49 protein-coding genes (2 of these 49 cut by a window edge) are annotated in these 56391 nt (G+C 63.7%); 25 read left to right on the top strand and 24 right to left on the bottom strand.

The features are described 5' to 3' along the window. The 4 genes from ppsA to ACVC5H_RS14455 form a co-directional block, all read left to right on the top strand. Positions 1–2057 carry the 3' portion of a phosphoenolpyruvate synthase gene (ppsA, locus tag ACVC5H_RS14470; RefSeq protein ID WP_489618543.1) on the top strand. Its footprint begins 298 nt before the window's first position, so 2057 of the gene's 2355 nt are visible here — the last part of the coding sequence; its start codon lies off the left edge, out of view; its stop codon occupies positions 2055–2057. A 299-nt stretch (positions 2058–2356) separates the two neighbouring features. Continuing rightward, a complete protein-coding gene (locus ACVC5H_RS14465; protein WP_489618542.1) occupies positions 2357–2791 on the top strand; it encodes an NfeD family protein in 435 nt (144 codons plus the stop codon). 50 nt (positions 2792–2841) lie between these two features. Then, positions 2842–3753 (top strand): SPFH domain-containing protein, encoded by a 912-nt coding sequence (locus ACVC5H_RS14460; RefSeq protein WP_489618541.1) that lies wholly within the window; start codon positions 2842–2844, stop codon positions 3751–3753. Positions 3754–3756: 3 nt separating this feature from the next. Then, a complete protein-coding gene (locus ACVC5H_RS14455) occupies positions 3757–5013 on the top strand; it encodes a serine hydrolase domain-containing protein (protein WP_489618540.1) in 1257 nt (418 codons plus the stop codon). Between the two features lie 87 nt (positions 5014–5100). Here the strand turns inward: ACVC5H_RS14455 and ACVC5H_RS14450 are convergent, their stop codons facing one another. Beyond that, positions 5101–6528, bottom strand: a complete 1428-nt coding sequence (locus ACVC5H_RS14450; protein WP_489618539.1) for an ATP-binding protein — start codon at positions 6526–6528, stop codon at positions 5101–5103. 1 nt (position 6529) lies between these two features. Further along, complete coding sequence (locus tag ACVC5H_RS14445) at positions 6530–7219, bottom strand: response regulator (protein ID WP_489618538.1); 690 nt, start codon at positions 7217–7219, stop codon at positions 6530–6532. 368 nt (positions 7220–7587) lie between these two features. Here ACVC5H_RS14445 and ACVC5H_RS14440 point away from each other — a divergent pair, with 368 nt between their 5' ends. Both ACVC5H_RS14440 and ACVC5H_RS14435 read left to right on the top strand, forming a co-directional pair. Further along, complete coding sequence (locus ACVC5H_RS14440; RefSeq protein WP_489618537.1) at positions 7588–8304, top strand: hypothetical protein; 717 nt, start codon at positions 7588–7590, stop codon at positions 8302–8304. 42 nt (positions 8305–8346) lie between these two features. Then, positions 8347–9915: a tetratricopeptide repeat protein gene (locus ACVC5H_RS14435; RefSeq protein WP_489618536.1), complete on the top strand. Its 1569-nt coding sequence runs from the start codon at positions 8347–8349 to the stop codon at positions 9913–9915. A 79-nt stretch (positions 9916–9994) separates the two neighbouring features. On the opposite strand, the gene smpB is transcribed toward ACVC5H_RS14435, so the two are convergent. Beyond that, positions 9995–10444 (bottom strand): SsrA-binding protein SmpB, encoded by a 450-nt coding sequence (smpB, locus tag ACVC5H_RS14430; RefSeq protein ID WP_008328521.1) that lies wholly within the window; start codon positions 10442–10444, stop codon positions 9995–9997. Between the two features lie 67 nt (positions 10445–10511). On the opposite strand from smpB, the gene ACVC5H_RS14425 reads away from it, so the two are divergent. From ACVC5H_RS14425 to ACVC5H_RS14405, 5 genes are all read left to right on the top strand, one after another. Then, the gene (locus tag ACVC5H_RS14425) at positions 10512–10943 is read left to right on the top strand and encodes a type II toxin-antitoxin system RatA family toxin (RefSeq protein ID WP_489618535.1); all 432 of its coding nucleotides are present in this window, start codon (positions 10512–10514) and stop codon (positions 10941–10943) included. Then, positions 10936–11241, top strand: coding sequence for an RnfH family protein (locus ACVC5H_RS14420; RefSeq protein ID WP_489618534.1), 306 nt, complete (start codon positions 10936–10938; stop codon positions 11239–11241). The genes ACVC5H_RS14425 and ACVC5H_RS14420 overlap by 8 nt, the downstream gene beginning before the upstream one ends. Before the next feature lie 135 nt (positions 11242–11376). Next, positions 11377–12846, top strand: coding sequence for an IMP dehydrogenase (gene guaB, locus ACVC5H_RS14415; RefSeq protein ID WP_489618533.1), 1470 nt, complete (start codon positions 11377–11379; stop codon positions 12844–12846). 105 nt (positions 12847–12951) lie between these two features. Further along, positions 12952–14544, top strand: a complete 1593-nt coding sequence (gene guaA / locus ACVC5H_RS14410) for a glutamine-hydrolyzing GMP synthase (RefSeq protein WP_259434987.1) — start codon at positions 12952–12954, stop codon at positions 14542–14544. Positions 14545–14725: 181 nt separating this feature from the next. Beyond that, on the top strand, positions 14726–15433 hold the full coding sequence (locus ACVC5H_RS14405; RefSeq protein WP_489618532.1) for a hypothetical protein: 708 nt from the start codon (positions 14726–14728) through the stop codon (positions 15431–15433). Positions 15434–15437: 4 nt separating this feature from the next. Here the strand turns inward: ACVC5H_RS14405 and nadB are convergent, their stop codons facing one another. Both nadB and purT read right to left on the bottom strand, forming a co-directional pair. Further along, positions 15438–17042 (bottom strand): L-aspartate oxidase, encoded by a 1605-nt coding sequence (gene nadB, locus ACVC5H_RS14400; RefSeq protein ID WP_489618531.1) that lies wholly within the window; start codon positions 17040–17042, stop codon positions 15438–15440. A gap of 169 nt (positions 17043–17211) precedes the next feature. After that, positions 17212–18423, bottom strand: coding sequence for a formate-dependent phosphoribosylglycinamide formyltransferase (purT, locus tag ACVC5H_RS14395; RefSeq protein WP_489618530.1), 1212 nt, complete (start codon positions 18421–18423; stop codon positions 17212–17214). A gap of 373 nt (positions 18424–18796) precedes the next feature. Here purT and ACVC5H_RS14390 point away from each other — a divergent pair, with 373 nt between their 5' ends. Together ACVC5H_RS14390 and ACVC5H_RS14385 are read left to right on the top strand one after the other, a co-directional pair. Then, the gene (locus ACVC5H_RS14390; protein WP_489618529.1) at positions 18797–19051 is read left to right on the top strand and encodes a FitA-like ribbon-helix-helix domain-containing protein; all 255 of its coding nucleotides are present in this window, start codon (positions 18797–18799) and stop codon (positions 19049–19051) included. Further along, on the top strand, positions 19048–19464 hold the full coding sequence (locus ACVC5H_RS14385; protein WP_489618528.1) for a type II toxin-antitoxin system VapC family toxin: 417 nt from the start codon (positions 19048–19050) through the stop codon (positions 19462–19464). Before ACVC5H_RS14390 ends, ACVC5H_RS14385 begins: the two co-directional genes overlap by 4 nt. 13 nt (positions 19465–19477) lie before the next feature. Here the strand turns inward: ACVC5H_RS14385 and ACVC5H_RS14380 are convergent, their stop codons facing one another. The 3 genes from ACVC5H_RS14380 to ACVC5H_RS14370 are packed head-to-tail and all read right to left on the bottom strand — an operon-like array spanning position 19478 to position 22482. Then, complete coding sequence (locus ACVC5H_RS14380) at positions 19478–19783, bottom strand: AtuA-related protein (RefSeq protein ID WP_489618527.1); 306 nt, start codon at positions 19781–19783, stop codon at positions 19478–19480. Position 19784: 1 nt separating this feature from the next. Continuing rightward, positions 19785–21140, bottom strand: a complete 1356-nt coding sequence (locus tag ACVC5H_RS14375) for an acyclic terpene utilization AtuA family protein (RefSeq protein ID WP_489618526.1) — start codon at positions 21138–21140, stop codon at positions 19785–19787. Between the two features lie 40 nt (positions 21141–21180). Further along, on the bottom strand, positions 21181–22482 hold the full coding sequence (locus ACVC5H_RS14370) for a CitMHS family transporter (RefSeq protein WP_489618525.1): 1302 nt from the start codon (positions 22480–22482) through the stop codon (positions 21181–21183). Positions 22483–22703: 221 nt separating this feature from the next. Between ACVC5H_RS14370 and ACVC5H_RS14365 the strand changes: the two genes are divergently transcribed. Then, positions 22704–23642, top strand: coding sequence for a LysR family transcriptional regulator (locus ACVC5H_RS14365; RefSeq protein WP_489618524.1), 939 nt, complete (start codon positions 22704–22706; stop codon positions 23640–23642). Between the two features lie 157 nt (positions 23643–23799). On the opposite strand, the gene ACVC5H_RS14360 is transcribed toward ACVC5H_RS14365, so the two are convergent. Next, positions 23800–25461: an MFS transporter gene (locus tag ACVC5H_RS14360; protein ID WP_489618523.1), complete on the bottom strand. Its 1662-nt coding sequence runs from the start codon at positions 25459–25461 to the stop codon at positions 23800–23802. Between the two features lie 122 nt (positions 25462–25583). Here ACVC5H_RS14360 and ACVC5H_RS14355 point away from each other — a divergent pair, with 122 nt between their 5' ends. Beyond that, entirely contained in the window at positions 25584–25895 is a 312-nt protein-coding gene (locus ACVC5H_RS14355; protein ID WP_489618522.1) for a hypothetical protein, read from the top strand. A 118-nt stretch (positions 25896–26013) separates the two neighbouring features. Here ACVC5H_RS14355 and ACVC5H_RS14350 read toward each other — a convergent pair whose 3' ends face one another. The 4 genes from ACVC5H_RS14350 to ACVC5H_RS14335 form a co-directional block, all read right to left on the bottom strand. Beyond that, on the bottom strand, positions 26014–27216 hold the full coding sequence (locus tag ACVC5H_RS14350) for a TIGR03364 family FAD-dependent oxidoreductase (RefSeq protein WP_489618521.1): 1203 nt from the start codon (positions 27214–27216) through the stop codon (positions 26014–26016). Positions 27217–27472: 256 nt separating this feature from the next. Next, a complete protein-coding gene (locus ACVC5H_RS14345; RefSeq protein WP_489618520.1) occupies positions 27473–28504 on the bottom strand; it encodes a putative 2-aminoethylphosphonate ABC transporter substrate-binding protein in 1032 nt (343 codons plus the stop codon). 81 nt (positions 28505–28585) lie between these two features. After that, positions 28586–30334 carry a putative 2-aminoethylphosphonate ABC transporter permease subunit gene (locus tag ACVC5H_RS14340; protein WP_489618519.1) on the bottom strand — a complete coding sequence of 583 codons (1749 nt, stop codon included), beginning with the start codon at positions 30332–30334 and terminating at the stop codon, positions 28586–28588. 12 nt (positions 30335–30346) lie between these two features. Beyond that, positions 30347–31435, bottom strand: a complete 1089-nt coding sequence (locus tag ACVC5H_RS14335) for a putative 2-aminoethylphosphonate ABC transporter ATP-binding protein (protein WP_489622700.1) — start codon at positions 31433–31435, stop codon at positions 30347–30349. 369 nt (positions 31436–31804) lie between these two features. Here ACVC5H_RS14335 and ACVC5H_RS14330 point away from each other — a divergent pair, with 369 nt between their 5' ends. The 3 genes from ACVC5H_RS14330 (at position 31805) to ACVC5H_RS14320 (ending at position 35604) form a co-directional block, all read left to right on the top strand. Further along, complete coding sequence (locus tag ACVC5H_RS14330; RefSeq protein ID WP_489622699.1) at positions 31805–32293, top strand: TonB C-terminal domain-containing protein; 489 nt, start codon at positions 31805–31807, stop codon at positions 32291–32293. Between the two features lie 214 nt (positions 32294–32507). Beyond that, positions 32508–34427 carry a SurA N-terminal domain-containing protein gene (locus ACVC5H_RS14325; protein ID WP_489618518.1) on the top strand — a complete coding sequence of 640 codons (1920 nt, stop codon included), beginning with the start codon at positions 32508–32510 and terminating at the stop codon, positions 34425–34427. A gap of 457 nt (positions 34428–34884) precedes the next feature. Then, positions 34885–35604, top strand: coding sequence for a glutamine amidotransferase (locus tag ACVC5H_RS14320; RefSeq protein WP_489618517.1), 720 nt, complete (start codon positions 34885–34887; stop codon positions 35602–35604). A 74-nt stretch (positions 35605–35678) separates the two neighbouring features. On the opposite strand, the gene ACVC5H_RS14315 is transcribed toward ACVC5H_RS14320, so the two are convergent. Continuing rightward, on the bottom strand, positions 35679–36263 hold the full coding sequence (locus tag ACVC5H_RS14315) for an arylesterase (protein ID WP_489622698.1): 585 nt from the start codon (positions 36261–36263) through the stop codon (positions 35679–35681). A 91-nt stretch (positions 36264–36354) separates the two neighbouring features. Between ACVC5H_RS14315 and ACVC5H_RS14310 the strand changes: the two genes are divergently transcribed. Continuing rightward, the gene (locus ACVC5H_RS14310; protein ID WP_489618516.1) at positions 36355–37065 is read left to right on the top strand and encodes an ABC transporter ATP-binding protein; all 711 of its coding nucleotides are present in this window, start codon (positions 36355–36357) and stop codon (positions 37063–37065) included. Here the strand turns inward: ACVC5H_RS14310 and ACVC5H_RS14305 are convergent, their stop codons facing one another. The 3 genes from ACVC5H_RS14305 to ACVC5H_RS14295 form a co-directional block, all read right to left on the bottom strand. Then, positions 37066–38010: a DMT family transporter gene (locus tag ACVC5H_RS14305; protein WP_489618515.1), complete on the bottom strand. Its 945-nt coding sequence runs from the start codon at positions 38008–38010 to the stop codon at positions 37066–37068. It lies immediately after the preceding gene. Then, entirely contained in the window at positions 37970–39529 is a 1560-nt protein-coding gene (locus tag ACVC5H_RS14300; protein ID WP_489618514.1) for an NAD(P)H-hydrate dehydratase, read from the bottom strand. Before ACVC5H_RS14300 ends, ACVC5H_RS14305 begins: the two co-directional genes overlap by 41 nt. Positions 39530–39745: 216 nt before the next feature. Then, positions 39746–41017: an FAD-dependent oxidoreductase gene (locus tag ACVC5H_RS14295; protein ID WP_489618513.1), complete on the bottom strand. Its 1272-nt coding sequence runs from the start codon at positions 41015–41017 to the stop codon at positions 39746–39748. Positions 41018–41531: 514 nt separating this feature from the next. Between ACVC5H_RS14295 and purL the strand changes: the two genes are divergently transcribed. Beyond that, complete coding sequence (gene purL / locus ACVC5H_RS14290) at positions 41532–45554, top strand: phosphoribosylformylglycinamidine synthase (protein WP_489618512.1); 4023 nt, start codon at positions 41532–41534, stop codon at positions 45552–45554. A 179-nt stretch (positions 45555–45733) separates the two neighbouring features. Here the strand turns inward: purL and ACVC5H_RS14285 are convergent, their stop codons facing one another. The 6 genes from ACVC5H_RS14285 to ACVC5H_RS14260 form a co-directional block, all read right to left on the bottom strand. Next, positions 45734–46861: a porin gene (locus tag ACVC5H_RS14285; RefSeq protein ID WP_489618511.1), complete on the bottom strand. Its 1128-nt coding sequence runs from the start codon at positions 46859–46861 to the stop codon at positions 45734–45736. A 501-nt stretch (positions 46862–47362) separates the two neighbouring features. Then, positions 47363–48139: a peptidylprolyl isomerase gene (locus ACVC5H_RS14280; protein ID WP_338719580.1), complete on the bottom strand. Its 777-nt coding sequence runs from the start codon at positions 48137–48139 to the stop codon at positions 47363–47365. Between the two features lie 95 nt (positions 48140–48234). Further along, a complete protein-coding gene (locus ACVC5H_RS14275; protein WP_489618510.1) occupies positions 48235–48519 on the bottom strand; it encodes a BolA family protein in 285 nt (94 codons plus the stop codon). Next, a complete protein-coding gene (locus ACVC5H_RS14270; protein ID WP_489618509.1) occupies positions 48516–49136 on the bottom strand; it encodes a septation protein A in 621 nt (206 codons plus the stop codon). Before ACVC5H_RS14270 ends, ACVC5H_RS14275 begins: the two co-directional genes overlap by 4 nt. A gap of 43 nt (positions 49137–49179) precedes the next feature. Continuing rightward, positions 49180–49575 carry a peptide-methionine (R)-S-oxide reductase MsrB gene (msrB, locus tag ACVC5H_RS14265; protein WP_489618508.1) on the bottom strand — a complete coding sequence of 132 codons (396 nt, stop codon included), beginning with the start codon at positions 49573–49575 and terminating at the stop codon, positions 49180–49182. An 81-nt stretch (positions 49576–49656) separates the two neighbouring features. Then, complete coding sequence (locus ACVC5H_RS14260) at positions 49657–51132, bottom strand: protein adenylyltransferase SelO (RefSeq protein ID WP_489618507.1); 1476 nt, start codon at positions 51130–51132, stop codon at positions 49657–49659. Positions 51133–51303: 171 nt separating this feature from the next. On the opposite strand from ACVC5H_RS14260, the gene ACVC5H_RS14255 reads away from it, so the two are divergent. The 5 genes from ACVC5H_RS14255 (at position 51304) to ACVC5H_RS14235 (ending at position 55303) form a co-directional block, all read left to right on the top strand. Next, positions 51304–52239 (top strand): branched-chain amino acid ABC transporter permease, encoded by a 936-nt coding sequence (locus ACVC5H_RS14255; protein WP_489618506.1) that lies wholly within the window; start codon positions 51304–51306, stop codon positions 52237–52239. 3 nt (positions 52240–52242) lie between these two features. Beyond that, on the top strand, positions 52243–53466 hold the full coding sequence (locus ACVC5H_RS14250; protein WP_489618505.1) for a branched-chain amino acid ABC transporter permease: 1224 nt from the start codon (positions 52243–52245) through the stop codon (positions 53464–53466). Next, positions 53463–54221 carry an ABC transporter ATP-binding protein gene (locus tag ACVC5H_RS14245; RefSeq protein ID WP_489618504.1) on the top strand — a complete coding sequence of 253 codons (759 nt, stop codon included), beginning with the start codon at positions 53463–53465 and terminating at the stop codon, positions 54219–54221. Before ACVC5H_RS14250 ends, ACVC5H_RS14245 begins: the two co-directional genes overlap by 4 nt. Next, the gene (locus ACVC5H_RS14240) at positions 54214–54930 is read left to right on the top strand and encodes an ABC transporter ATP-binding protein (protein ID WP_489618503.1); all 717 of its coding nucleotides are present in this window, start codon (positions 54214–54216) and stop codon (positions 54928–54930) included. The genes ACVC5H_RS14245 and ACVC5H_RS14240 overlap by 8 nt, the downstream gene beginning before the upstream one ends. 91 nt (positions 54931–55021) lie before the next feature. Then, a complete protein-coding gene (locus ACVC5H_RS14235; RefSeq protein WP_489618502.1) occupies positions 55022–55303 on the top strand; it encodes a hypothetical protein in 282 nt (93 codons plus the stop codon). A 57-nt stretch (positions 55304–55360) separates the two neighbouring features. Here ACVC5H_RS14235 and ACVC5H_RS14230 read toward each other — a convergent pair whose 3' ends face one another. Continuing rightward, positions 55361–56391, bottom strand: partial view of an MFS transporter gene (locus ACVC5H_RS14230; RefSeq protein ID WP_489618501.1) — the 3' portion only. The gene runs 277 nt beyond the window's last position; 1031 of the gene's 1308 nt are visible here — the last part of the coding sequence; its start codon lies off the right edge, out of view; the stop codon is at positions 55361–55363.

The raw sequence follows: 56391 nt of genomic DNA, 5'->3' as shown, positions 1-56391 counted from the left end.
ACGACAAGCTGGTGGCCGATTCGACCGCCGAGATGTCCTTCGCCGTGCGTTCCTCTGCCACCGCGGAAGACCTGCCCGACGCGTCCTTCGCCGGTCAGCAGGAAACCTTCCTGAACGTGGTGGGCATCGACAACGTGCTCGAAGCCATGAAGCACGTCTTCGCCTCGCTCTACAACGACCGCGCGATCTCCTATCGCGTGCACAAGGGCTTCACCCACGCTGAGGTGGCGCTGTCGGCTGGCGTGCAGCGCATGGTCCGTTCGGACGTGGGTGCGGCTGGCGTGATGTTCACCATCGATACCGAATCCGGCTTCAAGGATGTGGTCTTCATCACCTCCAGCTATGGCCTGGGTGAAACCGTGGTGCAGGGCGCCGTCAACCCGGACGAATACTACGTCCACAAGCCCATGCTGGAACTGGGCAAGCAGCCGGTGATCCGCCGCAACCTGGGTTCCAAGCTGATCAAGATGGAATTCACCGGCGAAGCCAAGGCCGGCCGCTCGGTCAAGACCGTGGATGTGCCGGTGGAACTGCGCAACCGCTATTCCCTGACCGATGCCGAAGTGGTGGAACTGGCCAAGTACGCCACCATCATCGAGAAGCACTACCAGCGTCCGATGGACATCGAATGGGGCAAGGACGGCCGCGACGGCAAGCTCTACATCCTGCAGGCCCGTCCGGAAACCGTGAAGTCGCAGCAAAAGGCCACCGATGCCCAGCAGCGCTTCAAGCTCAAGAGCTCCGGCACCGTGCTGGCCACCGGCCGTGCGATTGGCCAGAAGATCGGCGCCGGTCCGGTGCGCGTGATCAACGATCCCGCCGAAATGGAACGTGTGCAGCCCGGCGACGTGCTGGTGGCCGATATGACTGATCCCAACTGGGAACCGGTCATGAAGCGCGCCTCGGCCATCGTCACCAACCGTGGCGGCCGTACCTGCCACGCCGCCATCATCGCCCGTGAACTGGGCGTGCCGGCCGTGGTCGGCTGCGGCGATGCCACCGACGTGTTGAAGGACGGCACCCTGGTGACCGTCTCCTGCGCCGAAGGCGACGAAGGCAAGATCTATGACGGCCTGCTGGAAACCGAAGTGACCGAAGTGGCCCGTGGCGAACTGCCCCCGATCCCGCTGAAGGTGATGATGAACGTGGGCAACCCGCAACTGGCTTTCGACTTCCAGTCGATTCCCAACGGCGGTGTGGGTCTGGCGCGTCTGGAATTCATCATCAACAACAACATCGGCGTGCACCCCAAGGCCATCCTGGAATACCCGAACATCGACGCTGACCTGAAGAAGGCCGTCGAATCGGTGGCCCGTGGCCATGCCTCGCCCAAGGCCTTCTATGTCGACAAGCTGGCCGAAGGCATCGCCACCATCGCGGCGGCCTTCTGGCCCAAGCCGGTGATCGTGCGCCTGTCGGACTTCAAGTCCAACGAGTACAAGAAGCTGATCGGCGGTTCGCGCTACGAGCCCGACGAAGAAAACCCGATGCTGGGCTTCCGTGGCGCGGCGCGCTACCTGGCCCACGACTTCGCCGAAGCCTTCCAGATGGAATGCCAGGCCATGAAGCGTGTGCGTGAAGACATGGGCCTGACCAACGTCGAGGTGATGGTGCCCTTCGTGCGTACCCTGGGCCAGGCCGAGAAGGTCATTGGTCTGCTGGGCAAGTATGGTCTCAAGCGTGGCGAGAACGGCCTGCGCGTCATCATGATGTGCGAAGTGCCTTCCAATGCCATCCTGGCCGATCAGTTCCTGGAGCACTTCGACGGCTTCTCCATCGGTTCCAACGACCTGACCCAGCTGACCCTGGGCCTGGACCGCGATTCCGGCATGGAGCTGCTGGCGGCTGACTTCGACGAGCGTGATCCGGCCGTGCAGGCCTTGCTGACCAAGGTCATCGCCACCTGCCGCGAAAAGGGCAAGTACGTCGGCATCTGCGGCCAGGGCCCCTCGGACCATCCGGACTTCGCCGAATGGCTGATGGAACAGGGCATCGAGTCCATCTCGCTGAACCCGGATACCGTCATCGACACCTGGCAGCAGCTGGCCAAGAAGTGATGAAGCTTTAAGCGTCACTGAAGACGGTCTTCAAAAGAAGTGGAAGGCGCGGGCAGAAATGTCCGCGCCTTTGTTTTAAGAACTCATTTCACCAATAGGCGTGAGCGCGAGCGGCCCGTTTGGGCGAATTGCTGCGTTACGAATTAGGGTCAAGACGCCCAGTCTTGACCCTAATTCGCGCCTTGCACTTCATCCCAAACGGACTCGCTCACACTCACGCCTATTGGTGAAATGAGTTCTATTTTCCCAAGCTGCGGTAGACTTGCCGTGTTTGCAGTTTTCTTCATGGGGATTCAACAATGACGGACTGGTCACTCTGGCTGGTGCTGGCCGGCGGGCTGCTGGGTGCAGAACTCTTCACAGGCACCTTTTACCTGCTCATGATCGCGCTGGGCATGGCGGCCGGTGCCATCGCCGCGTGGGTCGGGCTGATGCTGGAGTGGCAGTTGTTGGTAGCGGCCGTCGTGGGTGTATCCGCCGTGCTGGGCTTGCCCCGCAGTCCTTATGGCCGCCTGCGCCGCAGCAGCGCCAATGACGATCCCAATCTCCTGCTGGATATCGGCCAGAGCATCGAGGTGCCGGCCTGGCAAACCCATGGCGACCAATACCTTGCCCGCGTGCCGTATCGCGGGGCGCAGTGGGATGTCGAGCTCCTGCCCGGCCATCATGCGTTGCCGGGCAGCTACGTCATCCGCGAAATCCGTGGCAGCCGCTTGCTGGTGGCGCCGCGCTGATTTGACTGATTCTCACCGCTTTCTTCCCCCCTCGTTTTCAGGAGAATTCCATGCTGGGTAGCGTTACTCTGGTCATTTTCTTCCTCGCCATCGTCTTCGTCGTGCAGACGGTCAAGGTGGTCCCGCAGCAGCATGCCTGGGTGGTCGAACGTCTCGGCAAGTACCACGCCACGCTGGCGCCGGGCCTCAACATCGTGGTGCCCTTCATCGACCGCGTGGCCTACAAGCACGTGCTCAAGGAAATCCCGCTGGACGTGCCGCCGCAGGTCTGCATCACCAAGGACAATACGCAATTGCAGGTCGATGGCATCCTGTATTTCCAGATCACCGATCCGATGCGCGCCTCTTACGGTTCGTCCAACTACATCGCCGCCATCACGCAACTGGCCCAGACCACGCTGCGGTCGGTGATCGGCAAGATGGAACTGGACAAGACCTTCGAGGAGCGCGACCACATCAACACCGCCATCGTCAGCGCCATCGATGAATCGGCCGAGAACTGGGGGGTGAAGGTGCTGCGCTACGAGATCAAGGACCTGACCCCGCCCAAGGAAATCCTGCACGCCATGCAGGCCCAGATCACCGCCGAGCGCGAGAAGCGCGCCCTGATCGCCGCCTCCGAAGGGCGCAAGCAGGAGCAGATCAACATCGCCACCGGTGAGCGTGAAGCGGCCATCGCCCGTTCCGAAGGCGAGAAGCAGGCTTCCATCAACCGCGCCCAGGGCCAGGCTGCCGCCATCCTTGCGATTGCCGAAGCCAGCGCCGAGGCCATCCGCAAGACGGCCGCCGCAATCGAGCAGCCGGGCGGCTCCGATGCCGTCAACCTGAAGGTGGCCGAGCAGTACGTGGAGGCCTTCAGCAAGCTGGCCAAGACCAACAATTCCATCATCGTGCCGGCCAACCTGTCGGACATGAGCGGGCTGATCGCCTCGGCCCTGCAAGTGGTGAAACAACAGAAATAAGCCATGCGCCCACGTTTCATGCCCGTTCTCATGGTCAAGCTACTGGCGGCTGGCCTGGTTTTCATGGCCGTTTGCGCTGCTGCGCAGGATGTTGGCGAGTCCACCTTGGCCGAACGCGTCGACCAGCAGATGACGCAATTGCTCGCCCACTATCCGGTGCCGGGGGCCAGCATCGCGATTGCCTACCAGGGCAAGCTGGTCTATCAGCGCGGTTATGGCATGGCGGTGACCGAAACCAATACGCCCGTGACACCCATCACGCGTTTTCGTATCGGCAGCGTCTCCAAGGCGGTGACGGCGGTGGCCGTGCTCAAGCTGTTCGAGAAGGAGTTGCCGCAGGCGCTGGATCGCCCGGTGTTCGGACCGGAAGGCTTGCTGCCGGATGCGGCCTATCCCGATTTCGCCCAACCGCTGGATCAGCGGGTGCTGAAGATCACGCTGCGCGACCTCCTGCAGCACACCAGCGGCTGGGGCGGCAGCGACTACGATCCGCAATACGATCTGGTCAACATCGCCAAGGCGCGCCAGGTGCCGGCTCCGGCCTCGGCGCACGACGTGATGGCCTACGTGCTCAAGCAACGCCTGCTGGATGCGGCGCCCGGAAGTGAATATTTCTACAGCAATTTCGCCTACAACGTCCTGGGCCGCATCATCGAGCAGAAGTCTGGCATGCCCTACGAACAGGCGGTGCAGACGCTGGTGTTCCAGCCTTCCAAAGTGGAGGACACCGCCATCGCCGGCGACCGCCGCATCGAGCGCGCGGCCAACGAGACCGTCTACTACGATGACCCGCGCTGGCCTGCCGTGGCCGACCGGGATGGCAGCGGGGCCACCGGTCCGGAATCCTATTCGGCGCTGCACTTCCAGGCCATGGACGCCACCGCCGGCTGGATCGCGACGGCCACCGACCTGGTGCATTTTGCCGATGCCACGCTGGGGCGCGGCGTGCCCGCCTTGCTGCAGCCGCAGACCCTGGCGCTGATGAAACAGCGCAATCCCGCCCAGGCCGAGAACAACTATGGCCTGGGCTGGGTCGTCACCCGCAGCAATGGCGTGGAGATCCTCTCCCACAGTGGCGCACTGACTACCGGCACCTATGCCTACCTGCAGTGGCGCGCCGATGGCTGGACCTGGGCCGTGCTGATGAACCGCTTGCCGATTCCCTATCCGCCCGAGCAGGGCGTGACCGAGCTGCAGGCTTTCCAGGTGGCGGTGCAGCGCGGGCTGATGAATGCCATCATCAATCCGGCTGCGCCTTGAGACAGGTCACCAGCGCGTAGTAAATGAAAAGCCCCGTCCGGCGCGAAGCCGGACGGGGCTTGGTTTTATGGATGCCGGTCGGGGCGTTCAGCTCTCCAGCGTTTCTCCGCGCGCCGGCTCGTCGGCCATGAAGGGAAGCGTAATGTCCACCCGCAGCCCGCCATCGCGCCGGTTGGCGGCGCGGATGAAGCCCTGGTGCGCCTCCACGATGCGGCGGGCAATCGACAGGCCCAGTCCGTGGCCGGCACTGTTGCTCTTGGTGCGGCTGCTGCGGAAGAACAGTTCGAAGATGCTGTCCATTTCTTCCTCCGGTACGCCCGGCCCGCGATCCAGGATGGACAGGTGCAGCAGCTTGTTGTCCTCATCGATCTCGGCCACGACCTGTACTGCCGTTTCGGGGGCAGTGTGCTTGATGGCGTTGCGCAGGACGTTTTCGATGGCGCGGTAGAGCAGTTCCGGATTGCCCTTGACCTGCACCCGGCAATCGATGCTGCTATCGACGTGCTTGCCCAGCGCATCGGCCTCGAAGCGGGCGTCATTGATCATGTCGGCCAGCATGGACTGGATGGCGATGGCTTCTTCCATCGAACCGGGGACGTTGGCTTCCAGTCTCGAGAGGGTGAGCAATTCGCCCACCAGCTTGTCCATGCGCACGCTTTCGCGTTCGATCCGTTCCAGCGTCAGTTCCAGCTTGTCCTTGTCCTGCACCCGCGCCAGGCCGATGGCCATCTGCAGCCGTGCAATCGGCGAGCGCAGTTCGTGCGAGACATCGTGCAGCAGGCGGCGCTGGCTTTCCATCAGGGTGCGCAGCTTGGCCGTCATGGCATCGAAGTCGCGGCCGAGGTCGGCCAGTTCGTCATTGCGGGCGCTCATGACCGGTTCCAGCTCCAGGTCCAGGTTGCCGTTGGCGGCCTGGTTGAAGGCGTTCTTGAGATGCCGGATCGGGTGCGAGAAATACCACGCCAGCAGCAGCGCAAACACCAGGCTGGCCAGCAGCGCCACGGCGATGGGCATGGTCGGGAAGAACAGCGGCTTGGGACCGCGCTCCCTTATATAGTGAGGTTCCCGTCCTCCTCCCATGCCGCCGGGTGGCGGCGGTCCGAACTCGTCATTGGGCGTGGGAATGAACATCAGGTAACTATGGCCGTTGGTGGCCTTGACCAGCTCCACCACCCGGCGTTCGCGCTCGGTCTCCAGCATGTGGCGCGCCTGCTCCACCAGATGGGGCGAGACCTCGCGGCCCATCAGGTCCTGGTTGTCTTCATCGACGGCATACAGCTGCAGGCGATGCGGACGGCCCTCGTTGATCAGGCTGCGCAAGGCTTCCGCGCCACCGAACTGCAAGGTGGCGGCGGCCGAGCGGATCATGAAGGAAGCCGGCGGACTGACGTCGATCTCGGAATTGCGGTTGCTGCGTTCCAGGTTCTCGATCCAAAACAGCACGCCCACGCCGAAGGTGGCGGTGATCTGGGCGATCGCGATGAAGAAGAAGAACTTCCAGAATAACCGGCCCACTTTATTCCTTGATGAACTGGTAGCCCAGGCGGTAGACGGTCTGGATGCAGCTCTTGTCACTGCCCAGCGCGGCGATCTTCTGGCGGATGCTGGAGAGGTGGACGTCGATGTTGCGGTCAAAGCGCGCCAGCGGACGGCCCAGGCCCTGTTCGGACAAGGTTTGCTTGCTGACCGGCTTGCCGGCATTGCGGGCCAGCACTTCGAGCAGGTTGAATTCGCTGCTGGTCAGTTCCAGCGGACGGCCGTTCCAGGTGGCACGGCGCTGTTCCGGCCACATCGACAGGGCGCCGACGGCCAGGGGCGAATAGGGTGCCTGCTCGTTGTTTTCGGCGGAGGCACGACGCAGGATGGCGCGGATGCGGGCAGCGATCTCGCGCGGAGTGCAGGGCTTGGGCACGTAGTCGTCGGCGCCCAGTTCCAGGCCGATGATGCGGTCGGTGTCATCGCCCTTGGCGGTGAGCATCACGACCGGCATGTTGCTCTTGGCGCGGATACGGCGCAGGGTATCGACACCGTTCAGGCGCGGCATCATCACGTCCAGCACGGCAATGGCGTACTGGCCGGTGAGCGCTTCGGCGGCACCGACTTCGCCGTCATAGGCGACGTTGACTTCGAATTTTTCTTGCTCCAGGTATTCCTTGAGCATGTCGACGAGTTCCACGTCGTCGTCGATCAAAAGCACTTTAGACATTGCTGCATTCCATTCTCGAATTGCCCTGCCTCCAGGCCGCAGGGCGTCGGCAGCCCGTAATATGCCGTAAAAGGTTTTGCAGAAGTGTTTCAGGCGATCTTTACATTTGCATCTTTACATTCATTTACCGCTGAGCCCTGCGTCTTGAAAACCTCATCAATTCGCATTTTGTGTAACAAGACTTCATGACTGCCCTGAGGCAACCCGCGTCGGGGCTGGCCGGGGGCAGGCAGGCGGGGAGAGGTGATTAACCGACATTTACGATTATTTACGCTATTGGAGCTAACTTAACACGTCTTGATGTCCGATACTTTTGACATTCACAAGGGGGCGGCGCATGGGGCGTCGCGCATAATAAGGAGTCTGTCATGGCCATCAGCAGTGTATCGTCCAGCAACTTCAGTCTTGCCGACCTCTCGGCGCTGTCCGGCACCAGCGGTTTTTCGACCAGCGCCGTGCCGCGCATGGATGCGCCCCCGCCGCCTCCGCCTGGCGACAAGAGCGGCGGCCTGATCGGCGCGCTCAAGGATATTCTGGCGTCGCTGGGCGTGGATCTCGATGTCAGTGCGACCAGTGCCACCACTTCGGCCACTTCGGCGACCTCGGCCTCCTCCAGTAGCATCTCGGCTGCCAACGTCGACTCCAAGCTGGATGTCTTCCTGCAGCAACTGATGCAAGCCCTGAAGAGCCAGCACACCCCGCCACCAGGACCGCCGCCCGACAGCCCGGCATCGTCCTCCACCGACAGCACCAGCAGCGTTTCAGCCACCAGCGACGCCAGCAGTACCTCCAGCACGGATGCCACGGCACGCTCCTACACGCCCGGCGGCCGTCCGCCGCCACCGGGCGGTGGCCTGGAAGCCGATCTTCAGAGTCTCATCGCCAGCCTCTCCGGGACCAGCAGCGGGACCGATTCAGGTTCCGGCGATGGCACGGTGTCCTCGCTGCAAAGCGCCTACAGTGACCTCTTGAGTTCGCTGGGCGCCTCTTCGAGCACGACCTCGCTCTCGAGTTTCCTGCAGAGCCTGCAAAGCAAGCTGGCAGCGGGCAAGACCACCGGCAACCTGGTCGACACCACGGCGTGAGGGCAGTTCGGAAGGGGCAGTGGCCATGCTAAGCTGCCGCCCATGAATGCTCCCGACCCCGCCCTCCTGGCGCGCATCATGGGCCTGATGTGCGAGGCCATCGCCCTGCGTGGCGCCCACCAGCCCGTGGCCGCCCTGGCCGCACTGGACCAGGCGCTGCTGCTGGATGCCGGTTTCCTGCCCGTGCACATGCAGCGCGCCGGTCTCCTGCAGGAGACCGGAGAACTTGCTGCTGCGGCAGCCGCCTATGCCGCCTGCCTGGACCTGGTGCCGGACTACGACGAGGCGCGCGTAGCGCATCGCGCCGTTCTGGAACAATGGGCCGGCGCGCTCGCACAAGAAAGCGCGCCGCGCCCGGATCAACTCGTCACGCTTGCGCGCCTGCACTTCCAGCTCGACCAGCCGCGCCAGGCACTGGCCGCCATCGAACGCGCGCGCCCGCTGGCGACGCTGGACGAACAGGCCCTGCACGCAGACATCCTGTTGCGCCTGAACCGGCATGAGGAGGCGCTCGATTGCTATCCCGCCGAGCCCGCCAGTGACGAGGCGCGCGCCCTGATGGCCTTCAACCGCGCCGACATCCTGCGCCGGATGGGCCGCATCGAGGCGGCGCAGGCCGGATATGAAGAAGCCTTGCGCTGGATTCCCGACTTTCCGCAAGCCCGCGTGGGGCTTGCCCATATGCTGCTCACGCGCGGGGACTACGCCCAAGGATGGCGCGCGCATGAAGCGCGCTTCCAGATTCCGGAACTGGCGCGCAATGCCATCGCCAGCCCTAGTCCACGCTGGCAACCCGGTGAAGCGGTGCGCGGCAAGCACGTGCTGCTGTGGGCCGAACAAGGGCAGGGCGATTGCCTGCAATTTGCGCGCTACTTGCCGCTGGTGGCACAGCAGGCAGCGCAGGTCACGCTGTGTGCCCCGGCGGGCTTGCTGGCGGTGCTGGCACCATCGTTTCCGCAGGCGCGCTGCGTGGCCCATGTCGCTGAAGCCGGGCCGCACGATTGCCATGCTTCCCTGCTGAGCCTGCCGCTCCTGCTGGATCTGCCGCATCCTCGCCAGGGGCCGCAGGCACCTTATCTGCAGGTGGATACGGCGTGCCTGCAGCAATGGCAGCAGCGCCTGGCGGAGACGTCCGAGGCATCGCCGCGCCGTCCGCGCATCGGGCTGGCCTGGGCCGGGCGCCAGTACGCGACGCCCCATCCCAGCCGCGACGTACCGCTGGCCGAGTTGCTGCCCTTGTTTGAATTGCCGGTGGATGTCATCAGCCTGCAGCTGGAGATCCCGCAGGCCGATCAGGCCATTCACCAGGAACTGGGCAGCAGGCTGCAGACCTTCCCCCTGGCCGACTGGGGCGACTCCGCCGCGCTGGCCTGTGCACTGGACCTGGTGATCAGTGTCGATACCGCCGTGGTACACCTGGCCGGCGCGTTGGGCTTGCCCTGCTTCCTGCCGCAGCGGCTGGAAGGCGAGTGGCGCTGGGGTGTGGAGGGTGCCGAGAGCGTGTGGTATCCGTCGGTAAGGCTGTTCCGCCAGCAGCAGCGCGGGCAGTGGGGCAGTGTGGTGGAGGAGCTGGTGGCGGCTTGCCGCGCCAGGTTTGCTGACTGGGTTTAGCGGTCCTGCACAAGCAGCGCACATGAAAACGGCTGCCCGAGGCAGCCGTGGTCGCAGTGAGGGGGAGTGCAGGAAGGGATCAGCGACGGTGCTGCTTCATCGCCGTCTGGATTTCACGCTGGCTGTCGCGCTGCTTTTCGGTCTCGCGCTTGTCGTGCTGCTTCTTGCCCTTGGCCAGGCCGATGTCGCATTTGACGCGGCCTTTGCTGTAATGCAGGTTCAGCGGCACCAGCGTATAGCCGGAACGTTCCACCTTGCCGATCAGTTTGCTGATTTCAGCGGCATTCAACAGCAGCTTGCGGGTGCGCGTGGTTTCCGGATGCACGTGCGTGGAGGTGCTGGTCAGCGCACTGATGTGGCAGCCGAACAGGTAGACCTCGCCATTGCGCACGATCACGTAGGCCTCCTTCAGTTGTACGCGGCCGGCGCGGATCGATTTGACTTCCCAACCTTGCAAGACGAGGCCTGCTTCGAATCGCTCTTCGATGAAGTAATCGAAAAAGGCCTTTTTGTTATCAATAATGCTCATCTAAATAAAAATTCGTCTCGTCGGTTAAAATTGTGCCTTTGCGATTTTATCAAACGGATCACCCTCGATGGCAGTCGTACACAAAACCGTCCTGATCAACTATAGCGCGGAACAGATGTTCAACCTGGTCGACAAGGTTGAGGATTACCCTGAATTCCTGCCCTGGTGTGGCGGTGTCGAGGTGTCTGAACGCAGTGATCAAAGCCTCACGGCCAAGATCAAGATCAATTATCACGGCCTCAAGCAATCCTTCAGCACCCAGAACACCAATGTGCGCCCGACCGGCATGACCATGCGCCTGGTGGAAGGTCCGTTCAAGCACTTCGAAGGCCGCTGGACCTTCAAGCCGCTGCGCGAGGATGCCTGCAAGATCGAATTCGACATGGAATATGAATTTTCCAGCCGCATCCTGGAAGGGGTGATCGGGCCGGTCTTCAGCATGATCGCCAACAGCTTCGTCGATTCCTTCTGCAAGCGCGCCGAACAGATATATGGCTGACCCTGCCTTTTTGCAAGTCCAGCTCTGCTATGCCGCGCCCGGGCTGCAGATCCTGAAGGACCTGCAGGTCGCTCCCGGCAGCACCATCCAGCAGGCCATCCTGGAGAGCGGCCTGCTGCGGGAACAGCCGGCCATCGACCTGTCGGTCTGCAAGGTGGGTATCTTCGGCAAGGTCAAGACGCTGGAGACGGTGCTGCGCGAGCGTGACCGCATCGAAATCTACCGGCCGCTCATCGCCGACCCCAGGCAATCGCGCCGCCGCCGTGCCGCGCACCGGGAGCACGCGGACCGCCCGTGAGCGGCCGACGTGTGGCCCCGTCCTCAATCCCAGCCTTCCGGCATTTTTACGACGCCCGGAGGGAGAAACGCAAGTAGAGCAAGACGCGCGATCAGCTTTTCTGTATAATTCGCTTTTGCGCCTATAGGAAACACTATGCGTCTTCTCCAAAAAGCACTCACGTTCGATGATGTGCTGCTCGTTCCGGCCTTCTCGGACATCCTCCCCAAAGATACTTCCCTGACCACGCGTCTGACGCGCAACATCTCGCTGAACATTCCGCTGGTCTCGGCGGCGATGGACACTGTGACTGAAGCCCGTCTGGCCATTGCCATGGCGCAAGAAGGCGGTATCGGCATCATCCACAAGAACCTGACGCCCAAGGAACAGGCGCGCGAGGTTTCCAAGGTCAAGCGCTTCGAATCCGGCGTGGTCCGCGATCCGATCACCATTCCCCCCACCATGAAGATCCGTGACGTCATCGCGCTGTCCAAGCAGCATGGCATTTCCGGCTTCCCGGTGGTCGAAGGCAAGGCGCTGGTGGGCATCATCACCAACCGCGACCTGCGCTTCGAAGAAGAACTGGACGCTGAAGTCCGCTCCAAGATGACCCCGCGCGAGAAGCTGGTCTACGTCAAGGAAAACGGCTCCAGCGCCGATCCCGAAGAGGCCAAGCGCCTGATGAACAAGCACCGCCTGGAGCGCGTGATGGTCGTCAACGATGCCTTCGAGCTACGCGGCCTGATCACCGTCAAGGACATCGAGAAATCCACCGAACACCCCTTCGCCTGCAAGGACGTGCACGGCAAGCTGCGCGTAGGCGCGGCCGTTGGCGTCGGTCCGGACAATGACGAGCGCATCGAACTGCTGGTCGCCGCTGGCGTGGACGTGATCGTGGTCGATACCGCCCACGGCCACTCCGCAGGCGTGTTGAACCGCGTCAAGTGGGTCAAGACCAAATACCCGCACGTCGAAGTCATCGGTGGCAACATCGCGACTGCAGCCGCCGCCAAGGCGCTGGTCGAGCATGGCGCCGATGCCGTCAAGGTCGGTATCGGCCCTGGCTCCATCTGCACCACCCGTATCGTTGCCGGCGTGGGCGTGCCGCAGATCTCCGCTATCGCCAACGTCGCCGAAGCCCTGAAGGGTACCGGCGTGCCGGTGATTGCCGACGGTGGTATCCGTTTCTCGGGCGACGTTGCCAAGGCACTGGCCGCCGGCGCTTCGGCCGTGATGATGGGCAGCATGTTCGCCGGTACCGAAGAAGCCCCGGGCGAAGTGATCCTGTACCAGGGCCGCAGCTACAAGTCGTATCGCGGCATGGGTTCGCTGGGTGCGATGGCTGACGGTTCGGCCGACCGCTACTTCCAGGATGGCGACAACACTGCCGACAAGTTCGTGCCGGAAGGTATCGAAGGCCGCGTTGCCTACAAGGGTTCCGTCGTTGCGATCCTGTACCAGCTGGTGGGCGGTGTGCGCTCCTCCATGGGTTACTGCGGTTGCGCCTCCATCGACGACTTCCGCGAGCGCGCCGAGTTCGTCGAGATCACCGCGGCCGGCATGCGTGAATCGCATGTCCACGACGTGCAGATCACCAAGGAAGCCCCGAACTACCGCGCCGAGTAAATTTCGATGCGGCCACAGCCCGACAGTCCATCGGCATCATGCCAGGCTGTCGGGCTGTTGACCTTTTCAGAAGTCCATTTTTAACGTAGCCAGACCTCACTGCCCATGTCCACGCATTCGCATTCGAAAATCCTGATCCTCGACTTCGGTTCCCAGGTGACCCAGCTCATCGCTCGCCGCGTGCGCGAAGCCGGTGTGTTTTCCGAGGTATTCCCGCATGACGTGACCGACGAGTTCGTGCGCAACTACGGCGCGGCCGGCGTCATCCTCTCCGGTGGCCCCAACAGCGTCACCGAAGGCGACACCCCGCGCGCCCCGCAAGCGGTCTTCGAACTGGGCGTGCCGGTGCTGGGCATCTGCTACGGCATGCAGACCATGGCCGAGCAGTTGGGCGGCAAGGTCGAGAACGGCCACCTGCGCGAATTCGGCTACGCCGAGGTGCGTGCCCACGGCCACACCAAGCTGCTGGACAACATCAGCGACTTCACCAACGCCCAGGGCCACGGCATGCTGAAGGTCTGGATGAGCCATGGCGACAAGGTCAACGAGCTGCCGGCCGGCTTCAAGCTGATGGCTTCCACCGGCAACTGCCCGATCGCCGGCATGGCCGACGAGGAGCGTCGCTTCTACGGCGTGCAATTCCACCCGGAAGTGACTCATACCGTGCAGGGCAAGGCCATGCTGGGCCGCTTCGTGCACGAGATCTGCGGTTGCCAGTCGGACTGGAACATGCCGGACTACATCGCCGAAGCCGTCGAGATGATCCGCCAGCAAGTGGGCAGCGATGAAGTCATCCTGGGCCTGTCGGGCGGAGTGGACAGCAGCGTGGCTGCTGCCCTGATCCACCGCGCCATCGGCGACCAACTGACTTGCGTGTTCGTCGACCATGGCCTGCTGCGCCTGGACGAAGGCAAGATGGTCATGGAGATGTTCGCCAAGAACCTGGGTGTGAAGGTGATCCATGTGGACGCCACTGCGCAGTTCATGGGTCATCTGGCTGGCGTGACCGATCCGGAAGCCAAGCGCAAGATCATCGGCCGCGAGTTCGTGGAGGTGTTCCAGGCCGAATCGGCCAAGCTGACCAGCGCCAAGTGGCTGGCCCAGGGCACCATCTACCCGGACGTGATCGAAAGCGCCGGCAAGGGCAAGAAGACCGCCCACACCATCAAGAGCCACCACAACGTCGGCGGTTTGCCCGAGACACTGAACCTGAAGCTGCTGGAGCCGTTGCGCGAACTGTTCAAGGACGAAGTGCGCGAACTGGGCGTGGCGCTGGGCCTGCCGCCGGAGATGGTGTATCGCCATCCGTTCCCGGGCCCTGGCCTGGGTGTGCGTATCCTGGGTGAAGTGAAGAAGGAATACGCCGACCTGCTGCGCCGCGCGGATGCGATTTTCATCGAAGAACTGCGCAATACGAAGGATGAAGACGGCCAGACCTGGTATGAAAAGACCAGCCAGGCGTTTGCCGTGTTCCTGCCGGTGAAGTCGGTGGGGGTCATGGGCGATGGCCGCACCTACGAATACGTGGTGGCTTTGCGTGCCGTGCAGACGCAGGACTTCATGACGGCGCACTGGGCGCATCTGCCGCATGAGCTGCTGGGGCGGGTGTCCAACCGCATCATTAATGAGGTGCGGGGCTTGAACCGGGTGGTGTATGACATTTCGGGGAAGCCGCCGGCGACCATTGAGTGGGAGTGATTGGAGGGGCGGTCCGCCCCGGCGTCCTGAAAGCTGCCTGCCGTGAAAAAACCCGCTTTTCAGCGGGTTTTTTCATATCAAGATGACGACATTACGCCGATATCGTTGGCGACATCCCCGTGAATCGGCATTTTCGGGCAAAGTCATGATCTCAATCCTTCATATCGCCCTTTAGCCCCCCATGTCTTCACCCCAAATCCACTTCCGCTGCGACCCCGCGCTGGCCGATCACCTGCCACACCCCTGTCTGGCGCGCGAGATGATCCCGGACTGGATCCGCAGCATGCCGGCCAAGGCCTTCTCCGCACTGCATGACCGCGATATCCGCACCGTCAAGCAATGTCCCCCCTTCATCGATGCGATGGCGCACGGCTTCATGATCCTGCTGCCTTGCGATGTGCACGTGGATAAAGGGACGTTCAGCTGGGATTGGCAAGCACCGGCGACCACCGTGGAAGGCCATCCGCGCGCACCGCTGAGTTTTCATCCGCCTGCCCAGGTCACGGGCACGCCCTTCGAACGAGGCGATGCGCTGGTGCTGAAGTTCAACAGCTTCTGGACCATCGAACTGGAGCCGGGCTGGTCATTGTTCGCCACCCATCCTGTGAACCGGCATGACCTGCCGTTCCGGCTCTTGTCGGGGCTGGTGGACGCGGACCATTTCCATGATGCCGGGATCAATTTCCCGGCCGTCTGGACCGATGAGGATTTTGTCGGCGTGCTGCCCAAGGGCATGCCCGTGGCCCAATGCATGGTGGTGCCGCGCGAACGGCCTGCGCTTCACTTCGATACGCTGGAAGGGGAATCGGCTGCCCGCTATAGCCAGACCGTCGCTGACGTGCTGGCCGCGCCCAACGTCTATCGCAAGCAGTATCGCCAGCGAAAATAAGCGCTCACTGACGTCCCGGCAGGATGGTCGGCGTGGCGCGCGGCAGGGTGCGCGGATAATCCTGGCTGAAGTGCAGGCCACGGCTTTCCTTGCGCATGAGCGCGCTGGAGACGATCAGTTGCGCTACATCCACCAGATTGCGCAGCTCCAGCAGATCGCGCGAGATGCGGAAGTTGGCGTAGTACTCGTCGATCTCTTCCTTGAGCAGCCGTATGCGATGCTGGGCACGCTCCAGGCGCTTGTCGGTGCGCACGATGCTGACGTAATTCCACATGAAGCGGCGCAGTTCATCCCAGTTATGGGCGATCACCACCTCTTCGTCGGCGTCGCTGACGCGGCTCTCATCCCATTGCGGCACCTCGGCGATGCGCCAGGTACCGCCTGACAACTCCCGTTCAATATCTTCGGCGGCCGAGCGGCCCAGCACCAGGCATTCCAGCAGCGAATTGCTGGCCAGGCGGTTGGCGCCGTGCAGGCCGGTGTAGGCCGTCTCGCCCACTGCATACAGGCCCGGCAGGTCGGTGCGGCCGGCCATGTCGGTGACCACGCCGCCGCAGGTGTAGTGCGCCGCCGGCACCACGGGGATAGGCTGGCGCGTGATGTCGATGCCGAACTCCAGGCAGCGCGCCTGGATGGTCGGGAAGTGCTCGGCAATGAAGGCCGGGCTTTGATGGCTGATATCCAGGTCGACATGATCCAGGCCTCGTTTCTTCATCTCGAAATCGATGGCGCGCGCCACGATGTCGCGCGGGGCCAGTTCAGCGCGCTCGTCATGGTCCGGCATGAAGCGCTGGCCTGCCACCGCGCCGGCCGAGGCCGGCAGCTTGAGCAGGGCGCCTTCGCCGCGCAATGCCTCGCTGATGAGGAAGGACTTGGCATAAGGGTGATACAGGCAGGTCGGATGGAACTGGATGAATTCCATGTTGGCCACCCGGCAGCCGGCCCGCCAGGCCATGGCGATGCCGTCACCGGTGGCCGAATCCGGATTGGAGGTGTACAGGTAGACCTTGCCGGCGCCGCCCGTAGCCAGCACTGTGCGCCCGGCAGCAATCGCCAACACCCGGCCGCTGGCGGTGTCCTGCACATGCACGCCCAGGCAGCGTGGCTCGGCCTTGGGGTCGAGCTTGCGGGCGTGGATCAGGTCGATAGCGCAGTGATGTTCCAGCAGGGTGATGTTGGGATGGGCGCGTACGCGCTGTTCCAGCGTCACCTGGACCGCGTGGCCGGTGGCATCGGCTGCATGGATGATGCGGCGCTGGCTGTGGCCACCTTCGCGCGTGAGGTGATAGCCCAGCTCGGCGCTGTCGTCGCGGGTGAAAGGCACGCCTTGGGCGATCAGCCATTCGATGGCCTCGCGGCCATGTTCGACGATATAGCGGGTGGCGCTTTCGTCGCACAGGCCGGCGCCGGCCACCAGGGTGTCGTCGATATGCTGGGCGTGGCTGTCGCCCGAATCGAGGACGGCGGCAATGCCGCCTTGCGCCCAGTTGCTGGCCCCGTCCAGCAGCTCGCCCTTGGAAACGACCACCACCTGGTACTTCTCAGCCAGATGGAGAGCTACGGAAAGACCGGCCAGACCGCTGCCGAGGATGGCGACATCACACTTCATGATCGTGAGCAAAGCTGCTGTTGTGGAGGGAGGCGATGATTATAACCACTCGCGGCCTGGATATTATTTATATCGTTTCCGGTGCCGGGGCGATGATCGGCGCACCCAAAACAAAACGGGCCCCGATCTGCATCGGAGCCCGTTTCACGGCGCGAGAATCAGCGCAAGCTCATTGCGGAATCACCGGCTTGACCTTGGCAGCCGCCTGCTTGGCGCGGATGCGTGCGGTTTCCACGCTGTCGCCGGAGGCCAGGGCCACGCCCATGCGGCGGCGGGCGAAGGATTCCGGCTTGCCGAACAGGCGGATGTCGGCGCCAGGGATGCGCAGCGCATCGGCCACGCCGTCAAAGGCGATACCACGGGCGTCGTGCTGGCCGTAGATCACGGCCGAGGCGCCGGGGTTCTTCAAAGCGGTATTGACGGGCAGGCCGAGGATGGCCTTGGCGTGCAGTTCGAATTCGCTCTGCACCTGGCTGACCATGGTGACCATGCCGGTGTCATGCGGACGCGGGCTGACTTCGGAGAACCAGACCATATCGCCCTTGACGAACAGTTCCACGCCGAACAGGCCCAGGCCGCCCAGGTTCTCGGTGACCTTGCGGGCGATGTCGCGGGCCTTTTCCAGGGCCGCGTTGGGCATCGGATGGGGTTGCCACGATTCGACGTAATCGCCCTTGACCTGCACGTGACCAATGGGGTCGCAGAAGCTGGTGATGGTGTCGCCGTTTTCGTTCAACGAACGCACCGTCAGCAGGGTAATTTCATAGTCGAAGTCGATGAAGCCTTCCACGATCACGCGGCCGGCATCGACACGGCCGCCGGCGGCAGCGTAATTCCAGGCGGCTTCGATTTCTTCAGGACCATCGATCTTGGACTGGCCCTTGCCGGAGGACGACATCACCGGCTTGATCACGCAGGGGAAACCGATCTGGTCGATGGCGGCCTTGAGTTCTTCCAGGCTGTCGGCGAAGCGGTAGGGCGAGGTCGCCAGGCCCAGGGTTTCACCGGCCAGGCGGCGGATGCCTTCGCGGTTCATGGTCAGCCAGGCGGCGCGCGCGGTGGGGATCACGCGGGCGCGGCCGGCTTCTTCCAGCTTGACCAGGGTTTCGGTGGCGATGGCCTCGATCTCGGGAACGATCAGGTCGGGCTGCTCCTGCTCGATTAGCGCAGCCAGGGCAGCACCATCGGTCATGTTGATGACGTGGGCGCGATGGGCTACCTGCTGGCCGGGTGCGTTCTCATAGCGGTCAACGGCAATGACTTCCACGCCCAGGCGTTGCAGGGCAATGATGACTTCCTTGCCGAGTTCGCCGGAACCCAGCAGCATGACTTTGGTGGCGGACGGGGACAGCGGAGTGCCGAGTCGGGTTGGTTTTTTCATATCGGAGGGGGATGTGTCAGCGGGGGGACGCTGATGCAGTGCGAAAATCAATCACGGGCGGACGATACCAAATCTTGCACAGTTTGGACAGTCGCAATGTACGTAGTTTCACCGTGAAGAATTGGCTAAAAATTGCCTATTTTTCCGTGGGGCAATGAATTGTCGCTGTCGCGCCTCCTTGTATCGAATAATGTCGGTCTTTCTTCGTTTTATTGCCGCGAATGGCCGTCTAAGCAGCAATCTCCTGTCGAATGAGAACTTTTGGCGGGTGATGCGTGTGACGCCTGCAACACCGGCGGAACATTTTCGATGGAAAGGAGAGCTTCAAATGACTAGAATGAATGCACTGATATCACTTCGGAGTAATGCTGTCATGGCTACGTTGACCGTCCGCAATCTTCCTGATGAAGTCCACCGTGCCTTGCGCGTGCGCGCCGCCCAGCATGGACGCAGTACCGAGGCAGAAATCCGCGAGATCCTGACCATGGCGGTCCAGCCTGCCGGCCAGTTGCGTCTCGGGGATGCCCTGGCCGCAATGAATCGCGAGCTTGGCCTCACCAATGAAGATGTCGAGGCGCTGGAGCAGATGCGTGAGCGGAGTCCTGCACAGCCGATGAGGTTCGAATGATCGTGCTCGATACCAACGTCGTCTCCGAAGCCATGAAGCCCGACATGCATCCCGGCGTACGCACCTGGCTCAATGCGCAGGTCGCCGATACGCTCTACCTCACCAGCATCACGGTGGCCGAAATGGGATTCGGGATTGCCAGCCTTCCTGCCGGTCGCCGCCAGGATTTGCTGGCCCGCCGTGTGGAAGGCATCCTGCGCATGTTCAAGGACCGGATTCTGCCATTCGATACCGATGCAGCGCGCTGCCATGCCGAGCTGGCGGTCAAGGCCCGGCGCGCTGGCCGGGGTTTCCCCACTCCTGACGGCTATATCGCCGCCATCGCCGTGTCGTGCGGGTTCATGGTGGCTTCCCGTGACGTGTCGCCCTATGCTGCAGCCCACGTGCCGGTCATCAATCCTTGGGAAAACTGAAGCGATCTGCTTTTCAGGTTTCCAATTCCATCTGCAGCATCACTCCCGACAGCGCCTTCCCATGCGCATCCAGCGCCAGTGAGCGGGTCACGCCGCCGCCCAGCGCGCGCTGCATCACGAAGTTGAATGCACCCAGGTGGGGCAGGGCATGGCGCACTACTTCCCCATGCACCACGCCGGCAAAATGCGCACGCACGCGCTCGGCCGTCAAGGTACGTTCCAGCAGGGCATAGTCTTCCTGGCGATAGACGATCACCGAGATGTTGGAAATGTCGCCCTTGTCGCCGGCGCGTGAATGGGCAATGTCTCTGAGCAGCATCTCAGGCCTCCTCGATGAATACGGACGGCTGCACCAGCGTGCGCGGCAGCAGCAGCGACAGCACGGCGATGACTTCGCGGGCCGACTTGGTGGCGCCGCCGCCACCGGCCGGACCATTGGTATAAAGCGTTTCGACTTCGTTGCCGATGCGTACCGCTTCCTTCATGCTGGCCGTGCGGCCGGTGACGCGCAGGCGTACTTCCTGCGGCTCCGGTACGGCAGCGGACATTTGCGCGCCGGCGATGGCGTTGATGCCGATCAGGTCCACGCGCAGTTCTTCGGTGGCCACGCCTGTGAGCGCCAGCCGTTCGCGCACGATTTCTCCAGCCAGTTGCGCACGCGCCTGGGCGCCGGGGCCGGCATAGGAGATCTGGCCTTCGCCGATGAAGCTGTCACGATAGCCCAGCGTGGTTTTCAGCGTCTGCGGGCGGGCGCGGCCGCGGCCGCCGGTAATGGCCACGCGGTCCGGTCCCACTTCCTTGATCTGTACCTGGGAAAAATCGGCGATCACATCTGGCGTGAGGTAAGCGCTCGGATCATGGATTTCGTAGAGCAGTTGTTCCTTGCAGGTACGCGCCGTGACCTGGCCGCCCGAGCCGGCGACCTTGGTGATGACCGCGCTGCCATCGGCTTTCACCTCGCCGATGGGAAAGCCCAGCCGTGCCAGTCCGGCCACATCCTTCTTGCCCGGATCGGCAAAGTAGCCGCCAGTGATCTGGCCGGCGCATTCCAGCAGATGGCCGATGAGCGTGCCCTGGCCGAGCTTGTCCCAGTCGTCGGCAGCCCAGCCGAACTCGTGGACCAGCGGCGCCAGCACCAGCGCCGGATCAGCCACGCGGCCCGTGACGATGACCTGGGCGCCGGCTTGCAGCGCCTCGACGATGGGAGCAATCCCCAGATAGGCATTGGCCGAAATCAGGCGCGCACCCAAGGACGCGACCGGCTGGCCATTGTCCTCGATATGCCATTGGCCTTGCTGTACCGCCTCCAGCACATCATCACCGACCACGGCCGCCACCTTCAGTCCGGCCAGCCCCAGTTCGCGCGCGATCTCGCGGATGCGTCGGGCCGCTGCCAGCGGATTGGCTGCGCCCATGTTGGTGATGATGCGGATGCCTTGGTCGGCGCAGGTCTTCAGTACCGCCTGCATGCGCTCGACCAGCAGGGGATCGTAGCCCTTGGCAGGGTCTGCCAGGCGGGCTTGCTGGCCGATGGCGATGGTGCGTTCGGCCAGGCATTCGAAGATCAGGTAATCCAGCTGCCCGTGCTCGGCCAGTTCGGCAGCCGGTTCGATGCGGTCGCCCGAATAGCCGGCACCAGCGCCGATGCGCACGCTGCGCTGTGGGTCATGGGTCATGCGCTTCTCCAAAACAGGTTGCTCTTGCCTGCAGTCCCGCTCAGAACAGCGGGAACAGCCCCAGTACCACGCAGGCGATGGTCATCACCACGGAGGCACCGAAGAGGAAGGGAATGGTGTATTTCTGATGATCCGCCAGTTCGATGCCGGCCAGGCCGCAGACCAGGAAGGTGGCGGGCGTCAAGGGACTGACCGGGAAGCCCGTGGTCATCTGGCCGAGTAGTGCCGCCTGCGCCACCTGCAGCGTCGGCACGCCCAGCATGTGGCTGACCTCGGCAATTACCGGCAGTACGCCGAAGTAGAAGGAATCCGGATCGAACAGCAGCGACAGCGGCATCGACAGCAACCCCAGCACCACCGGGATATGCCCGGCCATCTCCGGTGGCACGAAGCCCACGGCCGTCTTGGCCATGGCCGAGAGCATGCCGGATTTGCTCATGATGCCGGTGAACACGCCCGCCGCAAAGAGGATGCTGGCCATCAGCAGGGCCGCCTTGGCGTGCGCATCGATACGCTCGCGCTGCATGGTCACGTCGCGGTAATTGATCATCAGCGCCAGCACCACGCCGATCATGAACATCACCACCGGATCGACCTTGCCGCTGATCATCACGCCCAGCACGAAGACCGTCAGCACAATGTTGGCCCAGAAATTCTGCGGGCGGCGGATTTTCAGTTGCGCCTCGCTCAGTTCATGCTGCTGCACGAAATCGACAGTCGATCCCTTGCCCAGGCCCAAGCGGCGCTCTTCCTTCAGGCCCAGCAGATAGGAGGCGATGAAGACGAAGGCCAGGCCCACCAGTTGCACCGGCACCAGCGGCGTAAAGATGTCCGAGACCGGGATGTGCAGCGCCGCCGAGGCGCGGATCATCGGCCCGGTCCACGGCAGGAAATTCACGCCCGCCGCCATCGAGGCCACGCAGGCCAGGATGCGCTTGTCGATGCCCAGGCGCGTGTACAGCGGCAGCATGGCGGGGATGGTGATGAGGAAGGTCACCGCGCCCGAACCATCGAGGTGGATCAGCAGCGCCAGCAGGGCGGTACCGGGCACGATACGGGTGGGGCGGCTGCCCACGGTCTTGAGGATGCGGCTGATGATCGGGTCCAGCATGCCGGCGTCGGTGACGATGCCGAAGAACAGGATGGCAAAGACGAACATGCCCGCCACCGGCGCGATGGCGGTGACGCCCTGGACGATGAACTTGGAGGTCTGCAAGCCGAAGCCGCCGACCAGGGCGGCGATGATGGGGATGGCGATCAGTGCCACCAGCGGCGACATCTTCTTGGTGAGGATGGCCGTGAACAAGGATACGATCGTGACAAAGCCGAGCAGGGCTAACATGCGTGTCTCCGTTTTATTGGTGTGATGTTCTTGTCGTGTCATCCCATCCGGCGCCCGCTTGTTCTTGTGATTCAGTGGCGGTACCTGGTGCGGTACCGGGGCGGCGGGATGAGTGCAGGGCGAGTGTAGGTGGCGGCCGATTTTGTTGTAAAGTCGCTTTTTTCGATGGATTGAGCGGCTTTTCCGCATAATCCATTGCGCTCTCATTTGCCGCCCACGCCATGCATGCCAATCTCTCCACCCGCCTGCTGCAAGCCTTCCTGGCCCTGGCCGATTGCCGCCATTTCGGCCACGCGGCCGAGCGCTGCCATGTCTCGCAGTCCGCCTTCAGCGCCATGATCCAGAAGCTGGAAAGCGCCACCGGCGCACGCCTGTTCGAGCGGGATACGCGCAACGTGAGCCTGACGCCCGAAGGTGAAGTCTTCGTCCAGGTAGCGCGCCAGCTGGTCTCTGACATGCAAGCGGCATTGGCGGACATGAACGATTACGTCGCGCGGCGCAAGGGCAGGGTGGCCATTGCGGCCTTGCCCTCGCTGGCGGCGGGCTGGCTGCCACCGGTGCTGTCGCAGTACCGGCAGCGTCATCCAGGGGTAAAGGTGGAGCTGTTCGATGCCATCTCGGATCAATGCCTGGCCTTGCTGCGTCAGGGCAAGGCTGATATCGCCCTGACGGCACCGGGGCCGGATCTGCTGGAGTTCACGACCCAGCCGCTGTGCGCCGACCCCTTCTATCTGGTCTGCCGCAAGGACCATCCGCTGGCTACCAAGCGCCGCATCAAGGTGGCGCAGCTGGCCGGATGCGAGATGATCCACCTGGCGCGTTCCACCAGCGTGCGCCAGCATCTGGAGGCGATGCTGCGGCCAGGTGGCGTGATCCATACCGGGCTGGAAGTGGAGCACCTGGCGACGTTGGCCGCCTTGATCGAAAGCGGCCTGGGCGTGAGCGTGGTGCCGGAACTGACGCTGTTCCAGTTCCGCCTGCCCGGCTTGGTGGCTATTCCCATGGATGCGCCCGCACTGGTGCGCCCCTTGCTGATCGTCACGCCCAAGGAGCGCAGCCTCTCCATTGCCGCGCAAGGCTTGCTGGAGCTGGTCCAGGCCAAGGCCAGTGCCGAGGCGGCCGCACCCGGGCGGCGCAGCCGCAAGCCGCTGGGCGCCTAGGGGCGCTGCATGCCTGGTCCGCCAGGGCAGGCCTTTTCTCTTTTTTGCTGCATGAAAAAAGACCGGGCGCAATCAGGATTGCGCCCGGTCCGGGAGAGTGTTGCTTCTCGCCGTCCTGCCACGTCAGCGGGACGGCGAGGCGTTCACACGTATGGCCTTACTGGTGAATGTTGTTGTGCACGGTTTCCTTCACGAACAGCAGACCGATCACCACGGTGATGACCGAGATCACGATCGGATACCACAGGCCGTAGTAGATGTCGCCCTGATAGGCCACCAGCGCGAAGGAGGTGGTGGGCAGCAGGCCGCCGAACCAGCCGTTGCCGATGTGGTACGGCATGGACATGGAAGTGTAGCGGATGCGGGTCGGGAACATTTCGACCAGGCAGGCGGCGATCGGGCCGTAGACCATGGTCACGTAGATCACCAGGATGAACAGCAGCAGCAGGACCATGGGCTTGTTGATCTGCTCAGGATCAGCCTTGGCCGGGTAGCCGGCCGCCTTGATGTCGTCGGCCAGGGCCTTGGACAGTTCCTTGTCCTTGGCGGCAGCGTCGTCCTTGGACAGGCCGGCAGCGTCATAGGAGGTGATGATGCGCTCGCCGATCTTGACGGTGGCCACCGAACCCGGTGCACCGGCCACGTTCTGGTAGTTCACCGAGGCAGCCGACAGCTTGGCCTTCACGATGTCGCAGGACGAGGTGAACTTCTTGGTGCCAGTCGGGTTGAACTGGAACTGGCAGCTGGCCGGGTCGGCGGTGACGATCACCGGGGACTTTTGCAGAGCCGCTTCCAGGGCCGGGTTGGCGAAGTGGGTCAGGCCGTTGAAGATCGGGAAGTAGGTCACGGCCGCGATCAGGCAGCCACCCAGGATGATGGGCTTGCGGCCGATCTTGTCCGACAGCGAACCGAAGAACAGGAAGAAGGGCGTCGCCAGCAGCAGGGCGGCTGCGATCAGCAGGTTGGCAGTCGGGCCATCCACCTTCAGGGTCTGGGTCAGGAAGAACAGGGCGTAGAACTGGCCGGTGTACCACACCACGGCCTGGCCTGCGGTCAGGCCGATCAGCGCCAGGATGACCAGCTTGAGGTTCTTCCACTGGCCGAAGGCTTCGGTCAGGGGCGCCTTGGAGGTCTTGCCTTCAGCCTTCATCTTCAGGAAGGCCGGCGACTCGTTCATGGACATGCGAATCCACACCGAGACAGCCAAGAGCAGGATGGAGACCAGGAAGGGAATGCGCCAGCCCCAGTCGGCAAACGCGGCTTCACCCACCGAGGTGCGCACGCCCAGGATCACCAGCAGCGACAGGAACAGGCCCATCGTGGCAGTGGTCTGGATCCACGCGGTGAAGGCGCCGCGGCGGCCTTCCGGTGCGTGCTCGGCCACGTAGGTGGCCGCACCGCCGTATTCACCGCCCAGCGCCAGGCCCTGCAGGATGCGCAGGATGATCAGGATGATCGGGGCGGTGATGCCGATGGAGTTGTAGTTGGGCAGCACGCCGACGATGAAGGTCGAGGCACCCATGATCAGGATGGTCACCAGGAAGGTGTACTTGCGGCCTACCAGGTCACCCAGGCGGCCGAACACCAGCGCACCGAAGGGGCGCACGATGAAGCCGGCAGCAAAGGCCAGCAGGGCGAAGATGAAAGCGGTATTGGGGTCGGTGCCGGCAAAGAACTGCTTGGCGATGATGGCGGCCAGCGAGCCGTACAGGTAGAAGTCATACCATTCGAAAACGGTGCCTAGCGAGGAGGCGAAGATGACTTTCTTCTCCTCCTTTGTGATGCCGCGCGTCGTCGTATTGACGGATGCTGTGGTCATGTTTGTCTCCTTGGTTTTAATGAATATGTGCTACTGCATGGAATGCAACCAGGTACTCGGGGCAACAATGCGACAGATGGCCGAATGGGGCGTTATGCAAGAACGCACCGGGAGAGCAGAGCATGAAGAATCTGAAGAATCGACACCGTTGGCTTCCCCGTCTGACACAAACCGCGATATTGGCTTCGCATTGCTTGCGTAAGGACCCACTTGTCCATGCGGCGAGTGTGCGACGCCAAGCTTACGCAGGACTTGCTCCAAACTTACACAAGCTTACAGCGCGGCAAGCCTGTTTCCGGTTGCGGCGCAGCAGGGAAAGCCGCTACGGCCAAGGCTTCTCGGGCGGTTGGGGGATATTGCGGCGCAGCGACGGCTCGCCGCTGGAAAAAGCTGCCAAAAGAAATTTTCTGTCAGAAATAAACACAGACAAGTGAAGCATCTTGCCAAACATGCGGCTTGGCGGGATGCACCCTTGGCCGCAAGGGCAGGCGGGACGGGAGGGTAGAGAGTGGTACGGCAGCACTTGCCGCCGTACCGGGGAGAACGGGCCAATCAGGCCAGGGCAGTCGCCGGGGTCGGCTGTGTGGTCGGCGTGGGCAGGCTGTCGCCCTCCAGCAGGGCCTTCACCACACGCTCACCGAGTCCCAGGCCGACGCTCATGCCGATGCCGGTATGCATCAGCACCACCGAGGTGTGGTCGTCGATGGCCAGGGCCGAGAACGGGCCCGGTCCCTTGCTGCCATAGACACCTTGCCAGCGCTCGACCACCTGCACGCGCGTGGCCAGGGTGTGCTCGGTCAGGCCCAGCAGCAGTTCATCGATTTCTTCGCTGTTGAAGGGTGGCGAATCGGTGCCGTAGTGGTGCGAATCGCCGACGATGAGCTCCTGATACGGCGTCGGGCTGACCAGCAGGTGGATGCCGTGCTTGTTCAGCAGGGGGGCATTGGCCTCGATGTCGGCATGCACCGCGCGGGCGGTCGGCAAGTCCGAGAAGGCCCCATAGTGGGTGCAGGACAGGCCGGTCAGTACCGCATGGGTCAGCGGCAGCGGCTCCTCGGTCTTCAGGCGCAACATCTGCAGGCGGCACTGCTTCAGGTTCATCGGCTGCAGGCGGTCGGCAAAGAGGGTCAGGTAATCGTGACCCGAGCAGACCACCACGCGCTCGGCGCGGAATTCCCCGGCGGTGGTCGAGAGGCGTCCGTCGGCGGTGCCATGCACCAGCGTGTTGAAGCGGAAATGCACGCCCTGCGAATGCAGATAGGCCACCAGCGCCGGCATGGCTTCGCGCGAATACAGCTGCAGGTCTTCGGTGCCGTGCAGGGCCGAGCGGTGATGGCGGAAGCGGCCGCTGTAGAGGGCGTTGAGCTTCTCGCCTTCCAGCAGCGAGGCGCGGTAATCGTACTGGCGTGCGCGCACGGTCATGAATTCCAGCAGCACGTCGTGCTCGGCCTGGCTGCGGGCAAACAGCAGGGTGCCGGCTTCGCGGGCGCTGAAGTGGGCGCGGGCGGCCAGATGCAGCCAGATGGCACGGCTTTCGCGGGCCAGGTCGAGCATGATGCCGGGCGGCTGGCCGGTCACCAGGCCCATGCCGAAGTTGCGCACGGAAGCGCCCAGCGGCGTGCCGGTGCGTTCGAAGACGGCCACCTTGAGGCCGCGCTTGACGGCGGCGTAGGCGTGGGCCAGGCCGAGGATGCCCGAGCCGACCACGGCCAGGTCGAAGTGTTGCGGATCGTGTTCTGAGAGGGAATTGGTCATGGGAGATTGCTCCATCGGAGTCAGTTGCGAGATGTCGTGTTGCCTGTTGTGCTGGGACACTCTGGCGGCGTCCTGCGATCCTCTCTGTGCGCTGTCGCAGGCTGGGCTGCGACAGCTTTCAGCTCTGCCAAGCTGTTGTCTCCCGACTACCGTTCGTCCTGAGTAGGCCCGCCTACGGTGATCCTTCGATACGCGGCTACGCCGCTACTCAGGCCGAACGGTATCAGGTGGCGTTTCCTGACAGCCTCGATGCGATTTACTGCTTCTTCTCGGACTTGCTTTCGTAACGCTTGCTCCACTCGGTCAGGATGCGGTCACGCTGGGTGCTGGCCCAGGTGAAGTCGTTCTTGATCAGGCGCTTTTCATAGTCGGCCGGCAGCAGTTCATCCGGCTTGGCCACGCCAGGAATGGCGACCACGGCGAAGTTCTTTTCATACAGGGCCATGGCTTCCTTGCTGGCGGAGAAATCGGCCAGCTTCTTGGCGGCTTCCAGGTTCTTGGTGCCCTTGACGATGGCGGTGGCTTCGATGTCCCAGCCCAGGCCCTCCGACGGCAGGATCACGTCGATGGGGGCGCCTTCCTTCTTGGTCTTCACGGCGCGGTATTCGAAGGCGATGCCGATGGGGAATTCACCGGTCGCAGCCTGCTTGCAGGGCTTGGAGCCCGAGTGGGTGTACTGGCCGATGTTCTTGTGCAGGGCGTCCATGTAGGCCCAGCCTTTTTCTTCACCCATCATCTGCAGCCAGGCCGACACGTCCAGGTAGCCGGTGCCCGAAGAAGCCGGATTGGGCATGACGATCTTGCCGGCGTAGACCGGCTTGGTCAGGTCAGCCCAGGAAGTCGGCTTGGGCAGGCCCTGCTTTTGCGCTTCCACGGTGTTGAAGCAGATCGCCGAAGCCCACACGTCCATGCCGACCCAGGCTGGCGGATTGGCGGCGCTGCGGTACTTGGCATCGATGGCCGAGAGGCCATGCGGAGCGTAGGGCGTCAACATGCCTTCCTTGTCCAGCAGGGCCAGGCTGGTGGCGGCCAGGCCCCAGATCACGTCAGCCTGCGGATTGGCCTTTTCGGCCAGCAGCTTGGCGGTGACGATGCCGGTGGAGTCGCGCACCCACTTGATCTCGATGTCCGGATTGGCCTTCTGGAACGCGGCCTGGTAAGCCTTGATCTGGTCGGCTTCGAGGGCGGTGTAGACGGTCAGCGTGGTGGCAGCGTGGGCCTGGGCCGAGAACAGCATGCCGGCGCCGATCACCGATGCGAACAGGGAAAACAGCTTGGTTTTTTTCATGATGGCCTTCGTCTGTGAATGGCTGGGTTGAAAACGCGTCGAGGACGCAAGGTGAAGAAATCGTGGGTTTGCCGGCCGGGCTCAGTGCGCGCGTCCCCGGCGCCAGGCCTGGGCGCGCGCCAGCCAGCGGCTGCCGGCCAGGTGCATGAGCAGCGAGGCGGCGGCCGAGGTCAGCAGGATCAGCGTGGACATGGCCGCCGCCGGGCCGACGTCGCCGGCATCATCCATGTTCAGCACCGCCACCGAGGCCAGCACGGTGTCAGGGCGATACAGGAAGATCACCGCCGACACCGTGGTCATCGAGGACACGAACAGGTAGCGGAAGATCTCCAGCATCTGCGGCAGGCACAGCGGCACGGTCACGCGCAGGAAGGTCTTGAGCAGCGGCACCTTCAGGGACAACGATGCGGCTTCGAATTCGGGGTCGAGTTGCTTCAAGGCGGTGACGGCCGTCAGGTGGGCGGTGGTGTAGAAGTGCACGATGGAGCAGAGCACCAGCAGCGTCATCGTCCCGTAGAGGAAATTGAAAGGATTGGCCGGATGATTGAAGAACAGCAGGCTGCCCAGGCCCAGCACCAGGCCGGGCACGGCCATCGGCAGGAAGCACAGCATGCGCAGCAGGGTCGAGAGCCAGGCCTGGCCGCGCGTCTTTTCCATCAGCCAGGCGCCGGTGAAGATGACCAGGGTCCCGGCTACGCTGGTGCCGCAGGCCAGTTTCAGGCTGTTCCAGTAGGCCAGCCAGCCGCCGCCGTCCATGTTGTCGAAGTCGTAGTGCTGCCAGGTCAGCTGCAGGTTGTAGGGCCACAGTTTGACCACCGAAGCGCCCATGGCGACCACGATCATCATCAGGATGGCGGCAGCGATCAAGGCCACCGCCAGCAGGTTCACCCCATCGCGGCGCCAGTCGGGACGGGGCACGTAGGCTTCCGAGCGGCTGCTCATGGTGGCGCGCTGGCGGCGTTGCAGCCAGGCGTCCAGGGCGAAGGTCAACAGGGCCGGCACCAGCAGCAGCAAGCCGATCAGCGCACCGCGTCCAAACTGCTGCTGCCCGACCACGGCCTTGTAGGCTTCCACCGCCAGCACGCTATAGGCGCCGCCGGTAATCTTGGGCACGCCGAAATCGGTGATGGTGAGCGTGAAGACCAGGCACAGCGCACCAAAGATGCCGTAGCGCGTGGCCGGCAAGGTGACGGTGGTGAAGATGCGCCAGCGCGAGGCACCCATGGCATGGGCGGCATCGTACAGGCGGCCATCGGCTTGTGACAGCGCCGACAGCAGGATCATCATGGCATGCGGGAAAGTGTAGAACACTTCACCCAGCAGGATGCCCCAGAAGCCGTAGATGCTGCCATCCATCCATTCCTTGAACAGCCCCTGGTTGCCGAACAGGTAGATCAGCGCGATGCCCGGCAGCAGCGACGGCGCCAGGAGTGGCAGCAGGCCGATGCCGCGCCACAGGCCCTTGAAGGGAATGCAGGTGCGCTGCAGGGCATAGGCAAACACATAGGCCAGCGGCACGGTGACCACGGCGGTCACGGCCGAGACCCACAGGCTGCGCCCCAGCATGGGCAGGAAGTTGATGTTGGCGAAGAGCGTGACGAAGGGCTGGCTGCCAGCCCAGTTGCCTTCGGGTGTCAGTACCGCCTGCGCCAGGATGAAGGCCAGCGGCCCGCCCAGGCCCAGCAGCAACAGCGCCAGCAGCAGCCATTTGAGCGCGCCCGGCAGGCACTGGTGAAGGCTTGCGAGGTGCTGGCTGGGCGGTGTCGTGCTTGGCAGGGGCTGGTCCAGGGCCATGGCGGGCGGGGTGGGCAGGGAAGATTGCGTCGTCATGGGCACGGTGCCTCAGGCAAAGACCTGCAGGGCCTGGCGCGGCAGGGCGACCCACAGCCCATCCTGGGCGGGCAGGGCCGCCAGGCGGCCGTGCGACTCGCTGCTCACATCGGCCAGCAGGGTCTGGCCGGGCAGGGCATCGGCCGACAAGGCGAGGCGGTAGCGGTTGCCGAGATAGATTTGATCGACCACCCGCGCCTGGAATCGGTTGGCGCAGGTGTCGGTGGCGAACAGTTCGACTGCTTCCGGCCGGCAGAACAGGCGGCCGGTCTGCAGTTCGGCTTCTTCGGGTTGCACTTCCAGGCGCAATCCACCCACGGTGACCTGGGAGCCGGAGACGCGGGTGAACGGCAGCCAGTTGGCGTGGCCGATGAAGTCCGCCACGAAGGGCGTGGCCGGACGGCGGTAGATCTCGGCGGGCGTACCGAACTGTTCGATGCGGCCATGCTGCATGACGGCGATGCGGTCGGCCATGACCATGGCTTCTTCCTGGTCGTGCGTCACCATCAGGGTGGTGATGCGGAACTGTTTTTGCAGGCGGCGGATTTCCAGCTGCAGGTGTTCGCGCACCTGGGCATCCAGCGCCGAGAGCGGTTCATCGAGCAACAGCAGCGAAGGCGAGGGCGCCAGCGCGCGCGCCAGGGCCACGCGCTGCTGCTGGCCGCCGGACAACTGTCCGGGATACTTGTCCTGGCTGCCGGCCAGGCCGACCATGGTCAGCATCTCGGTCACGCGTTCCTGGCGCGCCTGGCGCTTCATGCCGCGCAAGCCGTAGGCCACGTTGTCGGCCACGCTCAGGTTGGGAAAGAGGGCGTAGGACTGGAACAGGATGCCGTAATCGCGCGATTGCGGCGGCAAATCGGAAATCTCGCGCCCGGCGGCGAAGAGCTGGCCGGCGTCCTGGCGCTCCAGCCCGGCGATGGTGCGCAGCAGGGTGGTCTTGCCACAGCCCGAGGGACCCAGCAGGCAGACCATCTCGCCCCGCTGCACGTCCAGCGACACCCGGTCCAGCGCGGTGAAGGCGCCGAAACGTTTTTCGATCCCGCGCACCGAGAGGAAACGCTCCTCGGCATGGCCATCATCAGGCGGGCAAGCCGGCATGGCGGAAGGGGCGGCGAAAGAGGGTGTCTGCATCATGTCGGAATTGTTATGGCCAGGTCGCGGTGTTGCCCAAACGCAGCGCCCATGCGGGCTTGCGCCTGACGGGGCGGTTCGAAGGCAAGCGGATGGTACGGGCCTAATATGACTGCTGGATGACACCCCCTGCTGTGATAGCGCCCCGGAATCCCTGCTATAGATTGAAGCTATGGATCGCCCTCTGTGCTCTCGCGGCGGGGGAATCCTGGCAGCGGAAAACGGTCCAAATCTGACCAAAAGCTTCATTGACGTCATTCATTGAGTGAAGCAAGATCAGTCAACTCTCAGGAGGAGAAGATGAATAAAAACGTCAAGCCGGGACGCCGGCCCGGCATGCGGCTGGCCATCTCGGGCGTGGGCGTGGCCGCCATGCTGGCCGCCTGCTCGGCCCCCGAGAGCACCCAGCAGGAGCGCGACGCCCTGGCGCGCAACCTGATCGACCAGAAGAAGACCCTGGAGGACGCCACCTCCACCGCCACCACCGTGGATGGCTACAAGGTCGACCTGGCCAAACGCATTTCGCAAGTCAATTTCACCAGCGTCTATGTGGAGCGTCCGCAGGCGCTGCTGCGTTCGGTGATCGTCATCAAGTATGTCGTCGATCGCGATGGCAACCTGGTCAAGAGCGAGATCCTGCGCAGCAACCGCGACAAGCACGCCGAAGCCAGCGCCCTGGGCAGCCTGAAATCGGCGGCGCCCTTCCCCAAGCCGCCACCGGCCTTGCTCAAGCAGGGCCGCATCGAACTGTCGGAAAGCTGGCTGTTCAACAATGACGGCCGTTTCCAGCTGCGCAGCGTGGCGCTGGCCCAGATGGACCAATAGCCGCTGGCGGCGGCGGGCAAAGGTGCCGCGCGGCATTGGCATGTGTATAATGTCGCGCGGGCACGACGGTGTGCGTCGTGTCTCTCGGGCCTGACGGGCCTGCGCCGCATCAGGGCGAACGCGAGTTCGCCTTTTTTCTTATGGGCGCACGCCAGCGGCGGTCTTCCGGCCTCGCTGTCCTTCCTTGACCAGATCGTTTATTGATTGGCTATACATGTTTGATTTCATTCGTACTCACCAGCGCCTGATGCAGTTCCTGCTGCTGTTGCTCATCTTCCCGTCGTTTGCGTTCTTCGGCCTGGAGGGTTACAGCCGCCTGACCGATGACAGCGGCGTGGCCAAGGTGGCCGGCCAGACCATCACCAAGGAAGAGTGGGACGCCGCGCATCGCCAGCAACTGGAGCGCATGCGCCAGGCATACGGCAATCAGTTCGACAGCAAGATCTTCGATAGCCCGCAGGCGCGTCGCGCCATCCTCGACAACCTGATCGCCCAGCGCGCCCTGGGTGCAGAAGTGGTGGCCAGCAAGCTGGTGGTGCCCGACCAGGCACTGCAGCAGACCATCCTGCAGATCCCCGGCCTGACCAAGCCGGACGGCAGCTTTGACAATGACCAGTACCGCGTGCTGCTGGCCGCTCAGGGCATGACCCAGAAATCCTACGAAGCCGGCCTGCGCCGCGAGATGGCCCTGCAGCAACTGAATGCGGCCATCCAGAACACCGCCTTTGCGCCCAAGACCGTGGCCGAGAACCTGTCCAGCCTGAACGACCAGGAACGCACGGTGCAGATGCTCAACTTCAAGCCGGACAGCTATGCCGCCCAGGTGAAGGTGAGCGATGACATGCTCAAGGCCTACTACGACAAGAACGGCGCCCGTTTCGAGACCCCGGAGCAGGCCGACATCGAATACGTGGTGCTGGATGCGGCCGCCGTGGCCGCCCAGGCCGTGGTCACCGACGATGACATCAAGGCCTACTACGACCAGAACCAGAAGCAGTACGCCACCGAAGAACAGCGCCGCGCCAGCCACATCCTGATCACCGTGAAGAAGGATGCCTCCGCTGCCGACAAGGCCGCCGCCAAGAGCAAGGCAGAGTCCCTGGTGGCGCAGCTGCGCAAGAATCCGGGCGACTTCGCCAAGCTGGCCAAGGCCAATTCGCAAGATCCCGTTTCGGCCGCCAATGGGGGCGACCTGGGCTACTTCACCCGGGATGCCATGGTCAAACCCTTCGCCGATGCGGCCTTCAGCCTGAAGCAGGGTGAGATCAGCGATCCGGTGGAGTCCGATTTCGGCTATCACGTCATCGAAGTGACCGGCATCAAGCCGGCGTCGGTCAAGCCGCTGGAATCGGTCAAGGCCGAGATCGGCGCCGAGATCAAGAAGCAGATCGCCGCCAAGAAGTATTCGGACATGGCCGACCAGTTCAACAACCTGGTCTATGAAAACGGCGACAGCCTCAAGGCCGTCTCCGACAAGCTCAAGCTGAAGATCCAGACCGCCTCCGGCGTGACCCGCGTCCCCAATCCGGCCGCTGGCACCGCACCCTACAACAATGCCAAGTTCCTGGCTGCGCTGTTCACCGACGACGTGATCAAGGCCAAGCACAACACCGAAGCCGTGCAGACGGCCCCCAACACCCTGGTGGCCGGCCGCATGGTCAGCTACAAGCCGGTGGCCAAGCGCCCGTTCGAGGAAGTCAAGGCTGACGTGCAGAAGGCCGTGCTGGCCGCCCAAGAGCAGTCCCTGGCAGTGAAGGCCGGCCAGGAGCGCCTGGCGCAGTTGCAAGCCAAGGATGATGCCACCGGCTTCAGCGAGCCCAAGGTGGTCTCCCGCGTGAAATCAGAGGGCTGGACCCAGGAAGCCTTCACCGCCGTCATGAAGGCCGACACCGCCAAGCTGCCGGCCTACACCGGTGCCGAAACCGCGGGCATGGGCTACCAGATCTACCGCATCACCAAGGTGGAACAGCCCAAGACCATCGATACCGCGCGCCGCAAGGCCGAGCAGGAGCAGATCACTGCCGCCCTGGCGCAGCAGGAAACCCTGGGTTACCTGGACTTCCTGCGCGAGAAGGCCAAGACCAAGCTCCTGAAGGGCGCCGCCGCCGTCAGCGCGGATGACGCCGCCAAGTGAGATGGGCAGGATGGCCCGCCGTGGGGCAGCCAGCGCACCGTGAGCGTGAATCGGAGCGCAGTGCCGCCCCAGGGTGGGGAGTTGTCGGCATGACTGCCACAATTTACTAAAAAATTTACCGAGGCCGCTTTCCCAGCGGCCTTTTTTGTTTCATCATGGACACCGGCGCTGCATTCGAGCGGGATGCACAAGGAAGCCGGCACCGGGGAATCCGCTTCATTTCTTCCATTGTCCGTTGGCGTTTCGTCAGCTTTCCACCCAGTGGGAACATGCAGTTTTCATGCTGCCGAGATGAAATTCCTGTCATCCGCACGTCATGTTGCGCCGTTTCGGAAACAAACGGCTGCCGACCTTGTTGTAGCTTTCTCCAGTCGACATTCGAAAAAGCATTGCAGGAGGGTTTTCCACGAGGAATGCCTCCGTTGCATGTTTTGCCCTGAAGACGACCACGTTTTTTATGCCTGCCCCAGTCCTGATCATCCGCACCGGAGATGCCAATCCTTCCCTCAAGACCAACTATGGTGGCTACGTCGACCAGATAGGCTGCGCCGCCGGCCTGTGCCGCACCGAGATCGAAGTGGTGACCGTCTATGAAGGCGAGCGCCCGTCCTGCCCGCGCAGTTACCGGGCGGTTTTCATCACCGGTTCACCGGCCATGGTGACGGACAAGGAAGACTGGAGCGAGCGCACCGCCGAATGGATCCGCGACGCCGCCGAACTGGATACCCCCATGTTCGGCATCTGCTACGGCCACCAGTTGCTGACCTATGCCTTCGGCGGCGAAGTCGGCTACAACCCGGCCGGCCGGGCGGCCGGCACCATGCGCGTGAGGACGCTGGAATGCTGCCGCGAGGATGAGTTGCTGGGCGTGCTGCCGGACGAATTCCCGGCCCACATGCTGCACATGCAGTCGGTGCTGCGCCCGCCCAAGGATGCCATCGTCATGGCCCGCTCGCCGATGGACCCGCACCACGTCATCAAGCACAAGCACAACGTCTATTCGACGCAGTTCCATCCCGAGTTTTCGCCCGAGTTCGTGCGTGCCCACCTGCATTACTACGCCGATATCTATCGTGGTTGCGGCATCGATGCGCAGGCGCTGTGCGAGAAGGTCAGCGAGACGCCGCAATCGGCCGGGCTGCTGCGACGCTTCCTGGAGCTGTACGCGCGGCATTGACGCACGCCCCCGATCAAGAACAAAGCCCCTGATGCCAGCCATGGCACAGGGGCTTTGTTCTTGGGCAGAAGCGCTTACTTCAACCCGACCAGTGGCTTGAGACAAGGCCAGACGTTATCCAGCAGCCTGGGCTGCGCCTGTTCCGTGGGATGGATGCGGTCGGCCTGGAACAAGGAGAGATCAGCCGCGATGCCCTCGAAGAAGAACGGCACCAGCGCCACCTTGTTGCTCCTGGCCAGGTCCTGGTACATCGCGGCGAAGCGGCGGGTGTAGTCGGGGCCATAATTGGGCGGGATCTGCATGCCCACCAGCAGGACCTTGGCCTTTTGCTGGTGCGCCAGGTCGATCATGGCTTGCAGGTTGTCCTGGCTGGTCTTGAGCGGCAGGCCGCGCAGGGCATCGTTGGCGCCCAGTTCGATCACCACGACGGCCGGCTTGTGCTGCGCCATCAGGGGCGGCAGGCGGTTGCGCCCGCCGATGGTGGTGTCGCCGCTGATGCTGGCATTGACCACCTGGTAATCCAGCTTGTTCTGCTGCAGCCGCTGCTGCAGCAGAACGGTCCAGCCGGTACCGCGCTGCAGGCCGTATTCGGCCGAGAGGCTGTCACCGAGCACGAGCAGGTTTTTTGGGGCAGAATAAGCGCTCGTCGCCGCCACCATCAGGATGACGCCCGCCAGCAGACGCAACACCGCGCCCACCAGCGCATTGCGCCTCGCCACCCTCCCGGTCCACCTTGCCCGATTGCCTTGCATGCCTGCTTCCGCTCCTGCCAGTCCCGCCATCATTGCCGCCATTGAAGTCCTTCAGTTGTCCAAACACGTTGCCGATGTCTCCGCCCCTTCAGGCCGGCTGACCATCTTGAGCGACATCGATTTTACCGTGGCCGCAGGTACCACGGTGGCCATCGTCGGTGCCTCCGGTTCCGGCAAGTCGACCCTGCTGGGCCTGCTGGCTGGACTGGATACGCCCAGCGAAGGTTCCGTGCGGCTCGACGGCGAAGACATCTACGCTCTCGACGAAGACGGCCGGGCCCTGCTGAGAAAGCGCAAGCTGGGTTTCGTGTTCCAGTCCTTCCAGCTGCTCGGGCACCTCAATGCCCTGGAAAACGTGATGCTGCCGCTCGAATTGCGCGGTGACGCCCAGGCCCGCGCCAAGGCCGAGCAGATGCTGGGCCGCGTGGGGCTGGGCAGCCGCCTGAAGCACTATCCCAAATACCTCTCCGGGGGCGAGCAGCAGCGCGTGGCGCTGGCGCGCGCCTTCGTGACCGAACCACCGCTGCTGTTTGCGGACGAGCCGACCGGCAGCCTCGATGCCGCCACGGGCGAATCGGTTATCCAGCTGATGTTCGAACTGAACCGCGAGCGCGGCTCCACCCTCGTGCTGGTGACCCATGATGCGGGCATTGCCGCCCGTTGCGAGCGCACCCTGACCATAGCCGCCGGGCGACTGGTGCAAGGCTGACTAGACGGATTCCATCGGATCAGCCGGCGGCAGCGGATGTGAACGCTTGTGTTCGATGTAGGCGATGCCGATCCCGCTGGCGCAGATGATGGCGATGCCCAGCACCGTGATCTGGTCCGGGAATTGTCCGAAGACCAGCCAGCCCATGCCACAGGCCGAGATGATCTGGGCGTAGAAGAAGGGCGTCAGCACCGAGGCTTCGGCGTGCCTGTAAGCCGAGTTCTGCAGGAAATGGCCGATGGTGCTGGTGATGCCGGTGGAGACCAGGATCGCCAGTTCCACCATCGTCGGCGTATGGCTGGTCCAGAAGAACGGCACCAGCAGCGTGGACACGATGCTGCCCACCAGGGCGCCGTAGAACAGCGTCACCATCGGATTGTCCGCCTGGCTGGCCTTGCGGTTGAGGATGGACAGCATCGCCTGGGTGAAGGCCGAGACCAGGCCCAGCGCCACCCCATAGGGGGGAATGTCGCCGCTGGGGCGGATCACGATGAGCATGCCCGTAAAGCCGATCAGCACCGCAACCCAGCGCGAGAAATAACTGCGCTCCCCCAGCAGCCAGGGCGAGATGGCCAGCACGATCAGCGGCGCGCAGAAATTCATGGCCGTGCCTTCGGCCAGCGGCACGATCTTCAGGACCGAAAAGAAAATCAGGGTCGAACCCAGCAGCAGCGCGCCGCGTCCCAATTGCAGCCCGAGCCGCCTGGTGTGCAGGATGCTGCGCCCGTGGCGGCGCCGGTACAGCGGTGCCAGCGTAGCCGCCATGAAGAACAGATTGATGGTGTAGCGCATCCAGGCAATCATCACCACGTGATACCCGGCCAGGGCCAGCAGCTTGCCGGCCGTATCCAGCAGGGAAAGCGTCCACAGTCCCGAAATGAGAAAGAGGATGCCCAGCTTATGGTTATGGGCGATGCGTGTGTACGGCAGGACGGCGCTGGACATGGTCTCGGATGATCTGGTTGAACACGGCACGGATGGCCGGAATGAATTCGCTGGCGGTCAGTCCCACCGGTCCCTGGCCGGTGGCCACCAGCTGGTCGGCGGCCGCGCCGTGGATCCAGGTGGCCGCCAAGGCTGCTGCACGGGTCGGCCAGCCCTGTGCCAGCAGGGCACCGCACAGCCCGGACAGTACGTCGCCCGTACCGGCCGTGGACAGCGCCGGATTGCCGCTGGGGTTGATGGCGATCTCGCCATCAGGGAAGGCGATCACCGTGCCAGCCCCCTTGAGCACGGTGATGGCGTTGAACTGCCGCGCCAGCAGGCGCGCGGCCTGCGGGCGGTCCTGCTGGACCTGCTGGGTGGTGCTGTCGAGCAGGCGCGCCGCTTCCAGCGGGTGCGGCGTGATGATGCTGCAGGCCTCGGCGCGCTGGCTGCGCCGGTGCAGCTTGTGCTGCAAGACCGGCTCGGCCGAGATCAGGTTCAGGGCATCGGCATCGACGACGATATCGGCCTCGCTGTCCAGGGCGCGTGCCAGCAGGTCATGCGCATGGCGCGAGGTACCCATGCCGGGGCCGACCACCAGCGCCGCACTGGCGCCGAATTCCACCCGGTCGGCCAGGCGGAACATCAGTTCGGGATGCTTGTCGTCGTAAGCCGGTCCATCCTCGACGAAAGCCACATAGACCCGACCAGCCCCGCCGAAGGCCGCCGTGCGCGCTGCCAGTACCGGCGCGCCGGCCATGCCGCGCGCCCCGCCGACCACGATCACGTCGCCATAGCTGCCCTTGTGGCTGTTGTTGGCACGCGGCTTGAGTGCCGTGGCAAAGCTCTGCGGACCGTTCAGGAAAGCCCGCGCAGGCGGCAGCAGGACCGGCGCGATCTCCAGCGGATCGACCACGATCTGGCCGCTGTGGTCGCTGCCGTCACAGGTATGCAGTCCGGGCTTGTCGCCGATGAAGGTAATGGTATGGGTGGCCTGGACCGCCACGCCCTCGCGGCCGCCGACGATGCTGCCGGTATCGGCGTTGAGCCCGCTGGGTACGTCGATGGAGAGCACCGGGCAGCGCAGGCTGTTGACGTACTCGATGATGGGCCGCAGGGCCGGACCCGGCGGACGCGCCAGGCCGATGCCGAACAGGCCGTCGATCACCAGGGCCCAGGACTGCGCGCGCAGCGGTGCATCACCCAGACCTTCGATGAACTGGATCTCGGCTTCGCGGGCGCGCGCCAGGGCGCGGCGTGCGTCGGGCGGCTGGCGGCTTTCGTCGGCGTGCAGCTGGACACTTACTTCGATGCCGGCTTCTTCCAGCAGGCAGGCCGCTTCCAGGGCGTCGCCGCCATTGTTGCCGGGGCCGGCCAGGATCAGCACCGAGGGCGACGAGGCCGTGGTCGAGCACAGCAGTTGCTGCGCCTGCTCGGCAATGGCGGCGCCGGCGCGCTGCATGAGGGTGTAAGGGGGAAGGGCGGACAGAGCCTCTTGTTCGACCTGGCGGATCTCGGCAACGGAATGGAGCGCGCTCATGATCGTGATCGCTGGAGCCTTAAGTGGAGGTGGCGTGAATGTGGGGTAGTACGGCGCTGACGGAGCCAAGTGCAGGAATGTTCACCTGTACGGGCGGTGGAAATGCGCGTGCTTGATTTTAAGTGAATTGTTCTGTCAGCGCAGGCACATCATTGATGAAAAGAATGCGCGCGGCCAAGGCCGCGCTGCATGAGACGTGTCGAAAGTGTGGCCGGCTCAGGCCAGCACGTCGCGAGGCTGCAAGCCGTCGGGCGGGATTTCGGTGTCCTCGCCGCTGACCATATCGGCGAGCAGGCGCGCCGAGCCGACGCTGGCAGCCCAGCCGGTGGCGCCATGGCCGACGTTGACGAAGACGTTGCCGTGCCGCGTCGGTCCCACCACGGGCAGGCCGTGCGGCAGCAAGGCGATGGTATTGCTCCAGAAGTGCGCCTGGTTGTAGTTGGCGGCATTGGGGTAGTAGTCGCCGGCAATCTTGAGCAGGTTGCGCAAGGCCTTGGGCGGCAAGGTCTGGCTCGGCGGCACGAAGCCCAGCAGGCCGCTGATGCGGATGCGTCCGCCGAGGCGGGACATGGCCACCTTGTAGCTGTCGTCGTAGAGCGCCATGTTTGGGGCGTCGTCCGGATTCTTGACCGGGACCAGTGCCGAATAGGTCTGCAGCGCCCGCAACGGCAGCTCGGTGTCGAGCGGACGCAGCAGCTCGGCACTGCCCATGCCGGCCGCTACCACCACCGCATCCACGCGCATCTGCGCAGCCAGGTGGGGCGAGTCGATCTGCAGGGCGACGCGGCCGCCGAAATCGGTGCTGATGGCCGTGACCCTGGCATCGAAATGGAAGCTCACCCCCAGCGCCTGGGCCGCGTTGCGCATCTGCTTGGCAAACAGGACGCAATTGCCGGCCAGATCATCAGGGTAATAGAGGGCAGCGGAGAGCTTGGCCTCCGAGGAAAAGGCCGGTTCCAGCGTGCGGATGGCGGCCGCGTCCAGCACCTGGTGCTTGAACTCGCATTGCCGGGCGGCTTCCTGCATCGCTTCCATGCGCGCGGCTTCGGCGGGCTGGCGGAACAGGTGGAAGACACCGTTGCCGTTTTCGTTTTCCAGGTTGTAATGGGCTTGCAGTTGCAGCGTCAGGCTCTGGCCATAGGCCGACAGGCGCGACAGGCGCAGCTTGTGCCCGGCAAAGTCGTGTTGCTGGGCCTGGCGCGTGGCGCGCATCCAGCGGCGGCGGCCAAAGTCGGTGCCGGAAGCCAGCAGGACCCGCGGCTCGTCCTGGAAGCGGCAGGCAAAGGTCGCCATGGCGCCCGGCAAGGTCAACGGCGTAGCGGCGCCCGGCGCCAGCAGGCCGGAGTCGCCGAAGGTGGCTTCTTCGGCCACGTGCGCGCGGCGCTCGATGACGGCAACTTCATAGCCCTTGGCGGCCAGGAAGTAGGCGCTGCAAATCCCTGAAAGTCCCCCGCCGATGACGGCGATCTGTCGATGTGTGCTGTTCACTCTATTCGTCTTGGAAGCGGACGGGCCGCTGTGGTCATGGGCATCTGCGGGTCGTCCCGCGCTGGCTGCGTTGCGTCTGGCGCGTGGCCCAGGTCCGATGCGGGCCGAATGATACCGCGAAATTTCCTTGTCGTTCGGATATTGCCGCATTGCTACATTCGGGCATGCTGGAGGTGAAGCCATTTGATGCATCCAAGGACAACGCATGGTGACGTGTTGGCGATGACATCAAGCAAGGGCCGGCCTGTCAAGGCTCCCCAAATGGCGAGGCGCGCCACCGACAGCAGCCGGCGCCCGGAGCGGCGTGCATTGCACGGGACTTGGCGCGGTGACCACTGTATAATGCCGGCTCTGCCAGCTAACGCGCGCACGATCCATCATTCCGACACACCCCAGCCTGCACGTTTTTTCCTTGTGCCATGCGGCATCCGGGGCGGGCCGGTGCCGGTGGACCGGTCCCTGCCGCGATGCTGCCACGGTTTTCCCGATTCAAGCTAACTGCCTCGACCTCGCCATGCTGATCCTGCCGGGCTCCAATGCCCTTTCCGCTTTCCGTACCCAACGCCTTCTGACCCAATTGCAAGCAGTGGATGCCGCCATTACCGGCGTGTCCGGCCGCTACCTGCATTTCGTCGACGCCAAGGCCCTGACGCAAGAGGATGAGGCCCGCCTCAACGGCCTGCTGACCTACGGCGACCCCTTCAATGGCAGCGACGAGGGCGATGCCTTCGTGGTGATTCCGCGTTTCGGCACCATCTCGCCCTGGGCCAGCAAGGCCACCGACATCGTGCGCAATTGCGGCATGGGCCATATTCACCGCGTGGAGCGCGGCATCATCTTCCGCGTGCAGGTCAAGACGGGCCTGTTGGGCGGCACCAAAAAACTGAACGAAGCCAGCCTCCCGGCCGTGGCCGCGCTGCTGCATGACCGCATGACCGAGACCGTGCTGCGTGATCCGCAAGACGCTGCCGGCTTGTTCACGGAACTGCAAGCCAAGCCGCTGGAGTCCGTCGACGTGATCGGCGGCGGCCGCGCCGCGCTGGAGCGCGCCAACACCGAACTGGGCCTGGCCCTGTCGGACGACGAGATCGATTACCTGGTGGAAGCCTTCACCAAGGCCCAGCGCAATCCGACCGACGTCGAACTGATGATGTTCGCCCAGGCCAACAGCGAACACTGCCGCCACAAGATCTTCAACGCCGACTGGACCATCGACGGCGAAAAGCAGGACAAGTCGCTCTTCGGCATGATCAAGAACACCCATCAACTGGCGCCCAAGGGCACCGTGGTGGCCTATTCGGACAACTCCTCCATCATCGAGGGCGCCACCATTTCGCGCTTCTACCAGCGCGGCGCCACCAAGGGCAACGTGTATGAAGCGTCGGACGAGCTGACCCACATCCTGATGAAGGTGGAAACCCACAACCACCCGACCGCCATCTCCCCGTTCCCGGGCGCCTCCACTGGCGCTGGCGGTGAAATCCGCGACGAAGGCGCGACCGGCCGGGGCTCCAAGCCCAAGGCCGGCCTGACCGGCTTTACCGTCTCCAACCTGATGGTCACCCACGCCGTGCAACCCTGGGAAAACGCCCGCGACGTGGCCCAGCCGGTCGCCGAGCGCGACGAGCACGCCCAGGGCGGCATCTATGGCAAGCCCGAGCGCATCGCTTCGCCGCTGCAGATCATGATCGACGGCCCGCTGGGCGGCGCCGCTTTCAACAATGAATTCGGCCGTCCCAACCTGGGCGGTTACTTCCGTACCTACGAGCAGAACGTGGGCGGCCAGGTCATGGGCTATCACAAGCCCATCATGATTGCCGGCGGCATGGGCAACATCTCGGCCAAGCACACCAGGAAGAACGACCTGCCGGTGGGCAGCCTGCTGATCCAGCTGGGCGGTCCCGGCATGCGCATCGGCATGGGCGGCGGCGCCGCTTCCTCGATGGCCACCGGCGTGAACACGGCTGACCTGGACTTCGATTCGGTCCAGCGTGGCAACCCCGAAATGGAACGTCGCGCCCAGGAAGTCATCAACGCCTGCTGGGCACTGGGTGACGACAACCCGATCCAGTCCATCCACGACGTGGGTGCGGGCGGCCTGTCCAATGCCTTCCCGGAAATCACCAACGACGCCAAGCGCGGCGCCATCTTCGATTTGCGCCGTGTGCCGCTGGAAGAAAGCGGCCTGGCCCCGCGCGAGATCTGGAGCAACGAATCCCAGGAACGCTACGTGCTGGCCATCCTGCCGGAACACCTGGAACTGTTCCAATACCTGTGCGAGCGCGAGCGCGCACCCTTCGCCGTGGTCGGTACCGCCACCGAAGAACGCCAGTTGAAGGTGATCGACCCCGAGCACAACAACAGCCCGGTCGACATGCCCATGGACGTGCTGCTGGGCAAGCCGCCCAAGATGCACCGTGACGTGCAGCACGTCGAGAAGCAACTGCCTCCGGTCGACCTGACCGGCATGGACCTGGTGGACGTGGCCCAGCGCGTGCTGCGCCTGCCGGCCGTGGCCGACAAGTCCTTCCTGATCACCATCGGTGACCGTAGCGTCGGCGCCATGACCGTGCGCGACCAGATGGTCGGCCCCTGGCAGGTGCCGGTGGCCGACGTGGCCGTGACCGCCATGGGCCTGGAAGGCTATCGCGGCGAAGCCATGGCCATGGGCGAGCGCACCCCGCTGGCCGTGATCGACGCCCCGGCCTCAGGCCGCATGGCTGTCGGCGAAGCCATCACCAACATCGCCGCCGCACCGATCGCCGAAATCGGCGACATCAAGCTGTCGGCCAACTGGATGGCGGCCTGCGGCCAGCCTGGCCAGGATGCCGCGCTGTTCGATACCGTCAAGGCCGTGGGCATGGAGCTGTGCCCGGCACTGGGAATCTCGATCCCGGTGGGCAAGGATTCGCTGTCCATGCGCAGCACCTGGAGCGATGAAGAGGGCGCCAAGTCGGTGACTTCACCGGTGTCGCTGATCGTTTCCGGCTTTGCGCCGGTGACCGACGTGCGTGGCGTGCTGACGCCGCAACTGCGCAAGGACAAGGGCGAGACCGTCCTGATCCTGATCGACCTGGGCCGTGGCAAGAACCGTATGGGCGCTTCCGCACTGACGCAGGTGATGCAGCAGATCGGCAACGAGACCCCGGACGTGGACAGCGCCGAAGACCTGAAGGCCTTCTTCAACGCCATCCAGCAACTCAACACCGAAGACCGCCTGCTGGCCTACCATGACCGTTCCGATGGCGGCCTGTACGCCACCCTGGCCGAAATGGCCTTTGCCGGCCATACCGGGATCTCGGTCAACCTCGACATCCTGACCATGGAAGCCGAGCACGCCGCCGACTGGGGCGATTCCAAGAACTGGACCACGCAAGTGGCCGAGCGCCGCAATGAACTGACCCTGCGCGCGCTGTTCAGCGAAGAGCTGGGTGCGGTCATCCAGGTGCCGGCCGAGCAGAAGTCGGACGTCATGAACGTGCTGCGCAGCTACAACCTGGGTGCCTGCAGCCACATCATCGGCAAGCCCAATGACCGGGACGTGATCGAATTCATGCGCGATGCCAAGAACATCTACAGCCAGCCGCGCGCCGAGCTGCATCGCGTCTGGAGCGAAACCAGCTGGCGCATCGCCCGACTGCGCGACAACCCGGCCTGCGCCGATGCCGAATACGATCGCCTGCTGGACGCGGCTGATCCGGGCATGACGCCCAAGCTGAGCTTCGACCCGCAGGAAGACATCGCCGCACCGTACCTGTCGCTGGGTGCAGCCGCCCGTCCCAAGGTCGCCATCCTGCGCGAGCAGGGCGTGAACTCGCACATCGAGACCGCCTATGTCATGCACAAGGCCGGCTTCACGGCGGTGGACGTGCACATGAGCGACCTCATCGCCAATCGCGCCAGGCTGGACGACTTCAAGGGCTTCATCGCCGTGGGTGGTTTCTCCTATGGTGACGTGCTGGGTGCCGGCGAAGGCTGGGCCAAGACCATCCTGTTCAACGCGCAGCTGGCCGAGCAGTTCTCGCGCTTCTTCCAGCGCCAGGACACCTTCTCGCTGGGCATCTGCAACGGTTGCCAGATGATGAGCAACCTCAAGTCCATGATCCCCGGTGCCGAAGCCTGGCCCAAGTTCACCCGCAACAAGTCCGAGCAGTTCGAGGCGCGTTTCGTGATGGTGGAAGTGGCGGATTCGCCGTCGATCTTCATGCAGGGCATGGCCGGCACCCAGGCGCCCATCGCCACGGCCCACGGTGAAGGTTTTGCCGATTTCTCGCAGACTGGTGACATCGACAAGGCCATCATCGCCATGCGCTACGTTGACCATCGCGGGGCGGCCACCGAGGCGTATCCGTTCAACCCGAACGGCTCGCCCCAGGGCATCACCTCGGTGACCACGCCGGATGGCCGCTTCACGGTCCTGATGCCGCACGCCGAACGCGTGTTCCGCACCGTGACCCAATCCTGGCACCCGGAATCCTGGGGCGAGGATTCGCCGTGGATGCGCATGTTCCGCAATGCCCGCAAGTGGGTGGGTTGAGCCTGAAAGGCTGCTTTATGAAGTTTCCTCCGCGACTGCCCGCCCCGTGCGGCAGTCGGGGTGGGGTCCAAAAGCCAGGGTGAAAAAAAACGCAGTTCCGTGAGGAACTGCGTTTTTCGTTTCTGCTGCCTGTCTGGAGCGTTCCCGCTCTCCGGGGGGAGAGCGGTGCTCAAGCCGGATCAGAAGATGTGGCGGATACCCACGGCAACGGTGGTCATGCTGCTCTTGCCGGTCGCGGAACTGGTCAGCTCATACACGGCAGCGTCCTTGGCCTTGTTGTAGTCCACGGTGGTGTACAACTGGGTGCGCTTGGACAGGGCGTATTCAGCCCAGCCAACCACGGCGTAACGCTTGCCGTCGCCGACGTTGCCGGTGCTGACATAGGAAACGTTCTTGCTGCGGTCATAGTAGAACGCGCCGGTCAGGGTCAGGGCGCTGGTGGCCTTGTAGCTGGAACCCAGGAAGAAACCATTATCCTTGCGCTCGTTGCCGGCGGTTGCAGCCGACGTGCTGGCCACGGTCCATGCGGAGCTGCTGCTCACATCGCTGTCGGCAGCCATGAAGGCGCCGGTGGTGCCGGTGCGATCCTTGATGTTGAACCAGCCGGCGAAGATCTTGGCAGAGCCGAAGTCATAGGAAGCAGACAGATTCCAGACGGTATCTTTGTAGCTGGAGTTGGTGGCGTCCACGGTCTGCTGATAGCCACCGCCCAGTGCCAGGGGGCCAGCGGTATAGCGCAGGGCGCTGCTGAACTGGCTGCCGGTGCGGACGGAACCGGCCTTTTCGCCAAAGGCCCAGCTTGCCGATGCGGCCACCGGACCGAATTCGCCGTCGTAGCGCACCATGTTGGAGTTACGGACCAGGGAGGCGGCCGCAGGCAGCCACGAGTTGCTGGCGTAGTTGCCCACGGTCAGCGGATCGAAGTAGTCACCCAGCAGGTCGAACAGCGGCGTATCTTGACGACCCACGCGCACCTTGCCGAAGCTGCCAGCCAGACCTACCCAGGATTGACGGTTGAAGATCGTGTTGGCGCTGCTCATGCTGCCGTTGTCGCCATTGAAGCCGTTTTCCAGTTGGAACATGGCCTTCAGACCGCCACCCAGATCTTCGGTACCCTTGAAACCAATGCGGCTGTTGGCGATGGCGCCGTTATCCACGCGTACATTGCTGTCACCCTTGGCATTGGCATTGTTGAGATAGTGGATGCTCGTATCGACGATGCCGTAGATGGTCACGGAGGACTGGGCAAACGCTGCGCCGCCGGTGGTCAGGCCGGCTGCCAGCAGCAGCATGGAACTCTTTTTCATAGGTTTCTCTCCAGAAAGCACGATGTTGTGTTTGTGATGGCGTCGCGGATCGGCCTTGTGTGCTTCTCCCCGAAACACCTCTTTTTTCGCTGCGATCATGAAATACGTGGCTGATCGCAGCCTGTCCCTATTTGGAACTGCATCGAAGAATATCAGAACGATGGTTCGCAAAATGCGCGAAATGCTGCAGAAAAATTCCGTTTTTTTAATTATTTATTTTATTTATATGAATATAAAAAATTTATTAACTAAATTTTTTATAAAAATAAATTTCCACTATGAAGCTTGAATTGTGTCTCTCGCATGACGAGAAGGGCAATTTCAGCGGTTTTTTGGAGGAAATCCGGCGTTTTTGGGCGGCTTTTTGTTCACTGCTGCAGAACTTGTGCGTGAAAACGTAGCTAAAAAGCAACATGCCCGGGCAGGAGACCTGGCCGGGCATGCGGGAGAGCGGTGAAGAGGAGGGCGAAGCCTTCCTCTTCAGAGAACAAGGCGGGAGGCTTATTGCACCTTGGCCTTGGCGCGCAGGGTTTCCTGGTAAGCCTGCAGCTTCTTCTGTTGCAGGGCTTCAGCGATCTGCGGCTTGACTTCGTCCAGGGTCGGGACCTTGGCCGGACGCACGTCTTCCAGCTGGATCACGTGCCAGCCGAACTGGGTCTGCACCGGGGTCTGGGTGACTTCACCCTTCTTCAGGGCCACCATGGCGTCGGAGAACGGCTTGACGAAGGAGGCCGGGGTCGCCCAGTCCAGGTCGCCACCGTTGGCTGCCGAACCGGTGTCCTTGGACTGCTTGGCCAGGTCTTCAAACTTGGTGCCGGCCTTCAGCTTGGCGATGATGGCTTCGGCATCTTCCTTCTTGTCCACCAGGATGTGGCGGGCGTGGTATTCCTTGTCGCCGGCCTGGGCCTTGAACTTGTCGTATTCAGCCTTGATGTCGGCGTCCGAGACCGGGTTCTTCTTCAGGTAGTCAGCGATCAGGGCGCGGATCACGATGGACTGGCGGGCCAGTTCCAGCTGGTTCTTGACGTCGGTGCTGTTGGCCAGGCCTTGCTTGTCGGCCTCTTGCATCAGGATTTCACGGTTGATCAGTTCTTCCTTGATGGCACCGCGCAGCTGCGGGGTGTCGGGCTGGCCTTGGGCGGTCATCTGCTTGACCATCAGGTCGGCGCGGGAGGAGGGAATCGCCTTGCCGTTCACAACGGCCAGGTTTTGTGCGAAGGCCGGGATGGAAGCGATAGCGAACAGCAGCACCAGCAGACGAGCGGGTTTGAATGTCATTGTTGAATCCTAGAAAAGAAAGGAATGAATCAAAACGGAGAAGAAAAACAGGAGGGGCTTGATAAGTAGAGTAGGCGTCGGTCTTGTGCTTTGTCTCAGTTCTTTGCCTCTGACGGCGAGAGTGCCACGATGGCCAGCGCGTGGATCTCCTGCTGCATCAGGTCGGACAGGCAATCATACACCAGCCGGTGGCGGTTCAAGCGATTTTTGCCGTCGAACAACTGGGAAACCAGGCGGACCCTGTAATGCCCTCCGCCAGAGGCGGCCCCGGCATGTCCGGCATGCAGGGCAGACTCATCCTCGACCAGACAGGCCTCGGGCGAGAAAGTTGCAGTCAGGCGCTCGGTAATGCGCTGCACGCGGGTGTCAGGTGCGCTCATTGCTCATCCTTCATGTATTTGGAGAGGAACAGGCTCTGGCCGATGATGAAGGCAAACATCAGGCCCATGCTGCCGAACATCTTGAAGTTGACCCAGGTATCGAGGGAATAGTTGAAGGCGATATACAGGTTCAGCACGCCCATGACCGCGAAGAACACAATCCAGGCCAGGTTCAGGCGCGGCCAGATCGGTTCGGGCAGGGTGACCTGCTTTTCCATCATGACGCGGATCAGGTTCTTCTTCATGAACAGCTGCGACACCAGCAAGGCCAGGCCGAAAGCCCAGTACAGGATGGTCGGTTTCCACTTGATGAAGGTATCGTCACGGAAATAGATGGTGGCCCCGCCGAAGACCACGATGATGGCCAGCGACACCCACAGCATGGCGTCCACCTTGCGCCGGCGCAGCAGCAGCCAGGCGATCTGGCCCAGCGAGGCGACGATGGCCACGGCGGTGGACAGCAGGATGGGCGCTTGCGCGGCGGTGACGGCGCCGGCCGACATGGCCCCGCCGAGATATTGCATCACCAGGTCTTGCGCGGCCGAGGGATGACCCTCGGCCCATTTGAAGACGCCGAAAAACAGGATGACGGGGAACAGGTCGAACAAAAACTTCATCGGGTGGCTTCTTCAGTGAGTCATGAAAGGATGGAGGGCCGGCTTACGCCGGGTCGAAGCGCAGCGAAGCCGAATTGATGCAATAGCGCAGTCCGGTAGGCGGCGGGCCGTCGGGGAAGACGTGGCCCAGGTGGGCGTCGCAGACGTTGCAGATGATCTCGGTGCGAATCATGCCATAACTGCGGTCCAGTTTCTCGCGCACGTTGGCCGGATCGATGGGTTCGAAGTAGCTGGGCCAGCCGCAGCCGGAGTCGAACTTGGCATCCGAGGTGAACAGCGGCGTGCCGCAGCAGACACAGGTATAGATGCCGGCTTCGTGGTGATCCCAGTAACGGCCGGTGAAGGCTCGCTCGGTGGCGGCTTCGCGGGTGACCTGGTACTCCATCGGGTCCAGCTGTTCGCGCCATTGCGCTTCGGTCTTTTCTACACGTTTGTTCATGCTTGGCTCCTTGTGGATGACGGGGCGACGGGCAAATACGGCCCGCACAGGAAGAAAGTTTCAACAGCCTCAAATGCGCCCTCAGGAAGAGCAGCTCACCTCAAGATGGCTGGCCCAGTCCGGTGGCAGGGCCGCATAGCGCTCGAATTCGGGCTGTTCGTCGAAGGGATGGCGCAGGACCTGCTGCAGGCGCTCCACTTCGCTGAAATCTTTCTGTTGCGCCTTCTCGATGGCGACCTGGGCGAGGTAATTGCGAAGCACGTATTTGGGGTTGACTGCATGCATTGCAAGCCGGCGGGCGTCGTCCTCGCTATCCTCGGCGCGCAGCCGGGCGCGATATTGCGCGGCCCAGGCATCGAAGGCAGGACGGTCGAGGATGAGGTCGCGCAAGGGCTCGTCCTGCGCCGTATTGCCGACCTGCAAGTCACCCAGGCGGCGGAAGAACAGGGTGAAATCCACGCCGTTGGCCTGCAGGATGCCAAACATGGCCTCGATCAGCCGGGCATCCTCGGCTTGCTGCATCTTCAGGCCCAGTTTGGCGTGCAGCAGGGCATCGTGCTGCGCCTGGAAGATCGCTTCATAGCCGGCCAGGGCCGCTTCGGTCTGTTCCACCGACCCGATCAGCGGCAGCATGGCCTGGCCCAGCGCGAAGCAGTTCCACTGGCCGATGCGCGGCTGCATCTGGTAGCTGTAGCGGCCCTGGCTGTCGGTGTGGTTGCAGATGTGGCGCGCGTCGAAGGCTTCCATGAAGCCGAAGGGACCGTAATCCAGCGTCAGGCCCAGGATGGACATGTTGTCGGTGTTCATCACCCCATGCATGAAACCCACCGCCTGCCATTGCGCCATCAGGATGGCGGTGCGGCGGGTGACTTCCCTGAGCAGGGCCTGATAGGGGTTTTCTTCGGCCAGCAGTTCCGGATAGAACTGTTCCAGCACGGTATCGGCCAGGATCTTCAATTCGTCGAAGCGCTGGTTGTAGTACCAGTGCTCGAAGGAGCCGAAGCGGATGAAGCTGGGCGCCATGCGGGTGACCACGGCGGCCGTTTCCGGGGTCTCGCGCAGGACGCGCTGGTCCGAGCCGATCACGGTCAGCGCGCGCGTGGTGGGGATGCCGAGTGCCGCCATGGCTTCCGAACAGAGGAATTCGCGGATCGAGGACCGCAGCACGGCACGGCCGTCGCCCATGCGCGAATAGGGTGTCTGCCCGGCGCCCTTCAACTGCAGCTCGATGCGGCTCTGGCCGTCGGCAGCAGGCAGGTCGCCCAAGGTAATGGCGCGCCCATCGCCCAGCTGGCCAGCCCAGACGCCGAACTGGTGGCCCGAATATACCGCCGACAGCGGTGCCGAACCGGGGGCGATCTGGTTGCCGGCAAAGATGTCGAGGAAGCTGCGATCATCAATGGCTGGCGTACTCAGCCCGACGGTGGCGGCAGCGTCCTCGCTGAAGCCGACCAGGTAAGGCGCGGGCAGGGGCGTGGGCTGCAGCCGGGTGTAGAACGCCGGTGGCAGCGCGGCAAAGCGGTTTTCGAAAGAAGGAAGTGAATAAGCTTGCGTCATGTTCAGCCTGTGGCGCGGCCCGGGGCGGACTCGCAATCCGTTATTTTGACAGAGAAGCGCGAATCCCATAGGATCGCTCCACTTTTGCGTCCGGCTGCGCTTGGCGGGGCGCGGCAAACGCTTCACTCACTTCAACCCGGTCAACATCGTCCCCCCGGCAAGGCTGGCAATTTGGAATTCGCGCTGATCACCTTCCTGAACGGCCTGGGCTACGGCTTCCTGCTGTTCCTGCTGTCTTCGGGCCTCACGCTCATCTACAGCATGATGGGCGTGCCCAACTTCGCCCATGCCAGCTTCTACATGCTGGGCGCGTACGTCGCCTATGCGCTGGCCGGCGTGCTGGGATTCTGGTGGGCGCTGCTGCTGGCGCCGCTGGCCGTGGGCGTGGTCGGGGCGCTGGTGGAGCATTATGGCCTGCGTATCGTGCATCGCTATGGGCATGTGCCGGAATTGTTGTTCACTTTTGGCCTGTCCTATCTGGTGGTGGAACTGGTGCAGCTGGTGTGGGGGCGCTCGCCCGTGCCTTATCGCATTCCGCCTGAGCTGGACGGCACGCTTTTCACGCTCTATTCGACGGCATTCCCGATCTATCGCGGCTTCATGCTGCTGGTGGCGGCCCTGATGCTGCTGGCCCTGTGGTTGCTATTGCGCCATACCCGCATCGGGCTGGTGATCCAGGCTGCGCTGACCCATCCGCAGATGGCCGAGGCGCTGGGTCACAACGTGCCGCGCGTGTTCATGCTGGTCTTTGGCGGCGGCTGCGCGCTGGCGGCGCTGGCCGGCGTCATCGGCGGCAATGCCTTCGTTACCGAGCCGGGCATGGCGGCGGCCGTGGGCAGCATCATCTTCGTGGTGGTGGTGGTCGGCGGGCTGGGCTCGCTGGCTGGCGCCTTCATCACTTCGCTCCTGATCGGGATGATGCAGACCTTTGCCGTGGCGCTGGATGTGTCGCTGGCCAGCCTGGGTGTGCAAGTGTCGACCAGCAGTGCCCTGGCGCCGCTGGTGCGGCTGACCCTGGCACAGGTGGCGCCGGTGTTGCCCTACCTGCTGCTGGTGGTGATGCTGATCGTGCGCCCCAAGGGGCTCATGGGACGGCGGGAGGGCTGAAGGATGCGACGCATCGTCCTTCCCTGGCTGCTGTTGGCCTGCATGCTGTTGGTTGCGCCTCTGGTGTTTCCGCAAAGTGCAGCCTTGTCGCTGCTCTCGCAGATGGGCACGATGGTGTTGCTCTGCCTCTCCTGCAACATGCTGCTGGGCGAGGGCGGGATGCTCTCCTTCGGGCATGCAGTGTATTCAGGACTGGGGGCTTTTGGCGCGATCCATCTGATGAATCGCATGGCGGATGGGGCAGTGGCCTTTCCGGTGACCTTGGTACCGCTCGCAGGTGGCCTGACGGGTGCGCTCTGCGCGGTGGTGCTGGGCTATCTCACCACGCGCCGCGCCGGCACCACCTTTGCCATGATCACGCTGGGACTGGTGGAACTGGTCTCGGCCTGCGTGCTGATGTTTCCGGAAGTCTTTGGCGGCGAGGGCGGCATCTCGGGAAACCGCGTCATCGGCGAGCCGGTGCTGGGGATCAGCTACGGGCCGCAGATCCAGGTGTATTACCTGATCGCCGGTTGGCTGCTGGTCTGTGCCATCGCCATCTACGCGCTGCGCCACACGCCGCTGGGCCGTATCCTCAATGCCGTGCGCGACAATCCCGAACGCGCCGCCTTCATCGGCTACGATCCGCAGCGGGTGCGCTACCTGGCGCTGATCCTGTCGGCTTTCTTTGCGGGCGTCTCGGGCGGGCTGTCGGCCATCAACTTCGAGATCGTCAGCGCTGAATACGTGGGGACGCTGCGTTCCGGCGCCATCCTGCTCTTTACCTTCATCGGCGGTACCGCCTATTTCTACGGACCCATCATCGGCGGCGTGGTCGGGGTGCTGTTTTCTTCCTGGCTCTCGGCCTATACGCAGGCCTGGCAGTTTTACCTGGGCGCGTTCTTCATCCTGATCGTGATGACCGCTCCGGGCGGGCTGGCCAGCCTGATCGACCGGGGCTGGCGGCTGCTGCGCAGTGGGGAGATGGACGCGCGTCTGGCAATGCGGTTGGGCCTGTGGCTAGCTGCGGCATCCTGCATGCTGGCCGGCGTCATCCTGGCCACCGAGATGGCCTATCAGGCCAGCCTGGGCAGCCTGGCGGAGACGGGTGAGGGGGCCGCAGCGCTGGTGCTCTGGGGCTGGTCCATCGACGTCCATGCGGCACGTCCATGGATTGCGGCGGTGCTGCTGATCGCGGTGGGCGCAATGGCGCTGGCGGCCTGGCATCGCCGGGGGAAGGGCCGATGAACCAGCTTTCTCCCCTGGTGCTGCAAGGCGTGCATAAAGCCTTCGACCGCAGTGAAATCCTGCGCGGTGTCGATCTGCAATTTCAGCCCGGCGAGCGCTGCGCCCTGATCGGGCCCAATGGGGCGGGCAAGTCCAGCCTGTTCCATGTGATCTCGGGCCGCTACCGCGCCGATGCCGGCCGCGTGCTGCTGCACGGGCGCGACATCACGCGCGAGCCGCCCCAGCGGATCAATCGGCTGGGCCTGGCGCGCAGCTTCCAGATCACCAGCCTGTTCCCGCGCCTGAGCGCCTTCGAGAACGTGCGCTGTGCGCTGCTGTGGACGCTGGGCTACCGCTATGCCTTCTGGCGCCGCATCGGCCAGTTGCGCGATGCCAGCGAACGGGCGCTGTCGGTACTGGAGAAGGTCGGCCTGGCGGCGCGTGCCGAGGTGGCCGCAGGCGAGCTGAGCTATGCCGAACAACGCGCCCTGGAGCTGGCCGTGACGATGGCCACCGATGCCTCCGTGATCCTGCTCGACGAACCGACGGCCGGCATGAGCCGCGCCGAGAGTGCGGCCATGGTGGCGCTGATCCGTGAAGTCACCGTGGGCAAGACCCTGCTGATGGTGGAGCACGACATGCAGGTCGTCTTCGGCCTGGCCGACCGCATCGCCGTGATGGACAACGGCCGCGTGATCGCCTGCGACACTGCCGAGCGCATCCGCGCCAATCCTGAAGTGCAGGCCTTGTATCTTGACCGGAGGCGCCATGGATAAGCCATCACCCCTGCTCAAGGTCAGCGGCTTGCAGGCCTGGTACGGCCAGGGTCACGTGCTGCATGGCGTGTCCCTGGAGGTGGGGCGCGGCGAGATCGTCAGCATCCTGGGTCGCAATGGGGCGGGCCGCTCGACCTTGCTCAAGGCCCTGATGGGCCAGGTGCGCAGCAGTGGCGAGATCGATTTCGATGGTCGTTCGCTGGCCGGACTGCCCACCCACGCCATCGCCCGGCGCGGCATCGGCTACGTGCCGGAAAGCCGCGATGTCTTCCCCACGCTCACTGTGGCGCAGAACCTGCTGCTGGGCCGCAAGAGCGGCCGCGCGCCGGCCGGTGGCTGGCGTGAAGACGACGTGCTGGCCCTCTTCCCGGCCCTGGCGCGGCGCCACAAGGTGGCGGCCGGCGCGCTCTCCGGCGGCGAGCAGCAGATGCTGGCGCTGGGCCGCGCGCTGATGGGCAATCCCGTCCTGCTGCTGATCGACGAGCCCACCGAAGGCCTCGCGCCGCAGATGGTCGAGCAGGTGGCGCATTGCCTGGAACTGCTGCGCCAGCGCCAGGTGGCGGTGCTGCTGATCGAGCAGAAACAGGCCCTGGCGCTGGACCTGTCGCAGCAGGTCTACGTGATGGGACGGGGCGAGATGGTCTTCCGGGGAACGCCTGCGCAACTGGCGGCGGACCAGGCCTTGCAGCAGGAGTGGCTGGCGCTGTGAAGGGGCAAATCTGGGCAATTCTCGTGCACTGTCGATGGATAGGGCGCCGGCCCATGCGCACAATGGCCGCTTTACCTGAAGCGAGATCCTCATGCTGCTCTGGCCCCTGCTGATTTCCCTTGCCATCCTCGCCCTCTATGCTGCCGACCGAGCCTGGCTGCGCCACGTCCAGCGCGAGGACTTGCCCTTGTACGATCCGCAGGGCTATCTGGAAATGACTGCCCGCATGACCGAACTCTGCCACGGCGACCGTGCACGGGTCGATCAGTTGATCGCGCGCCAGCGTCAGCGCTTTCCGCAGGCTGCGCATGCGGAGCTGGTGCGGCTGGCGATGCGTCAATTGCTGGAGCCGCAGTCTGCGGGCCATTCTTGAAAACAAAAACGGCGGCTCGCCATCAGCGAGTCGCCGTCCGTTCGTGCAGCCTGATGATTACCGGTTGACCAGCTTGGCCGGCAGGCTCAGCGTCAGCAAGCCCCCGATCACCAGCGAGCCCGCCAGCACATACATGCCAGCATTGGTGCTCTGGGTGGTGTCCTTGAGCCAGCCCACCAGGAAGGGGCTGACGAAGCCGGCCAGGTTGCCCAGCGAATTGATCAGCGCGATACCGGCAGCAGCAGCCGTGCCCGACAGGAAGGCCGTCGGCAGGCTCCAGAACAAGGGCAGGGTGGTCAGGATGCCGATGCTGGCCAAGGTCAGCGAGGCCATGGCCAGGGCGGTGTTGTTGCCATACTGGGTGGAGAGCAGCAGGCCGAGGCAGCCGATGAAGGCCGGGATGGCCACGTGCCAGCGGCGTTCACGGCGGGCATCGGCGCTGCGGCCGATCAGCACCATGGCGGCGGCTGCAAAGGCGTAGGGGATGGCGGTGAGCAAGCCCACGTTCAGCGGATCGCTGACCCCGGTGGCCTTGATGATGGTGGGCAGCCAGAAGCTCACGCCGTACAGGCCCATGACGAAGCAGAAGTAGATCAGCGCGCCCAGCCAGACCCGCGCATTGGCGAACATGGCGCCCAGGGAGAGGTGTTCCTTCTGGCTTTCTTCATGGCTGATGTTGGCTTCCAGCAGACGCTTTTCGTCTTCGCTGAGCCAGTCGGCGTCACGGATACGATCCTTCATATACACGACGATCAGGCCGCCCAGGATCAGCGAAGGAATGGCCTCCAGGATGAACATCCACTGCCATCCGGTATGACCCCATACGCCCGGCATGGCATGCATGATCCAGCCCGACAGCGGACCGCCGATCACGCCCGAGAGCGCAATGCCGGTCATGAAGAGCGCGGTGATCTTGCCGCGCCGGGCAGCCGGGTACCAGTAGGTGAGATACAGGATCACGCCAGGGAAGAAGCCCGCCTCGGCTACCCCCAGCAGGAAGCGCATGATGTAGAACATCTCCGGCGAGGTGACGTAGGCCATGGCGCCGGAGATGATGCCCCAGGTAATCATGATGCGGGCGATCCACA

It is taken from the genome of Herbaspirillum sp. Her3, from assembly GCF_057961275.1.
The sequence above is the reverse complement of the archived record's forward strand: the minus strand, read 5'-3'. Positions and strand labels throughout refer to the sequence as shown.

What these genes read in the sequence shown, in the direction of transcription:
- ACVC5H_RS14465 (WP_489618542.1), top strand. Translation starts at nt 2,357, where the DNA reads ATGACGGACTGGTCACTCTGGCTGGTGCTGGCCGGCGGGCTGCTGGGT.
- ACVC5H_RS14460 (WP_489618541.1), top strand. Translation starts at nt 2,842, where the DNA reads ATGCTGGGTAGCGTTACTCTGGTCATTTTCTTCCTCGCCATCGTCTTC.
- ACVC5H_RS14455 (WP_489618540.1), top strand. Translation starts at nt 3,757, where the DNA reads ATGCGCCCACGTTTCATGCCCGTTCTCATGGTCAAGCTACTGGCGGCT.
- ACVC5H_RS14445 (WP_489618538.1), bottom strand. Translation starts at nt 7,219, where the DNA reads ATGTCTAAAGTGCTTTTGATCGACGACGACGTGGAACTCGTCGACATG.
- ACVC5H_RS14440 (WP_489618537.1), top strand. Translation starts at nt 7,588, where the DNA reads ATGGCCATCAGCAGTGTATCGTCCAGCAACTTCAGTCTTGCCGACCTC.
- ACVC5H_RS14435 (WP_489618536.1), top strand. Translation starts at nt 8,347, where the DNA reads ATGAATGCTCCCGACCCCGCCCTCCTGGCGCGCATCATGGGCCTGATG.
- smpB (WP_008328521.1), bottom strand. Translation starts at nt 10,444, where the DNA reads ATGAGCATTATTGATAACAAAAAGGCCTTTTTCGATTACTTCATCGAA.
- ACVC5H_RS14425 (WP_489618535.1), top strand. Translation starts at nt 10,512, where the DNA reads ATGGCAGTCGTACACAAAACCGTCCTGATCAACTATAGCGCGGAACAG.
- ACVC5H_RS14420 (WP_489618534.1), top strand. Translation starts at nt 10,936, where the DNA reads ATGGCTGACCCTGCCTTTTTGCAAGTCCAGCTCTGCTATGCCGCGCCC.
- guaB (WP_489618533.1), top strand. Translation starts at nt 11,377, where the DNA reads ATGCGTCTTCTCCAAAAAGCACTCACGTTCGATGATGTGCTGCTCGTT.
- guaA (WP_259434987.1), top strand. Translation starts at nt 12,952, where the DNA reads ATGTCCACGCATTCGCATTCGAAAATCCTGATCCTCGACTTCGGTTCC.
- ACVC5H_RS14405 (WP_489618532.1), top strand. Translation starts at nt 14,726, where the DNA reads ATGTCTTCACCCCAAATCCACTTCCGCTGCGACCCCGCGCTGGCCGAT.
- nadB (WP_489618531.1), bottom strand. Translation starts at nt 17,042, where the DNA reads ATGAAGTGTGATGTCGCCATCCTCGGCAGCGGTCTGGCCGGTCTTTCC.
- purT (WP_489618530.1), bottom strand. Translation starts at nt 18,423, where the DNA reads ATGAAAAAACCAACCCGACTCGGCACTCCGCTGTCCCCGTCCGCCACC.
- ACVC5H_RS14390 (WP_489618529.1), top strand. Translation starts at nt 18,797, where the DNA reads ATGGCTACGTTGACCGTCCGCAATCTTCCTGATGAAGTCCACCGTGCC.
- ACVC5H_RS14385 (WP_489618528.1), top strand. Translation starts at nt 19,048, where the DNA reads ATGATCGTGCTCGATACCAACGTCGTCTCCGAAGCCATGAAGCCCGAC.
- ACVC5H_RS14380 (WP_489618527.1), bottom strand. Translation starts at nt 19,783, where the DNA reads ATGCTGCTCAGAGACATTGCCCATTCACGCGCCGGCGACAAGGGCGAC.
- ACVC5H_RS14375 (WP_489618526.1), bottom strand. Translation starts at nt 21,140, where the DNA reads ATGACCCATGACCCACAGCGCAGCGTGCGCATCGGCGCTGGTGCCGGC.
- ACVC5H_RS14370 (WP_489618525.1), bottom strand. Translation starts at nt 22,482, where the DNA reads ATGTTAGCCCTGCTCGGCTTTGTCACGATCGTATCCTTGTTCACGGCC.
- ACVC5H_RS14365 (WP_489618524.1), top strand. Translation starts at nt 22,704, where the DNA reads ATGCATGCCAATCTCTCCACCCGCCTGCTGCAAGCCTTCCTGGCCCTG.
- ACVC5H_RS14360 (WP_489618523.1), bottom strand. Translation starts at nt 25,461, where the DNA reads ATGACCACAGCATCCGTCAATACGACGACGCGCGGCATCACAAAGGAG.
- ACVC5H_RS14355 (WP_489618522.1), top strand. Translation starts at nt 25,584, where the DNA reads ATGAAGAATCTGAAGAATCGACACCGTTGGCTTCCCCGTCTGACACAA.
- ACVC5H_RS14350 (WP_489618521.1), bottom strand. Translation starts at nt 27,216, where the DNA reads ATGACCAATTCCCTCTCAGAACACGATCCGCAACACTTCGACCTGGCC.
- ACVC5H_RS14345 (WP_489618520.1), bottom strand. Translation starts at nt 28,504, where the DNA reads ATGAAAAAAACCAAGCTGTTTTCCCTGTTCGCATCGGTGATCGGCGCC.
- ACVC5H_RS14340 (WP_489618519.1), bottom strand. Translation starts at nt 30,334, where the DNA reads ATGACGACGCAATCTTCCCTGCCCACCCCGCCCGCCATGGCCCTGGAC.
- ACVC5H_RS14335 (WP_489622700.1), bottom strand. Translation starts at nt 31,435, where the DNA reads ATGCCGGCTTGCCCGCCTGATGATGGCCATGCCGAGGAGCGTTTCCTC.
- ACVC5H_RS14330 (WP_489622699.1), top strand. Translation starts at nt 31,805, where the DNA reads ATGCGGCTGGCCATCTCGGGCGTGGGCGTGGCCGCCATGCTGGCCGCC.
- ACVC5H_RS14325 (WP_489618518.1), top strand. Translation starts at nt 32,508, where the DNA reads ATGTTTGATTTCATTCGTACTCACCAGCGCCTGATGCAGTTCCTGCTG.
- ACVC5H_RS14320 (WP_489618517.1), top strand. Translation starts at nt 34,885, where the DNA reads ATGCCTGCCCCAGTCCTGATCATCCGCACCGGAGATGCCAATCCTTCC.
- ACVC5H_RS14315 (WP_489622698.1), bottom strand. Translation starts at nt 36,263, where the DNA reads ATGGTGGCGGCGACGAGCGCTTATTCTGCCCCAAAAAACCTGCTCGTG.
- ACVC5H_RS14310 (WP_489618516.1), top strand. Translation starts at nt 36,355, where the DNA reads ATGCCTGCTTCCGCTCCTGCCAGTCCCGCCATCATTGCCGCCATTGAA.
- ACVC5H_RS14305 (WP_489618515.1), bottom strand. Translation starts at nt 38,010, where the DNA reads ATGTCCAGCGCCGTCCTGCCGTACACACGCATCGCCCATAACCATAAG.
- ACVC5H_RS14300 (WP_489618514.1), bottom strand. Translation starts at nt 39,529, where the DNA reads ATGAGCGCGCTCCATTCCGTTGCCGAGATCCGCCAGGTCGAACAAGAG.
- purL (WP_489618512.1), top strand. Translation starts at nt 41,532, where the DNA reads ATGCTGATCCTGCCGGGCTCCAATGCCCTTTCCGCTTTCCGTACCCAA.
- ACVC5H_RS14285 (WP_489618511.1), bottom strand. Translation starts at nt 46,861, where the DNA reads ATGAAAAAGAGTTCCATGCTGCTGCTGGCAGCCGGCCTGACCACCGGC.
- ACVC5H_RS14280 (WP_338719580.1), bottom strand. Translation starts at nt 48,139, where the DNA reads ATGACATTCAAACCCGCTCGTCTGCTGGTGCTGCTGTTCGCTATCGCT.
- ACVC5H_RS14275 (WP_489618510.1), bottom strand. Translation starts at nt 48,519, where the DNA reads ATGAGCGCACCTGACACCCGCGTGCAGCGCATTACCGAGCGCCTGACT.
- ACVC5H_RS14270 (WP_489618509.1), bottom strand. Translation starts at nt 49,136, where the DNA reads ATGAAGTTTTTGTTCGACCTGTTCCCCGTCATCCTGTTTTTCGGCGTC.
- msrB (WP_489618508.1), bottom strand. Translation starts at nt 49,575, where the DNA reads ATGAACAAACGTGTAGAAAAGACCGAAGCGCAATGGCGCGAACAGCTG.
- ACVC5H_RS14260 (WP_489618507.1), bottom strand. Translation starts at nt 51,132, where the DNA reads ATGACGCAAGCTTATTCACTTCCTTCTTTCGAAAACCGCTTTGCCGCG.
- ACVC5H_RS14250 (WP_489618505.1), top strand. Translation starts at nt 52,243, where the DNA reads ATGCGACGCATCGTCCTTCCCTGGCTGCTGTTGGCCTGCATGCTGTTG.
- ACVC5H_RS14245 (WP_489618504.1), top strand. Translation starts at nt 53,463, where the DNA reads ATGAACCAGCTTTCTCCCCTGGTGCTGCAAGGCGTGCATAAAGCCTTC.
- ACVC5H_RS14240 (WP_489618503.1), top strand. Translation starts at nt 54,214, where the DNA reads ATGGATAAGCCATCACCCCTGCTCAAGGTCAGCGGCTTGCAGGCCTGG.
- ACVC5H_RS14235 (WP_489618502.1), top strand. Translation starts at nt 55,022, where the DNA reads ATGCTGCTCTGGCCCCTGCTGATTTCCCTTGCCATCCTCGCCCTCTAT.